Raw genomic sequence first — 57,083 nt, 5'->3', positions numbered from 1 at the left:
ACTGACCCGTTCAAGGCGCGGATGAACGCTAAAGTCAGGCAGCGTTCACTCAACGAGCCCAATCTGTACGACAAGGAAATATTCCGTTCGATCGACAACTCCAACCACGATGCCGAACGTGAATGGCGGCTTCTCCGGCTGGAATCGTTGTTGTTCCTGCGTGCCCATGGTGGTTCGGAGACCTTCGGGGCCGGAGAGCTGGAGCGCCGGATTGCCAATGAGCTTGAGGCCGTGCGGGGCTGATACCGACCGGGCAGGAACCAACCCTTACAACGGGCATCGCTTCAGTTGTAGATTCGGGCTATGACTAACAAACTGAGCGTAGTAATCAATGCTGACGCGCGGCAGGTCTGGGAAATGCTGCGTGAACCGGCCAAGGTTGCCCAATGGCACGGCTGGGATGCTGACAGCCTTGCCGCCGAGATCAACGAGATCTACTTTAACGACGATGTTGTTGAGGCCTCTGACCATACGCAGTTGACCATTCACGGCGGCGATGTCTTTGAGCTGGAGCCGGTACCGGAAGGCACTTTGGTCAAAGTCACCCGGGCCGGTGTGGACCATAACTCGGAGTGGGCGGCCTGGGACGAGGACATCACCCAGGGCTGGCTGACGTTCCTCCATCAGCTCCGCTTCGCCTTGGAGCGCCATCCGCACGGCAAGCGGCACACCTTGTTCTTCGAGTTCCCGGGCGGGTCCGGATCCACTATCGACAAGCTGGGCCTCTCCGAAACCCCCGAACCGGGCGAACCCTATGAGCTGACGCTGGCCACCGGCGAGGAGATCTCCGGCAAGGTCTGGTTCCGCAGCCAGCACCAGATAGGCCTGACCGTCCACAGTTACGCGCAGCACGGGGACGGTTTGCTGATTGTGGCGGACCAGCCGGTCATCGAGAACGTCAGGCCTGACGGCGGTGCCATGGTCATTGCTTCCACGTACGAGCTTGGGGCCCACCAGCTGGGATCCATCCAGTCGCTGTGGGACGGGTGGCGGGCTGAGAACTACCCCACATCTCAAGCTGCCCGCTGAGGGATCGGCACGGTTTGCTGGCAGACTGGAACCGTGCCAGCCGAACCTGCTTCTTCTCTTGCCCCCGCCGTTTCACCTGCCGTTCCGGCCTCGTCAGGGTCCTCCCTGACCACGGATTCCCCGGTGGCACCCGCTGGTTCTCCGAGGCAGTCCGAGTTTTCGTTCACCGTAAGAACCAGGCTGTCCGAAAGCTGCACGCCGTCCGCTGCCCAAGTTGACGCCAATGGCGGCGAATTCCTTGGCCGCACGGGCACCATCACCACCCCGCACGGTGAGATTAGGACGCCAGCCTTCATCGCCGTCGGAACCAAGGCCACCGTCAAGTCCGTGCTTCCGGAGTCCATGGCGGAGCTCGGCGCCCAGGCCCTCCTGGCTAACGCCTACCACCTGTATCTCCAGCCCGGCGCGGACATCCTTGATGAGGCCGGCGGGTTGGGCGCCTTCATGAACTGGAGCGGCCCTACCTTCACCGACTCCGGCGGGTTTCAGGTGATGAGCCTCGGCTCCGGGTTCAAGAAGGTCATCGACATGAAATCCGTTGATGCTTCGGGACCCGACGACGCCGTAGCTCCCGGCAAGGAGCGCCTGGCCCATATTGACGACGACGGCGTCTGGTTCAAGAGCCACCTGAACGGCGACCGGCACCGGTTCTCCCCTGAGATTTCCATGCAGGTCCAGCATCAGATCGGCGCGGACATCATGTTCGCCTTCGATGAGCTGACCACCCTGCAGAACTCCCGCGGCTACCAGGAAGAGTCGCTGGAGCGCACCCGCCTGTGGGCGTTGCGCTGCATCGAGGAGCACTTCAGGCTGACATCCTCGCGCGAGGGCAAGCCCTACCAGGCGCTGTTCGGTGTGATCCAGGGCGCCCAGTACGAGGACCTGCGCCGCAAGGCCTGCCGGGACCTGGGCGCCATGCCGTTTGACGGGTTCGGCATCGGCGGCGCGCTGGAGAAGGAAAACCTGGGAACGATTGTGCGCTGGTGCAATGAGGAACTTCCGGAGAACAAGCCGCGCCACCTGCTGGGTATCTCCGAACCGGACGATATCTTCACGGCCATCGAAAACGGCGCCGACACCTTCGACTGCGTCTCCCCAACCCGTGTCGCCCGTAATTCAGCGTTCTACACCCCTTCCGGGCGGTTCAACCTGTCCGGCGCCAAATACAAGCGCGATTTCGGCCCGCTGCAGGATGGTTGCGACTGCTACACCTGCACCAACTACTCCCGCGCCTATATCCACCACCTGTTCAAGGCCAAGGAGATGCTCTCCGCCACCCTGATTTCCATCCACAACGAGCGCTTCGTGGTGAAAATGGTGGACGACGCCCGCCTGGCCATCGAATCCGGCACCTTCTTCGACTTCAAGGCCCAGACCCTGGCGCAGTACTACTCGTAGGCGCCCGAGGCGAGTGCCGCCGTCGGGCTCGCCGGTCCTCCGTGGCGCCGGGGTGGCAGCGTTCCAGCGAGCCCGGTGAAACGGCGGGACTATCAGGAACTGACGACGCCGTAACTCGGCTCGCGCTTCTTGACCCACCCGATGACCAGGGACGTTACGGGAACGAAGAGGAACTCGACGAGGGTCTTGTAGACGAAGCCCACCAGCACGTAGTTCAGGAACGTCGCGAAGTCGGTGATGCCGATGACTGACGCCGCGATGCTGCAGAAGATCAGCGTGTCCACGAATTCGCCGGCACCTGAGGAACCCATCAGCCGCGCCCACAGGGACTTCTCGCCGGAACGGGCCTTCATCTTCACCAGGATCCAGGAGTTGATGGTCTGGCCCGCCAGGAATGCCAGCAGCGAGGCGAGCACAATCTGCGGTACCGGGCCAAGGGCTCCTTCGAGGGCGGCCTGCTTGGAGATGCCGAACTCGTCGTCAAAACCCGGCAGGGCGATGATGATCCAGAAACAGAGCGACGCGAACACCGACAGGGCGAACGTGGTGAAGATGGCCTTGCGGGCAACCTTGAAGCCGTAAACCTCGCTGATGACGTCGCCAAGGATGTAGGCCAAGGGGAAGAGGAAGAAGCCGCCGTCAGTGATGATCGGCCCGATTGCAACGCCCTTGGACGCGCCAATGTTGGAGAGGATCAGCACCACCGCCATGACCGCCAGCATGATTCCAAAGTATGGCGAGCCGATCGAGGCAAACTTGACGCCGCTCCCGACAGAAGCTGCACGGGCGGCAGCGGGTTCAGGGGCGGAGCCGGTGTTGACGGCTTGGGGCAGGGCGTCAGAGCCCGGGGATGAAGGCATGGGGATTGTCCATTCGTAGTGGTTCGCTCGGTACCCGGATCATCACGCGGCACCGGCTGTATTAGCACTGGTCGGACAATTCTCCCACGCGGGGCCCGCGAAGGAACCCGATGACAACGTCGGGCTTGTTTCCGAACCCGGCACCGTGCCTTCGGATGGCAGGATAGAACCATGACTTCTGTACCAGCTGCAGCCGCATCCACCCTGTCCGCCCCCGCTCTTCCTGCTGTGGTCCTGACCATCGCAGGCTCCGAAGCCACTGGCGGCGCCGGCGCCCAGGCGGACCTGAAGACCTTCCAGGAGCTTGGCGTCTTCGGCATCGCCAACCTGACGTGCATCGTCTCCTTCAACCCGTTGGACAACTGGAACCACCGCTTTGTGCCCGTGGACCAGCAGGTCATCGCGGACCAACTGGAAGCTACGACGGCGGCATACGGCGCCGGGTCCGGCGCACCGACAGTAATGGACACGGTGAAGATCGGCATGCTGGGCAGTCCTGCCACCATTTCGACGGTGGCCGATGCACTGTCCGCAGGCGCATTCACCAACGTGGTTCTGGACCCGGTCCTCATCTGCAAGGGCCAGGAACCGGGGCACGCCCTGGACACGGACCAGGCCCTCAAGGCGCAGATTCTCCCGCTGGCCACGTTCGTCACGCCCAACCACTTCGAGGCCGAATCGCTGTCCGGGTTGGTGATCACCGACGTCGAATCCCTCAAGGCCGCAGCCGTGAAGATCCATGAGCTGAGCGGCGCAGCAGTCCTCGCCAAGGGCGGGGTGCGGCTGGAAGGCCCAAACGCCGTCGACGTCTTCTACGACGGTGAGACGCTGGAAGTCCTGTCCACGCCCAAGATTGGCGAGGTGGCCGTCTCAGGTGCCGGGTGCTCACTCGCCGCGGCCGTGACCGCCGAACTGGCCAAGGGCGCCACTCCGCTGGAGGCCGCCCGCACTGCCAAGGAGTTCGTTACGGCGGGCATCAGAAACCGCGTGGCCTCGGGCGCTCCGTTTGACGCACTGTGGCAGGGCGGCGCCCGCTAGGACGCAGCCTCGGCGAGCAGCGCTTCGGCCATGAGGGCTGCCGTCCGCACAATAAAGGCACGACGCCGGCCCGCCCGGTCCGGCGCATCCCCCGCCATCAGCGCGTCCACCTGCGGCAGTGCTACCCAGGCATCGCACAGCGTCACGACGGTAAGGAGCAGCTCGGCCGCGTCAGCCCGGTGGATGCCGGGCAGGACTGACTGGACCTGGCCTACCTTGGTGGCGCAATGATCTGCCCTGGTGGCGCGGTCCACAGTGTCCCGGCCGCGCTCCAGGCCCTCCCAGAAGAGCAGCCGCGGCAGCACGCCATCCCTGCTGTGCCGGTCAAAGAGGCGGCCGGCGTAGTCGCCGAAGGCTGCCGGCCCATGCCCCTGGATTGGCACCTCTGTCATTACCCGGACCATTTCTGCCGCCAGGACGGCATCGAAGAGATCGTCTTTCTTACCGAAGTACTGGTAGATCCGCTCTTTGTTGACGCCGGCAGCAGCTGCGATCCGGTCCACGCGTGCGCCGGCCAGGCCCTTATCGCTGAATTCGGCCGTGGCAGCGGTTAGCAGCAGTTCCTTGGTGCGTTCAACATTCCAGGCCATGAACCCATCTTACGCATTCCCAACTAACCAGTTGCACTTGGGCAATGGCGGGACTAGAGTCGCATTCATCAAATGCAACTAGACAGTTGGAGATTGTCGTGAACAGCATGCCCAGCCCCGAATCCACCACCCTCGCGGCAGACGCTCCCGCCCCAGCACCCAACGGACCGTCCATCCACATCCGGGCCGTCATCACCTGGCTGGCCATTTTTCCGCTGGTTGCGATCGCCATGATGGCTTCAGCACCGTTCATGGAAGGGTGGCATCCGGTACTGCGGTCCTTTGTGCTCACACTGGTAGTGGTTCCGGCGGCCGTCTACGTGGTGGTGCCCCGGCTCTTCGCGGGCTACGGTGCCCTGATGCGCCGGCGCAGCGCCAGACGTTAGGGCGCACCACGCAACTATCGCGGGTCGCCGATCTTCCCCATAAACAATGGCATGCCGGTCTCCAGATGAACTATCTGGTACTCGAACGGCCTATCGAAACTAATGCTCACGTCAGGTTCAACAACCCCGCTCACCTCCATGGCGATCTGCGTTACAGCGGCGGCAACTGTGCCCTTTTCGGCAACGGTGATGTTGGCGGCCTGGGCGGCGGCGCTGACAAAAGCCCCACGCTGGATGTTGTCGAAGTCTGTGGTGGTGGACAGCATGGTGTCCAGGCCCAGTTCCCGCAGGACCTTCATCAGTTCGAACTTGCTCTCGTGGTCCCACTTGGGCAGATCAAGAGCAACGTTCGACGGCGTCACGCCCTCCAGTGCGTCAGCCACCTGCCCCAAGGCATCGGCGTCGAGAACCTGCTGCGCCGCATCGGCGTCCGGCAGGATCAACCGCATGGCGAAACCTTCCGCATACGGCAGGTCGATGGCCCGCCAGCCGTCACCTTCGGCATAGGCGGCCCGCACATACCCGGCCATGGTGGGCACGTCCACCGTTTCACCGCCCGCCGTGGTGAACGGGAGCTCAGCAGTGGCCTCGGGCTCGAACGGCGCGTCCCAGGCAGCAGCCAGGTACAGGGTATTGAGGAGCGTAAGGGTGAAGTTTTGCTGGTACCGCACCGGGGCCTTCTTGATGCGGCCGCCGGTATGCTCTTCCACCCAGGAATCGATCGTCGGCTCAGTAACGGCCTGGTCGGCAAAATCCACACGGTACACGCCGGTGCCGTAGTGCCTGGCCAGGACGTCCAGATACTCCTCACCGGTGGGCACGTCGCGGTCAATGAACAGCCCGTTCGCGGGATGCATCACCGGTTTGCGCGGCGGGTCCTCCTCGTCCACCGAGGAGGGGTCGCCGTCGTACTTTTCCAGGGAGGCGAGCAGCGCATTCATCCCCCCGTCGCGTTTCTCCGGAAGCCCCAGCACCTGGTCCATTTCGACGGCGGTCTCACCGGAAGCACCTGCCCGCAGCATGGAGAGCGCGATCAGCAGGCTGGCCGGCGAGGCCACCACGTTCCCGACGGTACTACCGCCGCCGTCGGCAAGAAGGGCGCTTCCCAGCTTGAGGGACGACTGCCGGAAAGCCTCCAGTTCGGCCGTGTAGTCCTCCGTAGAAACTGATAGGCGCTCGACGTCGGCAATCTCCAAAGCGGGTGGTGTGGAATGCGGCACGGCGGGCGGGGCCGACGAACAGGCAGTCATCGAGGCAGCAGCAGCCACAGCGATGATCCTGGCAAGATTCCTGGTGCTCACGGTTTCCTCAGCTTCCCGAATGCGCTTGCAGGAACGAATAAACCTCGGTCTCGTCCACCCCGGGGAACGCACCCGGCGGCATCGCGGCCAGGAGGTGCGAGTGGGCCCGGGCGGACGGCCACGCGTTGCCGGCCCATTCCGAGGCCAGTTCCATGGGCGGGCGTTTGCAGCAGCTTTCATCCGGGCACAGTGACTTGGAGCGTTCCGTGGTGTCCCTGCCACGGAACCACTTCACGTGCGCGTACGGGACCCCGACGGAAAGGGAAAACTCGCCGTTTGCTGAGCGCTCAGTCCGCGCAGTGCACCAGTACGTACCGGAAGGGGTGTCCGTGTACTGGCTGTAGGCACTGAACTTGTCCGGCACGTCGAAGACCACCCGCGACGTCCACTGCTTGCACGACGGCTGGCCCTCAATGGCACCCGTGTGATCCTGCGGGAACGTCACGCCGTCGTTCTCATATGCCTTGTAGATAATGCCGCTCTGGTGCGTTTTCTGGAAGTGTGTGCGGATGTCCAGGTGCTGGGTGGCGAGGTTGGTGAACCGGTGCGCCGCCGTTTCATAGCTCACAGCGAAGGCGTCCCGGATGTCTTCCACAGCAATTTCCTTGGCCTGCTTGGCACGCTGCAGAAACTCGACAGTAGCTTTCTCCGGCAACAGGAGTGCCGCAGCGAAATAGTTGGTGGCAACGCGCTGCATCAGGAAATCGGCATAGCTGGACGGCGTCTGGTGGCCCAAGACGTAGTGGCCCAGGGCCTGCAGCAGCACCGAACGGGGGTCGTGATCGCTGCGCCCGCCCTGGGTCAGGTAAATTCGGTGATTCTTAAGGTCCGTGACCGAGCGGGTGGAATGCGGCAAATCGCTCACGTGGTGGAGGGTGAAGCCCAGGTGCCCGGCGATATCCGCGATCACGTGCTGGGACAGCGGACCATGGGTATGCCCGACGCCGGCAAGCACCTTTTGCGCCTCCGCCTCGTATTCGGGGAAGTAGTTGTTCCGCTCCCGCATCATGGCGCGCAGCTCACTGTTCGCCCGGCGGGCTTCCTCGGGGGTGGCGATCTGTTCATTCAGCTTCCGCTCAAGCTCCTGCTGCAGGCCCACCATGGACTCCAACACATCCATGGGAAGCCGCGAGCTGATACGGATTTTGGGCAGATTAAGGGACTCGTAGAGCGGGCTGCGCTGGTAGCGTTCCAGCTCGATTTCCAGGGCCGCGCGGCGGTTGGGCGGCTCTGCTCCTAACAGCTGGTCGATGCCTACGTTCAGGGCCGCGCCGAGCTGCTGGAGCAGTCCCAGCTTGGGCTCACGCTTGCCGTTTTCAATCAGGCTTAACTGGCTGGGCGCAGTCCCGACGGCGGCACTCAAGCCGTCGAGCGTCAGCCCGGCTTCCTTACGCAGGTGCCTGATGCGGCGGCCCAGGCTGATGGCGTCCAGATCTGCGGAGGATGCGGACGACGCGGTGGCTATGGCGGTGCGGTTCCAGCTTGAAGGCGACATTTATGAAGAATACGTGAAGAAGTGCGTTTCTTTCCATACTTTTGGTCTATCTAAGGGGTTGTAAGTGCTGAAAAGTAGTGATTAGCAAAGAGTTTCCCAAGCTCAACCACCGGAACCGACAAGCTCAACCACCGGGACAACCGGCATAAACAAGGAGATTACCGATGACTGCAGCATTTGAGCCCACCCAGCAGCCTTCCGGCCAGGACGCAACTTCACAGGCCGCCGCACTGGAGCTCGAGTGGGCTGCCAATCCCCGTTGGGAAGGTGTGACCCGAGACTACAAGGCAGCGGATGTGGTCCGCCTCCGCGGCCGCGTGACCGAAGAGCACACCCTGGCCCGCCGTGGCTCGGAGAAGCTGTGGAAGCAGCTCACCGAAGAGCACGCCACCGGCCAGTACACCAACGCCCTTGGCGCACTCACCGGAAACCAGGCCGTCCAGCAGGTCAAAGCAGGCCTGCGCGCCATCTACCTTTCGGGTTGGCAGGTTGCCGCCGACGCCAACAACTCCGGCCACACCTACCCGGACCAGTCGCTCTACCCGGCCAACTCGGTTCCCACCGTGGTCCGCCGGATCAACAACGCACTGCTGCGGGCTGACCAGATCGAATTCGCCGAAGGCATCCAGACCGTTGAGGACTGGCTGGTCCCGATCGTCGCCGACGCCGAGGCCGGCTTCGGCGGCCCGCTGAACGCCTACGAACTCATGAAATCCATGATCCAGGCCGGCGCCTCCGGTGTGCACTGGGAAGATCAGCTGGCTTCGGAGAAGAAGTGCGGGCACCTCGGTGGCAAGGTCCTGATCCCCAGCCAGCAGCACGTCCGGACGCTCAACGCCGCCCGGCTCGCGGCCGACGTCGCCGGTACCCCCTCGGTGATCATCGCCCGCACCGACGCCGAAGCAGCCACTCTCATCACCTCCGACGTTGACGAACGGGACCAGGAGTTCATCCTCCGTGAAGGGGGTCAGCCGGTCCGCACTGCCGAAGGCTTCTACAAGGTCCGCAACGGCATCGAACCCTGCATCGCCCGCGCTAAGGCCTACGCGCCGTACTCGGACCTCATCTGGATGGAGACGGGCACCCCGGACCTGGAGCTGGCCCGCAGGTTTGCCGAGGCCGTCAAGGCCGAGTTCCCGGACCAGATGCTCTCCTACAACTGCTCGCCGTCGTTCAACTGGCGCAAGCACCTGGACGACGCCACCATCGCCAAGTTCCAGCGCGAACTCGGTGCCATGGGCTTCACCTTCCAGTTCATCACCCTGGCCGGTTTCCACGCTCTGAACTACTCGATGTTCGACCTCGCCCACGGTTACGCCCGCGAAGGCATGAGCGCCTACGTCGAACTCCAGGAAAAGGAATTTGCCTCCGAATCCCGCGGCTACACCGCAACCAAGCACCAGCGCGAAGTCGGCACCGGCTACTTCGACGACATCGCTACCGCGCTCAATCCGAACGCGTCAACACTCGCCTTGGTGGGATCCACCGAAGAAGGCCAGTTCCACTAATCCCCAGCCGCCCCCTCCACTCACAAGGTCGCGAGGGAACCCGGCGGCCGTGGGCCCACCCCGACGGCGGTTCTTGGGTCCGGCCTTCGGACCGGCATCGCTCGGCGTGCTATTGCCCATGGCCGGCTTCTTACCTCGCTGAGCGAGGACGAAGCCGGCCACAGGGCCCCTTTTACGCACGCTGCCGCGTTACCGGCTCCTTCGGCCTTGTGCCGTAGTCGCCAACGTGCCGCTAGCCGCCGTCGAACTTCCCTTTTCGTCTTTAAGGAGACAGAAAAATGAACACCTTCACTGACAGCTTCACCATGAATGGCATTACGTTGACCGCGCAGCCTATTTGCCGGCAGGACGAGATTCTTACTCCTGATGCGCTGGAGTTTGTGGCAAAGCTGCACCGGGCCACCGCTGGCCGGCGGCAGGAACTGCTGCAGGCACGGCGGGCCCGGCGGGCCGACATTGCCGCCGGCCAGGACCCGCGGTTCCTCCGCGAGACTGAACACATCCGCAACGACGACACCTGGCGGGTCGCTCCCCCGGCGCCCGGGCTGGAGGACCGCCGGGTCGAAATCACCGGGCCGGTGGATAAGAAGATGACCATCAACGCCCTGAACTCGGGGGCAAAGGTCTGGCTGGCGGACATGGAGGACTCCTCCACCCCGACGTGGCGGAACGTCATCAAGGGCCAGCTGAACCTCATTGACGCTTTGGAGCGCCGGATCGATTTCACCACTGACGAGGGCAAGGAATACCGGCTCCGCACCGACGTCGAACTCCCCACCATTGTGGTGCGGCCGCGCGGCTGGCACCTGCCGGAAAAGCACATGATGATCGACGGCGGACCCATCGCGGGCGGAATCGTGGACTTCGGACTGTTCTTCTTCCACAACGCCCGCCGTCTGCTGGCCCAGGGCAAGGGCCCCTACTTCTACCTGCCTAAGATCGAGAACCACCTCGAGGCACGGCTGTGGAATGACATCTTCGTCCTCGCTCAGGATCTGCTGGGCATCCCGCAGGGCACCATCCGCGCTACGGTCCTGATCGAGACCATCACCGCAGCATTCGAAATGGAGGAAATCCTCTACGAGCTGCGCGATCACGCCGCCGGCCTGAACGCCGGACGCTGGGACTACATCTTCTCGCTGATCAAGAACTTCCGCACCCGCGGGCCCCGCTTCGTCCTGCCGGACCGGGCCCAGGTGACCATGACCCAGCCCTTCATGCGCTCCTACACCGAGCAGCTGGTCCGCGCCTGCCACAAGCGCGGCGCCATGGCCATCGGCGGAATGGCCGCCGCCGTCCCGAACCGCAAGGATCCGGAAGCCAACGCGATCGCGCTGGAGAAGGTCCATGCAGACAAAACCCGCGAAGCCAACGACGGCTTCGACGGCTCCTGGGTGGCGCACCCGGACCTGGTGCCCATCTGCCGCGAAGTGTTCGACGGCGTACTGGGCAACCGTTCCAACCAGCTGGACCGTCTCCGCGCAGACGTCACCCCGGATGACGCCGCACTCATTGACATCACCGCGACTGAGGGCACCATCACGGAGAAGGGTATCCGCAACAATGTGGAGGTTGGGATCCGCTACATTGAGTCCTGGCTGCGCGGCAACGGTGCGGTGGCCATCCACAACCTGATGGAAGACGCCGCCACCGCGGAAATCTCGCGTTCCCAGCTGTGGCAGTGGATGTATGCCCGGGCCATCACCGACGACGGCGAGATCGTCACCCACGAATGGGTGGGCGAACTGCTCGAGGAGGAGTTCACCCGTCTGGAGCGCTTCGACGGCGACCGGTTCGAGGACGCCCGGGACATCTTCGAGGAAGTCACCATGAGCCCGGAGTTCCCGTCCTTCCTCACCCTGCCCGCCTACGCCCGCTACCTCACCGAAGCACGGGAAAAAGCTACAGCAGAGGAACTCGCTGCGGCCTAACATCTCCGGTGGTTGAGCCTGTCGAAACCTGGTCTCGACAGGCTCGACCACCGGCACGTGAGCCGGGCCGGCACGCCCTTCGCAACAGGCACCCCGAAATCCGGGGAGCCGGCCCGGCGAAACCTGGTCTCGACAGGCTCGACCACCGGCACATCAGCGGCCCTTTGGCACCAGCCGCACTGACAGAGTGGTGCACACGAAGAACGTCAGCACAGAGACCAGCACCACCAGCAGTGCGGGCGTCCAGGAGTCACTGGCGTTGTAGACGAAACCCACCAGCGGCGGCGCTACAGCGGCAAAGCAGTAACCGACCCCCTGCACGGTGGCGGACATGCGGCCCGCGGAAGCCTGGTCCCGGGCCAACCGGATGATGGCGAGGAAGATCAGGGTAATCCCGCCGCCCTGGGCCACCCCGCCGGAGACGCACCAAAACCACCAAAGCCCGGGCGCCATCAGCAGCCCCGCCGGTACCGCAAGCCAGAGCACGCCCAGGGTGACCGCCGTCGTCGTCGTACTGAAATATTTAGCCGCGAAGGGCACTCCCAACGCGCCCACGATCGCCAGCAACTGGAAAAGCGAAGATCCGGCGCCTGCTGCGGAAGCGGACATTCCCAGTTCGGCGTTGAGGTAGCTGGGCAGCCAGGCGGTAACACCGTAGTAGGAAAACGCCTGCCCGGCGAAGCCCGCGGTGAGGCCGGCCGTGATCCATCCCGAACCCTTGACGGCGTCTTTGCGGGCGTCGGGGTCTCCGTCATGAGTAATCCCCTGCGGCAGGAGGGCCCGGCGGGGTCCGGCGGCCAGGATCCAGGCCACAATCGCCGCCACCGCAAAGATCCCAACGGAGGCAAGCGCCATGCGCCAGCCCGCCAGCTCCGCCAATGGCGCAGTGACCACGGACGTCAGGAAGGACCCAATATTGAGGGCCGCTGTGTAAACACCCATAGCGGTCCCCTGCCGGCGTGCGGCGAAGTCGCGCCGGATGATCAGCGGAACGGCGATGTTGCCAATGGTGATGGACAGGCCAATCACCACCGTGCCCAGAATCACCATAGTAGGGCCGCCTGCCGAACGTACCGCCACCCCGGCCAGCACGCCCAGGATGGTGAGTGTTACGGCAAATTCGGCACCATACTTGCGGGCGGCCAGCGATGCCAAGGGCGCTGCAAGCGAAAAACACAGCACCGGAATACTGGTCAGCAGGCCCAAGAGAACGGGTGAAAACCCCAGGTCCGCCTGCATCAGGCCAACCACGGGCGCAACTGCCACAAAGGGACCACGAAGGTTCAGGGCCAGGAGCGCAATACAGGCGATCAGGATTGCCCCGCCGGACATCCTGGACAGGAACTTGTTGCGCGGCGGAGGTGGGTTTTCATTCATCACCATATTGCTATCACGCCGGTGACTGCCTGATTTCCCGTCCACACGCCTAACGCTGCTCTACGATGAAAGCCACCACGGAATGAAGGGCACGCCATGAAGCACCGTCTTGCAATCCTCGATGACTACCAGGATGTGGCCCAGGGGTTCGCAGACTGGACCGCACTGGAGCAGGACGGTGTCCAGGTCATCACCTTCCGGGAGCCCTTTCCATCCCAGGAGGCGATGGCGGCGGCACTTGCCGGGGTAACAATCATCATCGCCATGCGTGAGCGCACTGCATTCCCCCGGGATGTCCTGGAACAACTTCCCGCCCTGCAGCTCCTGGTTACCACCGGGATGGCAAATGCCGCGATCGACGTCGGAGCTGCCGAGGAGAACGGCGTCACTGTGTGTGGCACGCCGGGTTCCCCCGCTGCGGCGCCGGAGCTGACCTGGGCCCTGTTGCTTGCCGCCGCACGGAACCTCACTGCGGAGGAACGTTCCCTGCGGGCGGGCATCTGGCAGACCAGCGTGGGCTTCGAACTGGCCGGGAAGACGCTCGGGATTGTGGGACTGGGCAAGATCGGCCGCCGGATTGCGGGCTACGCCAATGCCTTCGGTATGGAGGTGCTCGCATGGAGCCAAAACCTCACGGCGGAGGCCGCAAAAGAGGCCGGAGCGCGGCTGGTCACCAAGGCTGAGCTGTTCCGGCTTTCCGACGTTGCGACCCTGCATCTGCGCCTTTCCGAGCGATCGGAAAACACAGTGACCGAGGAAGAACTGCGCTTGCTCGGGCCGGAAGGTATTTTGGTCAACACGGCCCGGGGCCCGTTGGTCAATCAGGACCATCTGGTCCGGGCGCTTTCCGAAGGATGGATTGCCGGAGCCGCGCTGGATGTTTTTGACCAGGAACCTTTACCGCCGGGGCATCCGCTCCTGGCCGCACCAAACACCGTGCTGTCACCCCATCTGGGATATGTCACCCGGGAGAGCTACCGGGAGTTCTACGGTGGGGCGTTCGAGGATGTCACAGCATGGCTGGCGGGCAAGCCTGTCCGCGTGATCAGCCCCTGACACCGCCGGCTGGACTGAGCCAAGACGTTTGCAGCTTTGCCTCGATGGCCGCGGGGGATAACACATACTGCGTCACCAGTTGACTGGCCCCCAGGATGGCGGCCTGGTCCGCGGCGATTGAGGGCGCAATCCGCAGGTGCGTGGTGGCCAGCGGCAGTGAGCGCCGGTAGACCACCTCGCGCACTCCGGCCATCAAGTGTTCGCCGGCCTGACCCAGGCTTCCTCCGATCACGATTACTGACGGATTCAGCAGGTTTACCACCGTCGCCAACACGTCCCCCACATCCCGGCCTGCCTGGCGCAGCACATGGACGGCCTCAGGATTGCCTTCCGCAACCAGCCGCAGGACATCCGCCCCTTTCGCTGCCGGCACGCCCCGCCGGCTCAACTCCGCAGCCAGTGCCGGGCCTGAGGCGAGCGCTTCCAGGCAGCCGAAATTGCCGCAGCGGCATAGGACGTCGTCGCCACGCGGAACGCGGACGTGGCCCAGGTCCCCGGCGGTACCGTTGGCGCCGCGCTGCAATTCCCCGTTGCTGATGATGCCCGAGCCGATGCCGGTGGCCACCTTGATGAACAGGAAATTGTCTTCCATGGGCCAGTGCGCCGTCCGCTCACCCAGGGCCATGATGTTCACGTCGTTGTCCACCAGCACGGGAACGGCCAGCGAGCGCTGGACGTACGTGACGACGTCGAACCCGTCCCAGCCAGGCATGATGGGCGGTTTTACGGGTTTTCCGGTGTGGTGTTCCACCGGGCCCGGCAGCCCGATTCCGACGCCGGCCAACTGCTCCAGGCCCCACACGGTCCCGGTGAGAAGGGCTGTCCCTTCCCGGATAACCCGGTTCAGCACCGCTTCGGGGCCGTCAGCGACCTCCTGCGCCAGACGTTTTTCCACGATGACGCTCCCGCTCAAATCCGTCACAGCCACGATCACGTGCGTGGCGCCTACGTCAACGGCCAGCACAGCGCGTGCCGCGGGATTAAAGGCAAAGCGCGACGGCGGCCTGCCGCCGCTGGAGTTCGCCTCACCGGCCGGGCCAACCAGACCGGCGCTGATGAGGGCGTCGATCCGGGAAGCAACGGTGGAGCGGGCGAGGCCCGTTGTAAGGGCAAGTTCGGCGCGTGTGCGGGCTCGACCGTCCCTGAGAAGCTGGAAGAGATTTCCAGCACGCGAAAGGTTGCCGGCCTCCGCGAGGGACGAAGGTCCGGCGTCGTTTCCGGGTGCTGAAGTCATGCCTTTAGTGAAGCACGATTGCTTATGCGTGTCATTTAGCAGAAAACCGCCAGAGTTATTCCAACTTTTGCTTGACGCTCGGCAAAAGTCCCCCTAAGTTGATGTGTGAGCGATGTCACCTGGCCTAAGCGCGAATCGGGGAACAGGGGCCGCCGTCAACCCACCATTACGAGGAGAGCCAGTGCCCTACTCCATTCAGCTGTACACGGTCCGGAAGGCCCTTGAGCAGGACCTTGCCGGAACCATCCGGCGGTTGGCCGACATCGGCTTCACCATGGTCGAGCCCTACCGCTTCGTCGCCAAAGCCGACGAACTAAAGCGGGCCCTGGCCGAAAACAACCTCACTGCCCCGTCCGGCCATGCTCCCCTGCTCAGTGGCGACCAGGATGAGATCTTTGCTGCGGCTCAGCAGCTTGGCATCGGCACGGTGATAGACCCAAGCGTTCCGATCGAGCGCTGGAACACGATCGAAGACATCACGGCGACTGCTGAACAGCTGAACGCGGCTGCGGCCAAGGGCGCCGGGTATGGCGTACAGGTGGGCTACCACAACCACTGGTGGGAAGTTGAGTCAGTCATTGACGGCAGGACTGCCCTCGAGCACCTGGCCGACCACCTCAACCCGGAGGTCGTGCTGGAACTGGACACCTACTGGGCGGCAGTCGGCGGCCAGAACCCTGCCGAGCTTCTGGCCCGGCTGGGCGACAGGGTCACCTTTATTCACATCAAGGACGGCCCTGTCACTTCGGACCCGTCGAGCCAACTCGCCGTCGGCGCCGGCCAGATGCCCATTTGGGACGTGCTGGAGGCGGCAGGTTCCCTCGAAGCAGCCGTGGTGGAACTCGATGACTTCAAGGGCGACATGTTCGAAGCCGTACAGGACAGCTATAACTACCTCAGCGCGGGGAAGGTATCCGTATGAGCCACGCGGCAGGAGCTGCCTTTGGTCCGCTGGGGTCAGGCCCGGTAGGTGTCGGCATCATCGGCGCCGGCGTCATCAGCAAGCAATACTTGGACAATCTCACCAGCTTCCCTGACATTCGCGTTGTGGCAATCGGGGACCTCTTCGAAGAGGCTGCCGCTACGCGGGCCGGCGAGTATGGAATTGCCATACACGGCGGGATCGACGCTGTCCTCGGGCACCCCGAGGTGGAGATTGTCATCAATCTGACCATCCCCGCAGCGCATGTGGAAGTTGCTACCCAGGCCGTGAACGCCGGCAAGCATGTCTGGAGCGAAAAGCCGTTCTCACTGGATCGCGAAAGTGGCTTAGGCCTGCTCAAGGCTGCTGACGCGGCGGGCGTCAGGCTTGGATGCGCACCCGACACGTTCCTGGGCGCCGGGCTGCAAACGGCCCGACGTATGATCGAGCGCGGCGACATCGGCACTCCCCTGACCGCATTGACACTGATGCAATCACCCGGCCCTGAATCCTGGCACCCGAATCCCGCCTTTCTGTTCCAGGACGGAGCCGGTCCACTGTTCGATATCGGACCGTATTACCTGACCGCGCTGGTGCAAACGTTCGGCAGTGTCCGCAAGGTCGGAGCATTCGGTTCCAAGTCACGGGAAACACGCGTGATTGGCTCGGGGCCCAAGGCTGGAGAGACGTTTGAGGTCACAGTCCCCACACACGTCAGCTCCATCCTCGAGTTTGAGAATGGAGAATCGTCGCAGAGCATCTTCAGCTTCGATTCCCCGTTCAGGCGCGCAGGATTCGTGGAAATCACCGGCTCCGAGGCAACCATCGCTTTTCCGGACCCGAACAACTTCGACGGCGATGTCAGGATTTGTGCCCTCGGCTCCGATGACTGGACTACTGTCCCATCTGTTGGCTCCACTGCCAGCCGCGGCGCAGGAGTACTGGAGATGGCCCGCGCCATCCGTGCGGGACGGCCGCATCGGGCGCAGGGTGAACTGGCTTTCCACATCCTGGACACCATGGCCTCTATCGCAGAGTCAATCGATAACCGGGCATTTGTGGATGTGGAAAGTTCCGCCGCAAAGGTGCCTGCACTGCCTGAGGATTGGGATCCCACGGCAGCAACGCTTTAGGCCTGATACCACCAGCACCAGCTCAACGACGAGAAAACGGAGCATCATGAAAAATCCCTTAAAAGTCCTGACAGCAGTTGCTGCAACCGCAGCACTGGCATTCGGCCTGTCCGCATGCGGTGGCGGCGATGACGCGCAGTCGGGTGGTGACACCATCACATACTGGGCATCGGACCAGGGCAACAGCCTGGATGACACCGCGGCCAAGCTGAAGCCCACGTTGGACCGCTTTACGGAAAAGACAGGTGTGAAGGTGCAGCTGGAAGTTATCAGCTGGACGGACCTCTACAACCGCATCCTCACCGCGGTCACCAGCGGCGACGGTCCTGACGTCCTCAACATCGGCAACACCTGGGCGGTGACCCTTCAGGAGACGGGTGCTTTTGAGCCGGTGGAAGGTGAGTTCCTGGAAGCCGTCGGGGGCAAGGACCGTTTCCTTCAGACCAGCTGGTCAACAGGCGGTGCTGAGGGCAAGACGCCCACGTCGGTGCCACTCTACGGTTTGGCGTACAACATGTACTACAACACCAAGTTGTTCGAGGAAGCCGGCATCGAAAAGGCGCCCACTACGTGGGAGGAATTTGTAGAGACAGCCAAGAAACTCACCAAAGACACCAACGGAGACGGCAAAACGGACCAGTGGGGATTCACGGCAGCCGGAGCGTCGGTCTCAGCCAACTCACACCAGGCCTTCATCCGGGGCCTCCAGAACGGCGGCACACTGTTCGACAGCGATGGCAAGCCCACCTTTGACAGCGACCCCCAGGTGGAGGGTGTTAAGCAGTTCGTGGATCTGATGGCCACCCACAAGGTGATGTCGCCCTCGGACGCTGAGCTGAGCCAGGGCAGCCAGAAGGTGGACAACCTGATTAACGGCAAGGCAGCCATGATGTTCGATCAAAGCCCATTGAAGAACTTCGCAGCCCGCGACTTCAAGGACTGGGGAGTTGCGCCGATCCCCATGATGACCGCCGGAGCAACCGGCGAGCGCGGCACGCAAAGCCACGTGGCCGGAATCAACCTGAGCATCTTTAAGAACAGCGACAACAAGGCAAACGCCATCAAACTGGCGGCCTTCCTGACCACCGACGAAGAGCAGATCGCCCTCAACAAGGCGTACTCTTCGCTACCGGTTGTCACCGCGGCAGCAAGCGATGCGGCGTTCCAGACTGAGGAAGTCAAGGCAAAGAACAATGCGCTGGCCAACCACTCCGTGCCCATGCCGCTGATCGCCAAGGAGGGCCAGATGGAAACCCTCACCGGCACGGCAATCAAGAACCTCTTTGCCAAAGCAGCGACCGGCACCGTCTCCGAGGACGACATCCGTTCGGCCCTGAAGGACGCCAACAACCAGATGGCTGCGGCCCAGTAACCAGGCCCAGCGGGTGGGGGCGTCGCCGGCGAGCGGTGCCCCCACCCCGGCAAAGGAGATTCCATGTCCCATTCAACAGTGGACGACGGTCCATCCGCCGCAGGCAGCACAGTTGCCGTTGAGCCTGAACCCGGCCAGCCACGAGCCACCACCGCACCACCGGTACGTAAACGGCGCCGTACATTCCTGCCCTACGGCCTGATACTCCCGGCCGCGATCCTGGAGCTCCTCATACACATTGGGCCCATGCTCCTGGGCATCTGGATCGCCTTTATCTCGCTCACGCAGCTCAACCTCACCAACTGGCTTAACGCCCCGTTCGTTGGGCTGCAGAACTTCATCAACGGCCTCAACCCGGAAAGCACCATCGGCCAGGCGTTTTTCAGCACCGTGGGCCGCACGCTGGGCTACACCATTCTGGTGGTGGGATTTTCCTGGGTGCTCGGCATGGCAGGTGCTGTTTTCCTCTCCTCCAACTTCAAGGGCCGGGCACTGCTTCGCACGTTCTTCCTGGTCCCGTACGCACTGCCTGCCTATGTTGGCACCATTGCCTGGGCCTTCATGTTCAACCAGCGCGATGGCGCCGTGAATCAGTTCCTGGTGGACACCCTCCACTTGTTTGGCGACGAGCGGCCGTTCTGGCTGTTGGGCGAGAACGCTTTCGCCGCGATGGTGGTAGTCAACGTGTGGCAGCTGTGGCCATTCGCCTTCCTCATGCTGATGGCTGCCCTGCAGAACGTCCCTACAGACGTCTATGAAGCGGCCGCCATCGATGGTGCCTCGCTCTGGCAGCAGTTCAAGAAGATCACCCTGCCCATGGTCCGGCCCGCAAACGGCGTGCTTCTAATGGTGATGTCGCTTTGGACGTTCAACCAGTTCAACATCCCGTTCGTTCTTTTTGGAGCTTCGTCACCCAAGGAAGCCACCCTCATATCCCCGCTGATTTACCAGAACTCCTTTGGCAGCTGGAACTTCGGTTTGGGCGGTGCCATGAGCGTGCTGCTGCTGATCGCATTGTTCATTGCCTCCGTCTTCTACATCCGCATGGTGCTGCCCAAGGGAGCCGACAATGATTGAGACCCGTAACTTCCGGATTCTACGGAACATCGTTTTGACCATCCTGTCCCTATGGGTGGCTATCCCGCTTTATGTAGTGGTCTCCACCTCGCTCAAGCCGCTTAAAGACGTTTCCGGGCTGTTCCAATGGATCCCCCGCGAACTTACTGCCCTGCCGTACCTGGACATCTGGACTACAGTTCCGTTGGCAAAGTACTTCCAGAACAGCCTCATCATCACCATCTGCGCCACGGCCTGTTCGGTGACGGTAGCTGTCCTGGCCGCTTATGCAATTGCCCGGATGCAGTTCAAGGGAAAGCGTGCCTTCAGCCTGACCGTCCTGTCCACGCAGATGTTCCCGGGCATCCTGTTCCTGCTCCCGCTGTACCTGATCTTCACCCAGATCCGGAACATGACGGGCCTGCAGCTGCAGGGTTCGTACCTGGGCCTGATCATCACCTATATGACGTTCACTTTGCCGTTCGCCATCTGGATGCTGAGCGGCTACTTCGCCTCCATTCCCAAAGAGCTTGAGGAGGCTTCCATGATTGACGGGACAGGCCGCATGGGCGCCCTTTTCCGCGTCATTCTCCCGGTGGCCAAACCCGGCATTATTGCGGTGGCGGTGTACTCCTTCATATCTGCCTGGGGTGAGGTGTTGTTCGCCTCGGTCCTGACGAATGAGGCCACCAAGACTCTTTCCCTTGGCCTCAAGGCCTATGCCAGTGAATCGGATGTTTTCTGGAACCAACTCATGGCAGCGTCCGTGGTAGTCAGCCTGCCGGTGCTGATCGGATTCATTCTTGTTCAGAAACATTTGGTTGCAGGACTTTCGTCCGGCGCGGTGAAGTAGGTTCACTCTTACACCGGCTTTTTAGACCCCCCCGGCGCCGGCGCCCCGCAGATCGCGTCACATCATCACTCACACCAATGACGATGACTACATAAAGGAAATAAATGTCTTACTCCATCCAGCTGTACAGCCTGCGCGACGCTATGCAGGAGGACCTTCCTGGAACCATCAAGAGAGTCGCGGAGATCGGCTTCACGCAGGTCGAACCATACAATTTCGTAGCAACAGCCAAGGAGCTCGGGGCTGCCCTCAGGGAAAACGGCCTCACCGCCCCTTCGGGTCATGCTCCGCTGTTGAGCCAGGACCAAGACGAGATCTTCGCCGCCGCCAAGGAACTGGGCATCGCCACCGTCATCGATCCTTTCCTTCCGGCAGAGCACTGGCAGGACGCACAAACCATCCAGGGCACCGCGGAGAAGCTCAACGCAGCAGCCAAAAAAGGTGCGAAGTACGGGATCCGGGTGGGCTACCACAACCATGCCTGGGAGTTGCAGTCCACCATTGAAGGTAAAACTGCTTTGGAGTACTTCGAGGGACTCCTGGACCCGGAACTCGTCCTTGAAGTGGATACCTACTGGGTTGCTGTCGGAGGACAGAACCCGGTTGAACTTCTGACCCGCCTGGGCGACCGCGTCAAACTCATCCACATCAAGGACGGCCCGGCCACCACGGACAACAAGGCGCAGCAACCCGCCGGCCAAGGCACTATTCCCGTCCTGGAGGTCATCGCTGCCGCCAGGTCCCTGGAAGTCGGCGTCGTTGAATTCGACGACTACTCCGGCGATATCTTTGAAGGCATCACCGAGAGCCTCAACTATCTGACCGCCGCCGGCCTTCCCGCAGCCAAAGGAACTGTTACACCGGAGGCAGGGGCATGAGTACCGCTTTCTCCCCGTCAGAACGTAAGGGCCCCGTCGGAGTCGCCGTCATCGGTGCAGGCAACATCAGCAAGCAGTACCTGGAGAACCTGACGGCCTTTCCTGACCTGTTGGTCCTGGTCATCGCGGACCTTTTCGCCGAGGCGGCGAAGGCACGCGCTGAGGAGTACGGTGTTCCGGAATGGGGCGCGCCGGAGCTGGCACTGAACCATCCCGACGTCGAACTGATCATTAACCTCACCATCCCTGCGGCGCATGTCGAGGTCGCGACTGCAGCGGTTAGCGCCGGCAAGCACGTCTGGACCGAGAAACCGTTCTCACTGGACCGTGAATCCGGCCTGGGCCTGCTCAAATTGGCCGACGCGGCCGGCATCCGCCTGGGCACCGCCCCGGACACGTTCCTGGGGGCCGGCCTGCAGACCGCCCGCCGAATCATCGAGCGCGGCGACATCGGCACACCGCTCACCGCCATGACCGCGTTCCAGACGCCCGGCCCGGAATCCTGGCACCCGAATCCTGCTTTCCTGTTCCAGCATGGCGCCGGCCCGCTGTTCGACATGGGTCCGTACTACATCACGGCCCTGGTCCAGACGTTCGGCCCGGTCCGCAAGGTGGCCGCAACCGGCTCCTCCGCAAAGGCGACCCGCATTATTGGTTCCGGTCCAAAGGCAGGCGAGGAATTCTCGGTCGAGGTCCCGACGCATGTGTCCGCGATGGCCCAGTTCGAGGGCGGGCAGTCCTCACACAGCGTGTTCAGCTTCGAGTCCCCGCGCCAACGCATGGGATTCCTGGAGATCACCGGATCAGAGGCGACCCTGTCGCTTCCGGACCCGAACTACTTCGATGGCGACCTGAAGCTCTGGCGTCCGGGCGCGGAAGAACCCGAGATCATCGCGTCCACCGGTCCGGCCAATGGCCGCGGAATGGGGGCACTGGACATGGCGCGTGCCATCCGCGCCGGCGTTCCGCACCGCGCGACCGGGGACCTTGGCTACCACGTACTGGACACCATGGTCGCGATCGCCGAATCAGTGGAATCCGGCTCGTTCGTGGACGTCAACAGCACCGCACCCGCCTCGGCTGCCCTCCCCGAGGACTGGGCACCGGAAACCGCCACCCTCTAAAATCCCCAGCAAATAGCAAGGAACCATACCTATGACCACCCCCGCCCATACTGACCAGGGCCCCGGCCTCCCGCAACGACCTCTGGGAGTTGCGGCCATCGGCTACGCCTTCATGGGGAAGGCCCACTCGAACGCGTGGCGGAATGTGGCCAGCTTCTTCGACGTTCCCGCGTTCGAACAGAAGGTACTCGTTGGCCGCGACGCCACTCAGGTGGCCGCAGCCGCCGCTGCATACGGCTGGGCAGAGTCTGCCACCGACTGGCGTTCCGTCATCGAGCGGGACGACATAGATATCGTCGACATCTGCGCCCCCGGCTGGATGCACGCCGAAATCGCGATTGCAGCCCTGGAAGCCGGAAAGCACGTCCTCGTGGAAAAGCCACTCGCTAACACCGTCACCGAGGCAGAGGCTATGACGGCAGCCGCCGCAAAAGCCCGCACCCGCGGCGTCAAATCTATGGTGGGCTTCAACTACCGTTGTGTTCCCGCCTTGGCCCTCGCCCGCGAACTGATCGCCGAAAACCGGCTCGGTACGATCAGGCACATCCGCGCCGCCTACCTGCAGGACTGGCTCTCCGACGCCGATTCCCCCATGACCTGGCGGCTTCGAAAGGAAACCGCTGGTTCGGGTGCTCTTGGCGACATTGCTTCCCACGCCATTGACCAGGTCCAGTTCCTCCTGGGCGATGCCGTCACGGAAGTCAGCGGCCGTCTGCATACCTTCGTTGATCAGCGTCCGGGACCGGACGGACCGGAAGCTGTAACTGTCGACGACGCCGCCTGGGCCACGCTGACCCTCGCCTCTGGAGCAATCGCTTCAGTGGAAGTCTCGCGCGTGGCCACGGGCCAGAAGAACTCCCTCAAGCTCGAAATCTATGGCGACAAGGGCACTATCCTTTTCGACCTTGAAGCCATGAACGAGCTCGGCTTCCTGGACGCCACAGCCCCGGTCCGTGAGCAGGGCTTCCGCCGGATCCTGGTTAACGAGCCCGAACACCCTTATCTCGAAGCCTGGTGGCCCCAGGGGCACATCATTGGTTGGGAGCACACCTTCACACATCAGATCCGGGACTTCCTGACCGCCATCGACGCCGGCGGGCAGCCGTCGCCCTCATTCGAAGACGGCCTGAACGTCCAGCGCATCCTTGCTGCCGTGGAGGAATCCGCGGCCGCCAAAAGCTCACTGATCCAGCTACACGCAGTCGCCCCCGAAGGAGCCTGACATGTCCCGCCCCTACACCCTGTTCACCGGCCAATGGGCCGATCTCCCGTTCGAGGAAGTTGCCCGGCTGGCATCGGGCTGGGGTTACGACGGCCTGGAGATCGCCGTCTCCGGAGACCACCTCGATGCCTGGCGCTGGGACGAACCCGGCTACGTCGACTCCAAGCTCGCCGTACTGGAAAAGTACAACCTCAAGGTCTGGGCAATTTCCAACCATCTCAAGGGCCAAGCGGTCTGCGATGATCCGATCGACTTCCGGCACCAGGGCATTGTGGGGGCCAAGGTTTGGGGAGATGGCGACCCCGAGGGCGTACGGCAGCGCGCGGCAGAGGAAATGAAGCTCACTGCCAGGCTCGCCAAGGCACTGGGCGTGGACACCGTCGTCGGATTCACGGGATCATCCATCTGGCAGTACGTGGCTATGTTCCCGCCCGTTCCGGAAAAGGTCATCGAGGCCGGCTATCAGGACTTCGCCGATCGCTGGAACCCTATCCTGGATGTCTTCGACGAATGCGGCGTCCGCTTCGCCCACGAAGTCCACCCCTCCGAGATCGCCTACGACTACTGGACTACCGTCCGGACCCTCGAAGCGATCGGCCACCGCCCCGCGTTCGGGCTGAACTGGGACCCGTCCCACATGATGTGGCAGGGCATCGACCCCGTCTCCTTCATTTGGGACTTCAAGGACCGGATCTACCACGTGGACTGCAAGGACACCAAGGTCCGGCAGACCGGCCGCAACACCGTACTGGGCTCGCACCTCGCCTGGGGCGACCCCCGCCGCGGCTGGGACTTCGTCTCCGCCGGACGCGGCGACGTCCCCTGGGAAGCGTCTTTCCGTGCCCTCGCCGCCATCGGGTACGACGGACCCATCTCGGTGGAGTGGGAGGATGCCGGTATGGATCGACTCCATGGCGCCCCCGAAGCGCTGGCCGCCCTGAAGAAATTCGACTTCCCGGCCTCGAGCACGTCCTTCGACGCCGCCTTCAGCCAGTAGCAGGGCACGCTGGTGAACCTGGACATGAGGGCGGGGAAATAGAATGCCCGAATGGCGCATATGATCCGAAGGGCAACAGCAGACGACGCCGGCGCGCTGGCGGAATTGGCGGCAGTCACGTTCCCGCTGGCGTGCCCGCCGTCGTCATCGCCTGAGGACATCGCCGCGCACCTCGCCAGCACGTTGAGCGAACGGCATTTCCAGGCCTATCTGGCAGATCCGGAGATCACTATCCTCGTCATCGACGTCGGTGGCCCACTGCTTGGTTACAGCCTTTTGGTGAACAGGCCGTCTTCGGACCCGGACGTCACAAATTCTCTGACCCTGCACCCGTCGATGGAGCTGAGTAAGTGCTACGTCCACCCTGACCACCACGGGCTGGGGGCATCGGCAGAGCTCATGTGGGCCAGCATCCAGGCAGCGCACACCGCCGGATCCGCAGGGATGTGGCTGGGCGTCAACAGCCAGAATGCCAGGGCCGTGCGCTTCTACGAGAAATCCGGATTCCGCAAAGTGGGCACCAAAACCTTCGTGCTGGGCAGCGTTGTGGAGAACGACTTCGTCATGGAACGGGCCCTGCCCTCGCCCACCTAGCTGCCCTGCACCGGCTCCCCGGCTGCCAGGTCCTGGTCCAGCGGGGGCCTCGGCTCCTTGATCATTTCCAGGCGGCCGGGCAGCCCGGTCAGCAACCCCTCGTGGTTATGGGCCTCCACCACCACGCGGGAATGGTCCAGATTGACGTTCTCCGCCCGGAAGTTCCCCATGGACTCGGGCAGGATCGGGGCCAGATGCACCACGCCGCGGGTGAAGTCGGGGTCAAACCGCAGCAGGATCCTGGCGAGCTGGACGGGAGCAGCGGCCGCCCACGCCTGCGGGGAACACGCCGTCGGATATGGCACCGGCCCGGGGAAATCCTTGTGGTCGAATCCGCAGAAGAGTTCCGGCAGCCGGCCGTCAAAGTGCGAGGCCGCTGAGAAGATTGCGCTGGCAACCCTGCTGGCTTCCTCTACAAATCCATAACGCATCAATCCAGTAGCCACCAGGGCGGTGTCGTGCGGCCAAACGGAGCCGTTGTGGTAGCTGACGGGGTTGTAGGCACCCATGCTGGATGCCAGGGTGCGGAAACCCCAGCCGGTGAACATATCCGGCTCCATCAGCCGCGCGGCAACCGCCGGAGCCTTGTCGGCGTCGACGATCCCCAGCCAGAGGCAGTGGCCCATATTGGAGGTGCAGGCGTCAACAGGTGTTTTATCCTTGTCCAGCGCGACGGCGAAGTAGCCCCTGTCCGGCAACCAGAAACGCTCATTGAACGCGGTTTTCAACGCAGCCGCCTTCGCTGCCCAGTGCCGCTCCGTCTCCTGGTCACCGGCGCAGCGGGCCAGTCGTGACCGGCCAACGTACGCGGAGTAGACGTACGCCTGGACCTCGCACAGTGCGATGGGCGGCTCAGCAATCCGGCCGTCGGCGAAGTTGATTCCGTCCCACGAGTCCTTCCAGCCCTGGTTGATCAATCCGTGCGGATTCGGGCGCAGGTACTCCACAAACCCGTCGCCGTCACGATCTCCGTACTTTTCGATCCATTCCATGGCACGGTCGGCATGTGGCAGCAGGGAGTCGATGATGTCGTCGGAGAGGCCCCAGCGGCTCAGCTCGCCCAGCAGGCTGACGAACAGTGGCGTGGCGTCGGCTGTTCCGTAGTAGGCGGTCCCGCCCAACGACAATCCGGCGGTGACGCCCAGCCGGACCTCGTGCGGAATGCGCCCGGGTTCCTCTTCGGAATCCGGATCCATCACCTTCCCCTGCAGGCCGGCCAGTGTTTGCAAGGTTCCGGTGGCGAGGCCGGGGTCCACCATCAGCGCCATATAGGAAGAAATCAGAGAATCCCGGCCGAACAGTGCCATGAACCATGGGGCACCCGCGGCGACGGCGGCACGGTCCCGGTGTCGGGGGTCGAATATCCGCAAAGAACCCAGGTCGCGCTGGCTGCGGTCCAGCACGTTCTGGACGTTGGTGTTCGTCACAGTAATCCGGGGAACGGCGTCCGCCCAGTCACGGTGCCGGCGCACTCCGGTCAGGTGCTGAGGCTTGCTGGCCTCGCTGAATGGTTCGGCGGGAGGTTCGCCATTGATCAGTGGCACCACAATGATGGTGGTGGACCACTGCCCGCGCGGCGGGATAGTGGCGCGGAACCGGAGGCATCCTTCACTCGCAAAGGCTCCCCGGGCCCGGATGGCCGAGCCGCGTCGCTGGCCGTTGCGCACAGCTTCCAGCACGATCTCCCCGTCCCGGACCACGCGGTTTATACTGGCCGGGCTCGCCACCCGGCCCCCTTTGACCTCGAAGAGGTCCGCCTGGTCCGCATCCACCAGCAACTCAATGTCACAGTCCACGGCCTCGGAGGAATGGTTCTCAAGCGTAATGTCGTCCTGCAGGCCAGGGCCTACATGGCGCTCCTGCCGGACCACCAGTGGGCTGTCGAAGCGGCCGTCCGGCCACCGTGCGCGGCCTGCAAAAATGGCACGGAACGACTCGGGCCGTTGAGCCACCAGCGGCTCACGCAGGGAGTCGTTGATCCTCAGGACCCAACGCGAAATGATGCGCGTGTCCTGATAAAACGCCCCGTTGGTTCCGGCGTCGGCACTGATATCCCCGGTACCGCCGGAGATGCAGAAGGATGATCCCTCCACCACCGTCATGGCACCGGATTCAGTGGCAGCGGCCTCCGTGTCAGCATTCCATGCGTTCATGGGAGGACTCCTTCCTCCGGGTCCTCGCCGGGATACCCGGTACGGTTCGATGCCTTGCTGACTGCCCTGTCTCTACGATTGTGGTGCAAGCCCGGACGGTCCGGAAGCCCCATCGCCTTCCCGGGATCGAGGATCGCGCCGAAAAGCTCCAGGTGGTCTCCCGCCATGCGTTCAGTGCTGAAAAACTGCAGGGCGCGCGACCTGCACAAAGCTCTGTCCAGCTCCGCAGCCCGGGTAAGAAGTTCCGCCAGCTTCTCCGTGGGAGCAAGGAAACCGGTCCGGCCAGGGTCAACAATTTCCGCCGCCGATCCAATAGGGGTTCCCACTACCGGCGTCCCCGTAGCGAGGGCCTCGATCATGACCAGGCCAAAAGGTTCGTGCCACTGGATGGGGTTCAACAGCGCCACAGCCTCCCCCATCAGGCGCTGCTTGTCGGCCTCGTTCACTTCGCCAAGGAACTCTTCGTTGCTTCCCAGCAGCGGTTCAATGACTTCCTGGAAGTACCGGACTTCGGCCTGCTCACGTACCTTCGCGGCGATCCGCAGCGGTATCCGGGCTTCACGTGCAATAAGGATGGCTTCAAGCACGCCCTTGTCCGGGCACATCCGTCCCACAAAACACGCATAGCCGCCCTGTCCCGATCCGGGCTGCACCGATGTGACGTCGATTCCATGGTGAATCACCCGCGCCACCGGCAGATTTGCCCGGGACACCTGGTCCCGTGAGATTCCGATGATCGAGGTGTTGGCTGACATTGTCCGGTAAACGTCTATCGCCGCCGGATCAAGCAGGCCGTGGATGGTAGTTACCACGGGGATCCCAGCTGGCCGTCCCGCATACAACGGCCCGGTCACCGTGTGGTCATGGATAATGTCCACTCCACCAAGCGCGTGGTATGCCCGAATTACCTGGCTGAGCTCCGAGACAGGCGTTCCCAGCGCGTCAGGGTCCGATTCGCGCATTCCCGGGGCAAGGGGAACCGGGCAGGTACTGTCCGACGGTGCCGCGAGCACCACCTCGTGGCCGGCGCCTTCAAAGCCCCGCGCCAGCCCGTCTACTACACGTTCTGTACCGCCGTACGTGGGCGGCGGGATCGGAAACCAGGGACCTGCTATGAGTCCTATCCGCATCGCTGCCTCCCGAATCAATGGCGGAGGATCGGACGACGGTGTCCGGAGGCTGCTCCATGACCTACCCAAAGCGTATGTTCCCCTCCAGCGTCCGGCAAGGGCAGCACGAAATACCGGGAATGCCTTGGACAGTTTGGTGGTTGGCTCTCTTATGAAGGTTGAGATCTGGTCAGATGTGGCGTGCCCGTGGTGTTTTATCGGCAAAAGGCGGTTTGAGGCAGCGTTGGCGGAGTTTCCGCACCGCACCGATGTCGAGGTGGTCTGGCGCAGCTATCAGTTGGACCCTTCACTTCCGGACCATTACGACGGCGGCGAGCTGGAGTACCTGAGCAGCCGCAAGGGACTGCCGGCAGACCAGGTCATGGGAATGTTTGACCATGTGGCCGCGCAGGCGCGCGAAGAAGGATTGAACTTCGCATTTGACCGTGTAGTGGTGGCCAACAGCTTTACCGCCCACCGGCTGATCCATCTTGCTGCTGTCCACGGCAAGCAGGGTGAAGCCAAGGAGCGCCTGCTAAGTGACCACTTCGAACACGGCAAGGACATCGGCAACCACGACTACCTCACGGAAGTGGCCGTCGAGCTGGGCATTGATGCAGCCGAGGCGGAAGAGCTGTTCAGTACGGACAGATTCACCGCCGAGGTACGGGCGGACATCAGCGAGGCAAGGGCCCTGGGCATCAGCGGCGTCCCGTTCTTCGTCATCGACCGCAAATACGGCCTCTCCGGCGCCCAGCCTCCTGAGAGCTTTGCAGCTGCTCTGAACCAGGCATGGCAGGAAAGCCATCCACTGGTCATGATGGGTGCCCCGGCGGGCGCGGATAGCACCGCAGCCGGCGCTGAAGCCTGCGGTCCGGACGGTTGCAGCGTTTAGGCAGGCACAGAGGAGCGTCCAGGCAGGCACACAGGCGGCCGGCCCGTTTGCTGACACCCGTTCCCACCGTTCGTCCGTTTGCTGACACATCGCGATAAAGTGTCTGCATGCCCAGGATCTCGGCCGCCAGTAACGCAGCGCAACGCGCCGACACCCAGCGCCGGATCCTGACTGCTTTTGGCGAACTTCTTTTCAGTCACGGGCTGCCCGGCCTCACCATGACTGATGTGGCCCGGCACGCGGGCGTTGGCCGGACCGCCGTCTACAACTACTACGCGGATATCGAAGAGCTGCTGATCTCCTATGCACTCGATGAGACCGAGCGTTTCCTTGTGGAACTCCGCGAAGCGCTCGCGGAACTGCCCAACCCCGTGGACCGGCTGGCGCTGTACGTCCGCGCCCAAGTGGAAGACCTTTCCCGGCGCCATCTGCCGCCCGGACCTGCTATGGCGGCTGTACTGTCGCCGTCGTCATTCGCCAAACTGGCTGACCACGTGGGTGAACTGAGCGTCCTTCTGCAGGACATCCTGCGCGCCGGCATGGAGGAGGGCTACCTGCCCGAGGCGGACGTACGGGAGCAGGCCCAACTGGTCCACGGCACATTGTCTTCGAGTGCCGCCCGTGGCACTGATGAACCAGCCGACGTGGAGCAGCGGATCGAGCGGACAGTCCGTTTCATCCAGCGCGGGGCCGGCGCCAGATTTGACGACGCCGGACGTCCTGTCCGGATCAAGGCAGCGGTTGGGAGCCGCTCAACCGGGCCTCACGCAGCTACAGCAGCTACCCCTGCCCCGGAGGCAGCTGCTGGATGACCGGCCACGGTGCGGGATCGGCAACTCTGCGCGTTTCGCGGGGGCAGCTCAGCTTCCCGGGTGTCTGGTCCACGAGTTCGACGGCGGCCAGATCGCTGTAGTTGGTGGAGAGGACGACGTCTACGCTGGCGTCAGGCCGGCCGTCCTGGAAGTAATCCGAACCCGGGAGATGGCGCTGGACGGTGAAGGCTGCGGATTGGCCGGCGGCACCGGATATTACGGCAGCCACACCGCGATATGTGGCATCGGAATTGGTTACTTCCTTTACGAGGAACTGGCGCGCCACCAGGGCATCTGCCGCAACCCGCGCCAGCCCGGATCGGTCGGTGGCGTTGAAGACGTTGACACTGACCGACTCCGGAGGAACATAGTCGAAGGTGGTCTCAGGGCAGAGGCTCGCCGAGGTCCGCGGCTCGTTAATCGACGCCGGAAGCTTGATCATGCCATTGATAATTCCCACTGCCACCAGCCCGGCGCTGATGATCAGTGCCACCAGGAGCACAAGCACCACGCCGTGGACAATGCGGCGACCCCTGTGACCGGGTATTTCTGCCGGATCTTCCGGCTCGACAAAGGTGGCCCGGAGGTCCGGACCGGTTACCACGCGGTGCCCGTGGTAGACGCTCATGTCCCTGGGTTTCTTAGCCATCTATGACCAGTACGCGTGCGTGGATGGCGGTGCGCTGATGCAAAGCGCTACGGACCGCCCGGTGCAGGCCGTCTTCCAGGTAAAGGTTGCCCTGGTACTGCACCACGTGAGGAAAAAGATCGCCAAAAAACGTCGAATCCTCGGCCAGCAGTGCCTCCAGGTCCAGGGTGCGGCGGGTGGTGATCAGTTCGTCCAGACGGACAGGCCGCGGCGGGAGGGAGGACCACTCTTTGGGCGAGTTGTAACCATGGTCGGGGTAAGGGCGTCCCTCGCCCACAGCTTTGAATATCACTCTGCAAGACTAGGCATTACCACGACTGCTTGGGAATGTCTGGCCCGCGCCGCCACGAGGTTGTAGCCAAACAGTGACCATGGCCAAGCTGACAGAATGGGACCATGACTGCATCTGCCACCTCCTCCGCACCGACTTCCGGCCGCAGCCCCGCCGAGCCTCCGCTGGCACTGCTCCTCGACGTCGATGGCCCCATTGCCAGTCCCGTCACCCGCGATGTCCAGCCAGCGATCATCGCCGACCTCCTGGCACTGGCCACGGCGGGGATCCCCGTTATTTTCAACACGGGCCGCTCGGATGCTTTTATCCGTGAGCAGGTGATGGAGCCGATGATCGCTGCCGGGATGCCGTCCGGCACCCTGATCCACGCCATCTGCGAGAAGGGCGCGGTCTGGTTCAGCTACGATTCCTCCGGTGCGGGTCCGATTCATGTGGACCGCGGGCTTGCCGTCCCGCGCCCTTACGCTGATGACGTCCGGCGCCTGGTGGCTGAGGATTACACCACGCACATGTTCTTCGACGAGACCAAAAAAGCCATGGTCTCCGTGGAGCAGCACATCGGGATCAACAGCGCTGATTACCTTGCGGAGCAGAAACTGTTCGACGCCGATGCTATGGATCTGATGATCCGTCACGGCCTGGGCGTGGTCCGCCTCGACCACCACGAGCCCGATTCTGATGACCAGGTGGATTACCGGGTGGACCCCACCATCATTTCCACGGATATTGAGTCAGTCCGGCTGGGCAAGGACCTGGGCGCAAGCCGCGCCGTCGAACTCCTGGCAGCGCAGGGAATCACCCCTCTAAGCTGGCGGACGGTGGGCGATTCCCGGACCGACTATGCCATGGCCGACTGGCTTCACCACCAGGACCACGAGGTGAAGCACGTGGACGTCAGGCCTGCAGACGGCGTCCCGGTCAAGCCGTATCCGGTGCTCACTGCCGCAAATCTGCAGCTGGGACCCGAAGTAATCCACGACGACGCCGGAGCGGCCTTCCTGCGCAGCTGGCGTGATTCCCTGGGTATTTAGCCGGGAAGATTACGCTGTCGTTGTACGGTTTTGTCCGGACATGGGGCCCGGTTTTGCGTCACGGCTTATCATGCTGATAGAACCCCTTTACGTTTAACCGCACGGAGAAAACCATCACAGAGCTAACCATCCAGGACGACGTCTACTACGGCGGGCAGGCGGCAGTCGATCCCCGCAGCCATCCCGAGATAACGTCGCCGGCAGCCGTTGAACGGCTGCTGAACCGGCCGGATATTGTCCGGCACAAAGGCCGGTACGCGCTCATCAACGTCAACCGGACGCCCTACCAGGCCATGGTAGAGGACCTGCTATTCATCCGTGGTGTGCTCGCCGGCGCCGGTCTGGACTACCTGCTGGTCCGCGGAAACAACGACCGTCCCGTCATTGCCCTTGACTGGAAGGACCGCAAGGCCCTCCGGGCTGCCTTGGTGAAAGCATGCCGTGACGAGCCCGTGTATTCCATGACGGTGGATGCCAAGAAGAAGACGTCAGTGCTGGTAGCCGATGGCGAGTTGTCCCTCAACCGCCAGGCCCGCATCTTCCGGCTCTACCGGCCCCGGGTGGAACCCGTTGGCGGGTTCGAGTTCGGTTCCTCTGCCGGTGTTCAGCTGGAGCTGTGGAGTTTCGAGGGCGATGAAGTGACACTGCCGATCGAAAACTCCCTGACCCGGCGCACCATGCGGTCCCAGGACGCGGTACGCGGAACGGTGGAGCGCTACGGCCACACCTGGCCCACCATCGAGAACATGTTCGCCGATCACGCCAGCGACATCAGCTTTGACATCGACATGGTGTTTTCCTGGGTGGATGGTAGTTCCCCCGAGTACATCGCGGCCCGCCGATCGCAAATGAAGGACGTGGTGCTGGGTGAAGGCGACGATCATGAGGCGCGGTTCCGGCAGATCAACGAACTGAAGTATGCGCTGAGGTCCGTTTACATGTTTGCGCCCTGGGTGCGGCGGATCTTCATCGCCACCGACTCCCCGGCTCCCGAATGGCTTGCGGACCACCCGGCCGTGACGATCGTGCGCAGTGAGGAATTCTTCAGCGATCCTTCTGTGCTGCCCACGCACAATTCCCAGGCCGTCGAATCCCAGCTGCACCACATCGAGGGATTGTCAGAGCACTGCCTGTACTCCAATGACGATATGTTCTTCGGCCGTCCTGTTGGCCCAGACATGTTCTTCACACCCGGCGGCGTCACCAAGTTCATTGAAGCCGAAACGCGGATCGGGCTGGGGGACAACGCCGTCGAACGCAGTGGCTTTGAAAATGCCGCCCGCGTCAACCGGAAGCTGCTGTGGAACCGGTTTGGCCGGATCACCACCCGGCACCTGGAACACTCCGCGGCGCCCTTGCGCCGAAGCGTGACGGCCAGAATGGAAGAAGAATTCCCTGAGGAGTTCCGCAAGACGGCAGCCAGCCGGTTCCGTGCTGCGGACAACATCTCCGTGACGAACTCCTTCTACCACTACTACGCACTGCTGACGGGGCAGGCGGTCACGCAGACGGCCGCCAAGGTGCGCTATGTGGACACCACCATGCGGTCCGGCCTGAACTACCTGCCCAAGCTCCTGCGCAAACGGAATATGGACTTCTTCTGCCTCAATGACGGCAGCTTTCCTGAGGTCCCGGCAGAGGAGCGGGCCAAGCTGGTCAACGACTTCCTGGAACAGTACTTCCCCATTAAGGCACCTTGGGAACTCTAGCCGTCACAGGTTGCCGTGGTAACGCACGCCAAAGTCGGGGGTTGCGGGTCAGCGTGTTGTGCGAGCCAGGATGCGTGCCCGGACAGCCTCCGCTACCTTCGCCGGAACGCGGATCCCTGCTGCAGAAAGCCGTTTGCTGGTTTCCTCAGGAGTGACGTGCTCGCCCACTGTTTCGGTGGCACCCAACGGCACCACCGAATGCACAACCGTGTGCTCGTAGACGTGGACCAGGTTGAACGCCTGGGCTCCGTTCCGGCCCCGGGTCCCGCCAGTGAAAACATTGAGGTCCTGGGTGTAGCAGCTGGCTGATGCAACGGAAACGGGAATGCCGACGAAAGTTCCGCTCGTCGAATAGTGCAGATGGCCGGCAAGAATGGTGCGCACGTCAGAGTCGCGGAGAACCTCCGCCAGCGCTGCCTGGCCCCGGAGTTCCACCAGTACTGCCAGGTCCAGCACAGACGGGATGGGCGGGTGATGCAGTGCCAGCACCGTACCGTCGGGCGCCGGCGTCTCCAACTCGGCCCTGAGCCACTGCAGCTGCGCCTCGCTGACGTCCCCGTGGTGGAAGCCGGGGACGGACGTGTCGAGTGTGATGATCCGCAGGCCGTTAATGAAGTAGCTTTGGTCCACGGGCGCGTCGCTGGCGGCCTGGTCCAGGAGACCGCTACGGAAGTTGGCTCGGTTGTCATGGTTGCCCATGGCCCAGATGACCTTGGCCTGCATCTCCCGGCACGCCGGCTCCACGATGGCGCGCAGCTTGGCGTAGGCATCCGGCATTCCCTTATCCGCGAGGTCGCCAGTAAAAATCACGGCTTCAGGCCTGGCTCCGGAAGCTATAAGCTCCTCGAACAATTGCCGCAGGTTCGCTTCGCTGTCGATGGAGCCATGCAGGCGCTCGGGTCCTCCTACAAGGTGCGGATCGCTGACATGGACCAGGAAGTGCCGTGGCCTAGGATGTTCTGCCTCGATGAGCTGCATTGCTGCCTCTAAGGTTGGCGGGAAGCGGCGCTTCCCGGTTGCGTCCCTGTAGATACCATCCAAGCAGATTTTGGAGCCGATGTGGGGCACCCACGGAGTTCAAATGCGCATTTTTCTACAGCGGATCGGGGTTATCCCCCTCCCTGACGGGCAAACTGCGGCACGGGACCCAGGATCAGGCCTACGGAAGGGTGCTCAGAATGTTTTCCGGCAGGACGGCAATGGGCACTTCGGCAGGGGTCGCTGGCTCTAGGGGCGCAGACGGCTCCGGTTCCGGGACAGGGATCGTTGAGGCGGAGGTGGGTGTAGGCGTTGGAGTTTTTGGGACTGTGGGAATCGGAATGGGTGTAGGCGTTGGAGCGGGCTCCGGCGGCGTGGGAACTGGAACGGGGTCCGGCGTAGGCGCAGGCGGCGGCGTGGGAACTGGAACGGGGCCCGGCGTAGGCGCAGGCGGCGGCGTGGGAACTGGAACAGGGCCCGGCGTAGGCGCAGGCGCAGGTGTGGGAACTGGAACAGGGCCCGGCGTAGGCGCAGGCGCAGGTGTAGGCGCTGGAACAGGGCCCGGCGTAGGCGCAGGCGCAGGTGTAGGCGCTGGAACAGGGCCCGGCGTAGGCGCAGGCGCAGGTGTAGGCGCTGGAACAGGGCCCGGCGTAGGCGCAGGCGCAGGTGTAGGCGCTGGAACAGGGCCCGGCGTAGGCGCAGGTGCAGGTGTAGGTGTAGGCGCTGGAACGGGGTCCGGCGCAGGTGCAGGTGTAGGCGCTGGAACTGCAGTGCCAGGGTCAGTCGGGGTTGGTGTTGGAGTGCCGGGGTCAGCAGGCGTTGGTAAGGGCGTCGCCGCCGACCTGCCCGGATCCGTGGTCGGGACCGTAGGCAGCTCGTGCTCGCCGCCCGATACGGCGTGGTGGCCATGATCGCCGGCGGGGAGTGCCCAATTCACCGAGTTTCCGGTGGTCCGATCAGCTCCGTAATCAACCATGCCGATGCTCTCCAGCTGGTCCAACTGCTGGATGGGAATCAATTTCCAGCGGCTGGGATCAACGTGCCGGCCGTCCAGGATGGTTTCGAAGTGCAGGTGGCAGCCGGTAGACCAGCCAGTAGTTCCCACCCGCGCTATCACCTGGCCCACCTCCACCGATTGGCCGGTCTTCACACCGATGGCTTCAAGGTGGTTGTAGGTGGTGATCAGGCCGTTGCCATGATCAACTTCCACGCGGTTCCCGCCACCCCAGGGATGCCAACCGGCGGCGCGGACCACACCTGCGTCTGCCGAATACACGCGTGTCCCGCAGGGTGCAGCGAAGTCCTGGCCCAGATGGAAATCGCCGGCCGCCCCGGAAATGGGACTGATGCGGTACCCGTAAGGCGAACTGGCAGACAGCGATTCCAGTGGCGACATCAGGTATCCCGCAGGTGGACGTTTCATGCCTGCGCGGGCAAGGTCGAGCGTGGACTTACCGTCCTTGGACACGGTTTCAACGGAGGTCCTCGTGAATGGCACCAGCGCTTTGGGCGCGGCAGCGATGGCAGCAGGACCACCTGCACCCGCTTCAGCCCCGGCGTCGATCCGCGCTTCATGGGAGTCCGGGTTTGCTACGGGCAGGAACGCCGGACCTACAACGCCGGACGCAGAACCGGCGGCTACCGTGTTGGAGGGAGGTGGCTCAACCGAAAATCCGACGGTTACTGCCACCGCCAGGGAGCATAAGGCCACGACGCGCAGCCCAATACCGCAGGCGCCAGCCAGCTTTTTGCCGAACCCGGACTCCCGGTGTGATGCCAAGATTGCTCCCCAATAGTACGCGGGACCTCAGATATGGGCGACGTACCTTCTTATGGGACCACAATAGGCTGACCTTGGGAACCCCCTACCCGAGTCGGTTGCACCCGGCGCAACCACCCGCACGCAGAACAGCAGCGAAACAAAAAACCCGGTCCTGACCGTAGTCAGGACCGGGTTTTTCCGGCGGAGAATGGGGGATTTGAACCCCCGAGGGCGTTAACCCAACACGCGTTCCAGGCGTGCGCCATAGGCCGCTAGGCGAATTCTCCAGTTGCTTCTGAATCAAAAGCAGATACTAGACTACCTGAACTTCGCGGCAACGCCCAATTGGCATGCCATAGCTGATCTTCATCGGTTTAACGGCAAAATGGGCGCCCCCAATGCGCCCATTCTGGCGATACTCCGTTGAGCCACCGGGTCCGGCCATCCCACCAGGCCCCATGGCTCACAACCTTGAGATTGCCCCAATCGGTGTACATATCCATGATCTGCCTTGCCTCCCGGATAAGCAATGAAAAAGATCTCTTGCCTTTGTCCTGTTCCCGGGCAGGATGGAGCCATGGCTCCGCTCCACGCGCTGGTTGTTTATGTTCCCGCCACCCATACCAGCCACGTCCTCGCGGCGATTGGTGACGCAGGGGCGGGCAGGATCGGGAACTATTCACACTGCTCCTTTGTGCAGCCGGGCACCGGACGCTTTACTCCGTTGGACGGTGCCATCCCGTTCCTTGGCGAGGTGGGTGGTGCCACCGAAGTCGCGGAGGAACGGATCGAGTGCGTGGTTGAGGAGGACATGCTCCGCGACGTGGTGTTTGCCTTGCGCGCGGCCCATCCGTATGAGGAACCGGCATTCATGACCTGGCGAGTGGACGGATGGCGGTAATCACGCCCGTCCGGTCGATTCGGGACGGCGGCAAACTTCGGGTAAACTTGCTGACGGCCCCTCATGTGGCGTCATCCTGTTGAACTCCCCCAGGACCGGAAGGTAGCAAGGGTAAATGGGCTCTGGCGGGTGCATGGGGGGTCTTTACTATTCCCCCACAGCCCAGCAAACTGTCGCACCGGATTGGTAGGGTTTTCCCTGTGACCGCAACAACTGCTCTTTACCGTAGATACCGTCCGGATTCCTTTGCAGACGTTATCGGGCAAGAGCATGTCACGGAGCCACTCATGACGGCCCTGCGGAAGAACAGGGTGAACCACGCCTACCTGTTTTCCGGACCGCGCGGCTGCGGCAAGACCACCTCTGCCCGCATCCTGGCCCGTTGCCTGAACTGCGCCAAGGGCCCCACGGATACCCCGTGCGGTACCTGCCCCAGCTGCATTGAGCTTGCCCGCGGTGGCTCCGGGTCCCTTGATGTCATCGAGATCGACGCCGCCAGCCACGGTGGCGTCGATGACGCCCGCGATCTTCGCGAACGTGCCACCTTCGCCCCCGTCCGGGACCGCTACAAGATCTTTATCATCGATGAAGCCCACATGGTCACCTCTGCGGGTTTCAATGCCCTGCTCAAGATCGTTGAAGAACCGCCGGAACACATCAAGTTCATCTTCGCCACGACGGAGCCGGACAAGGTCATTGGCACCATCCGCTCACGCACGCACCACTATCCCTTCCGGCTGGTTCCTCCGGAGCCGCTCCTGGCGTACCTGGAGTTGCTGTGCCGTCAGGAAAACGTTCCGGTGGCGCCGGGTGTGCTTTCCCTCGTGATCAGGGCCGGCGGCGGCTCCGTCCGGGACACCCTTTCCGTGCTGGACCAGCTCATGGCAGGAGCGGGGGCAGACGGCCTGGATTATGAGCTCGCAGTGGCGCTGCTCGGCTACACCCATGCCACCTTGCTGGATGACGTTGTGGAGGCCATCGCCGCCTCGGATTCAGCCACCGTATTCAAGGCCGTGGACCGCGTCATCCAGACCGGCCACGATCCGCGGCGCTTCGTCGAGGACCTCTTGGAGCGCTTCCGCGACCTCATCATCGTCCGGGCCATGCCGGAGAGCGCCAGTGCCATCCTGCGCGGTACGCCTGCGGACCAGATCGCCAGGCTCCACCACCAGGCCCACAACCTCGGCGCTTCCGAGCTCTCGCGCGCCGCGGACGTCACCAACACCGCGCTGACGGAAATGACCGGCGCCACTTCCCCCCGCCTGCACCTCGAGCTGCTGTGTGCCCGCATCCTGCTGCCCAGTGCGGAACAGACGGAACGGGGCATCGCAGCCCGGATCGATCGCGTGGAGCGCCGCCTGAACTACGCCGGGAACGACGTCGCCTCCCCTGTCCCGCCTGCCGCGCCCCTAGAAGGACGGCCCGACGTCGGCGCTGCAGCCTCGGAAGCCACGGCACCTGCGGGTGCGTCCCCGGCCGCTCCCGCACCTGCTGCTTCTGCGCCCGCCGCTCCCGCACCTGCACCTGCTGCTTCTGCTCCCGCCGCTCCCGCACCTGCACCTGCTGCTTCTGCTCCCGCCGCTCCCTCACCTGCACCTGCTGCTTCTGCTCCCGCCGCTCCCTCACCTGCTGCTTCTGCTCCGGTCACCCGGGCGCCGGCTGCCGGGCCTGCCGGACCAGTAGTTTCCGTCGGCTCAGATGGCGAACAGATCGCTCCGCCCCGGGTCAGCACCAGCGACGTGCCCCGCGAGGACTCACCCGTCGAAGCGTCTGCACCACCAGTTGCACCCGCACAACAGGTTCCGGCTGCTTCCCAGCCGGCGCCTCCGGCGGCGTCCAGTGCTGCAGCGCCGGCCGCCCCGTCAGTCCCTTCTGTTCCAGCGCCGGCCGCGGCACCTGTCGAGACCCGGCCAGCCCAGCCTCAGCCTTCTTCCCCGCCCGCTGCCCAGCCTTCTGCCGCCGCCGGAGGGCACGGCGAGGTTGAAGTACTGCGTCGTGCCTGGCCCGACGTCCTCCAGACGCTGTCCAAAATCAAGCGGAGCACCTGGGCCCTGGTCGAGCCGAATGCCCAGGTGGCGTCCTTCGACGGCCAGCTGCTGACCCTGGCCTTCACCACCAGCGGCCTGGCCGGCGCGTTTGGGCGGGCGGAGCATTCAGACAACCTGCGGCAGGCCATTCACAAGACTGTGGGGATTGATTGCCAGATCACGGCTGTTGCCGGTGGATCCGGGCCTGCGAGCTCTGAGCCAAACCCAAAAGCGCCACCTACTCCGGACGTCCAGCCGACGTCCGTTGATGAAGCCTGGGGTCTGGTCCCTTCCGGCTCGGCTCCCACCATCAAGTCCGTCATTCCGGCGGCCCCCGTTCCGCGCGCGGCAGCACCGTCTCCCGTTGGACCTGCGGCCCCGGCAACACCCGTCACATTTCCCGCAGATCGGGCCGTCGCAGCCACTCCAGCTTCTTCAGCAACCGCTGCCCAGCCCTCGCCTGCCGTTTCGGGTCCCGAGGCCGTCACCGCGAGCTACTCGGACGACGACTGGGGTCCTCCCCTCGACGAAGATGCTCCGCCACTGGACGAGGAGCCGCCTATGGACTGGATGCCGTCCAATCCAGCCCACAGCACTGCTGCTGGTCAGGCATCCCCGTCGCGGGATTCCATCCCACCAGAATCCAAGACCCGCAGCGTCGGCACCACCGAATCCCACGTTGACGATCCCTGGTCGCGGGCTGTCGAACAGGCTCCCGGCGTCTGGCAGGTTGGTTCGGCCAGCAACATCGCCACAGGGCAGGAGCCTCCCGGGCCTTCTGCGCAGCAGGCTGCTGCAGCGTCGCCGGTACCCCAAGCAACCGGCCTGCCAGCGCCGTCGTCGTCCCCACCGGCTGCGAGGCCTGAGGATTCCGGCTGGGGTTCACAGGAACCGGAACCCACCGGGCCACCTGTCCGCGAACCGGCCTACGCCATGGCTGCTGCCGCCCCCGCCGCAGCCGGCCCGGCTCCGGTCCGCACCACCGAACCGGTGCCTGCACCCGCACCCTCCGGGCGCCAAAGCCTGTACCAACGGCTGTCCAACAGTCCGGAGGCCCAGGCCGGCCGCGCCCGGGTGGCCCAGGCCACCGCGGCAGCAACCAAGCCATACGTCCAGGACATCCCGGACCCGGAAGATGAAACCATCGAGGAGTCGGGGGTGTTCGGCCGTGCCGCCGTCGAGCGTATTCTGGGCGGAAAGCTGATCGATGAACGTTCCCTGGACGGAAGTCCCTTGCCGCCCCGTTTCTAGGGCGTCAGAGGGAAGCGGTCCGTATGGATCCGCTCACCAGATCCATCTCGAGCTAATGAGGAAAAAGTGTACGAAGGTGCTGTCCAAGAGCTGATCGATGAGCTCGGACGCCTGCCAGGAGTTGGGCCCAAGTCCGCCCAGCGGCTGGCCTTTCATATCCTCGAAGCCGATCCGCAGGACATGAAGAGGCTGGTCGATGCGATCACCACTGTGAAGGAACGAGTCAAGTTCTGCACAGTCTGCGGGAACGTCACCGAGCAGGAGATGTGCAATATCTGCCGCGACCCCCGGCGTGATCCAGCGGTGATCTGCGTCGTGGAAGAGTCCAAGGACGTATTGGCCGTCGAACGGACCAGGTCCTTCCGCGGCAGGTACCACGTGCTGGGCGGCGCCATTAACCCGATTGCGGGAGTCGGCCCCGAACAGCTGCGGATCCGGGAGCTGCTCACCAGGCTGAACGACGGCGCCATCCAGGAAGTCATTATCGCCACTGATCCCAATCTGGAGGGTGAGGCGACGGCAACCTACCTGGCGCGGATGCTGAAGACCATCGGCATTGCCGTCACCCGCCTCGCTTCTGGCTTGCCGGTGGGCGGCGACCTCGAGTACGCCGATGAGGTGACCCTGGGCCGGGCCTTCGAGGGCCGACGGAATGCCCTCACCTGATCAATTCCGGCCGGTTCTGCCGGCCTCGATCGAAACCTCCCGGCTCACGCTTCGGCTGTTGGCCGAGGAAGATACCGCAGCCGTTCACCGGTACCGGAGCCAGGCGGATGTCACCCGGTTCCTGTCCCACGGAGTGCTGACCGAAAAGGAAACCGCGGAACGGATCCGCCATTCGATCGAGCTGGCAAGGGTATCTACCGCAGAATGGTTCATGGCCCCCTGGGTGCTGGTGGACAACCGGACCGGGCAACTGATTGGGGACGCAAGGGCCTGGAACTCCAACGAAATGTCCCCGGACGGGAGGATCCAGCCGGGAACTGTCCCCAAGGACCACGCCGCAATGGGCTACGTACTGGACCCTGAACAGCACGGCAAGGGCCTGGGCCGTGAAGCTGCCGGCGCCATGGTCCACTGGCTCTTCGCAGAACGGAATATCACTAGCATCCTTGCGGCCATCTACGAGCCCAACCTGGCCTCGCGCCGGCTGCTGGAAAAACTTGGATTTAAGCAGGACCTGTTCGTGCCTGCGTCGGCTGACCGCCACGGCAAGAATTTCGCATCGATCCGGATGCGCCTGGACCGCCCAACCAAGTAGCAGCGGGTGCCGCCTAGACGGCTGCTAAGAAACATCCCCTGCTACCCGGTTGGGGAGGATCAAGCGATCCTAGTACCCCGCGCCAGCTTCCTGGCAGGAGTACGCAGCGAGCGCCAGCCGAGCCATAGCATCAGTCCGGTCAACGCCACCTGCAGGCCCAGGCCCAGCGGCCACAAGGGTGTGGTCTGCTCCAGGTAGCCGGGCTGAGGCTGCCCATTGGCGCATTGGTGCGTGCTTTCGGGGCCCGCCAGCACAAATCGGGCACCCTGGCTGATGGACTCCATGGTCCCCCCACCGTATCCAAAGGTATTGCCCGTGCGGTCGGGGTACGGGATGGCGTCCGCCACCACCACGAACGGGTTCATGGCCAGCATCCACGCCACCCGTTCGGTGCGCACCGCGGGCATCTCCCGTATTGGTCCGACGCACTTGTAGGCCGGGGCGTTCTGCGACGGGTTCGGTACATACTCTTCGTACTGCGCCTGGTTGGCCATGACAGTCCCATGGGCCAGTCCGGTGCCCAGGCCGAAGGCAATCAGCGTCCCGAAGACCAACCCGGCCACCGTCAGGTACGTCACCACAATCGAGAACAGCGGCCGCCCGGCGATAGCCGAGATCCCCACACCCAGGCCACAGACGACCGCGAGTTCCATGGCCAGCATCAGCAACGCCACCAGGACATGGCCGGGGGTCATGCCGCCCAGGGAAACGCCAATGATGAGAAACGGAGCGCTGACCACCAAAAAGGCGAGCGCAGCGATCCAGGCGGCGCAAAACTTCCCCCACAGGATCTGCCCCGGCGTCAGCAGCGTCACCTGAAGGATGGCTAGCGTCCCGCCTGCACGGTCGCCATTCACCGCATTGGCGGACAACGCCGGAGCCACCAGCAATGCGAAAAGCAACACAAAGGCGAGCACCACTTCAAAAATCATGGAGCCCGGTCCCCCACTTGCAGCAAGGCTGGTGTCCGGCATGTCGTAAGCGAAGCGCGCCTGGCTGGAGGATTCCCAGCCGGCCCAGGTCAGGGCCGTCACAATGCCTGTCAGGGCAAACCAGATGCCCAGCATGATGTACCAGCCCCGGGACCTCAGCCGCTGCTTGAGTTCCAGGACCACCACGTCCCGGACGGCGCCAAGATAACTGCCGGCCGAACCAGAGGTGGACAATTCCGTTGCAGTACTCATGACGTCCGTGCCTCCAGTTTCAGGTAGGTCTCTTCCAAAGCACCCGTGGCGGGCGCGAAGGAGATGACCCCGACGTCGGCCAGCACCAGTTCCCTAAGGAGGCGCGCGGCGTCGTCATCGTTGAGCAGCATCAGGCTGATGGTGGCACGACGGTTGTTCTCCTGCCGGAATACCAGGCCCAGTGCGTTCAGCTTGGCCACCAGTCCGGGACCGTTAAGCGCCGATACCGCGTACCTGCGGCCGCCCGCCGCAGCATCGGCAGTAGTTTGTTGGCTCACCGTCCGTCCCCGGTTGACGAAGACTGCGCCGTCGGCGATCTCGTCCAGCTCGCTGAGGACGTGGGAGGAAACCACCACCGCCTTCCCATCGGACGCCAGGCCCCGAAGCATCGCCCGCAGTTCCACTCGTGAGCCCGGATCAAGTCCGGAGGCAGGCTCATCCAGCAGCAGCACGCTGGGGTCATGGATGAGGGCGCGCCCCAGGCTGAGCCGCTGCTGCTGGCCGCGGGACAGCACACGGGCGGGCTGGTCTGCCAGATCGGCGAGCCGCACCGTGGCCAGCATCGCGTTGACCCGGTCGGGAATCTGCGCGGCCGGAAGCCGGTAGAAACGGGCCATCTGCGTCAAGATCTCACGGGCTGTCAACGACTCCCATACACCCAGGGTGTCCGGCATCCAGCCAATCTTCTGCCTGACGGCGGCGCGGTGGTGCTGCGGATCCAGGCCGTCCACCGTAATAGTCCCGGAGTCCGGGGCCAGCAACGACGCCAGCATCAGCAACAGGGTGGTTTTCCCGGCGCCATTTGGCCCGATCAGGGCGGTGACCTGCCCGGCAGGGGCTGCGAGGTCCATACGGTCGACGGCCAGCACCGCGCCGAAGGAGCGACGCACCGCCGTCGCCCGTATTCCAGACTGTTCCGGAGCCGGCCCCGGAGTGGGCACCCCCGTTGTTCCCGACTCTGCGTTCATCTGTTCTGCACCTGTTTCCCCCAAGATCCGTCATGCATACTGGCTATGCGTCAGCCTACGCCGCAGAGGGATCCCGGTACAGCACGCCCTGGCCCTTCACGTAGGAGCACAGCGTCAGCGCGTGCTCCTGCTGGGCACCCGCGGGAGCACGGAATCCGCCCTCACACACGGGCCAATGATGCAGTTTTCAGTCACAATTCAACGCCCGGGGAAGGGCGGCGATAAACTGGCTGCATCAGTACGCTGCTCGGCCGTGAGGCCTTCCGGCTTCAGACTGTCCAGAAATCCGATAGATCCATTGAAGGTACGCGCATGAGCACGCCCACTACCGAAGTGCACTCCGAGCCCCTGCCCGCCAGGTCCGGCGCCACCAAGCAGCTTCTGGTCCAGAAGTTCGGCGGCTCTTCGGTTTCCGACGCCGAAGGCATCAAGCGTGTGGCCCGCCGCGTCGTGGACGCCCGGAACGCGGGCAACGAGGTAGTGGTGGTGGTCTCCGCTATGGGCGACACCACCGACGAACTCCTGGACCTCGCCGCGCAGGTCACGGACTCCGCACCCGCCCGCGAAATGGACATGCTGCTCTCCGCCGGTGAACGCATCTCCATGGCACTGCTCGCCATGGCCATCAACAAGTACGGCGCTACCGCGCAGTCCTTCACCGGTTCCCAGGCCGGCATGATCACCGATGGCATTCACGGCAAGGCCAGGATTATCGACGTCGATCCACACCGGATCCGTACGTCACTGGACAAGGGCCACATCGCCATTGTGGCCGGTTTCCAAGGCATGAGCCGCAGCACAAACGAAATCACCACGCTGGGCCGCGGCGGCTCGGACACAACAGCGGTGGCGCTCGCCGCAGCACTCGAAGCGGACGTCTGCGAGATCTACACCGACGTCGACGGCATCTATACCGCCGATCCGCGTGTGGTGGCCTCGGCCAAGAAGATCGACACAATTTCCAGTGAGGAAATGCTGGAACTGGCGGCATCAGGGGCCAAAATCCTGCACCTGCGCTGCGTGGAATACGCCCGCCGCTTCGGAGTGCCGCTGCACGTCCGTTCATCCTTCAGCCAGAACGAAGGCACCTGGGTCCTGCCCGGCGCCGACGACAAGATCACCATTCAAGAGGGAGTTGCCTTGGAGCAGCCAATCATCTCCGGCGTTGCACACGACCGTTCCGAAGCGAAGGTCACTGTAGTGGGCGTGCCGGACATCCCCGGCAAGGCAGCGGCAATCTTCCAGGTCATTGCTGACGCCCACTCTAACATCGACATGATCGTGCAGAACGTGTCCACCCACGGAACCGGCCGCACTGACATCTCCTTCACGCTGCCCATCATCGAGGGCGCGGACGCACTCGCTGCGCTGCGGGCAGCCCAGCCGGAAATCGGCTTCGAGAGCATCGAATACAACGAAAAGATCGGCAAGCTGTCCCTGATCGGCGCTGGAATGCGCTCGCACCCGGGCGTCTCCGCGACTTTCTTCAAGGCGCTCTCCGCTGCTGGCATCAACATCAACATGATTTCAACCTCTGAGATCCGGATTTCTGTTGTAACGCATGCCGATCTGCTGGACGACGCAGTGCGCGCCATCCACAAGGCGTTCGGCCTTGACAGCGAGCAGGAAGCCACGGTCTACGGCGGTACCGGCCGCTAACGCCTGCTAGCGCAGGGACCGGTCTTCCGGGTCGCGCGGCACAAGGTAAGTAGTCCCGTCGGCCCGGCGGACGGTTTCAAACTGGGCTGCGGCCGCCCGCTGCTGGGCGTCGAGGACCTTGCGGTTTTCTTCAGTCATTGCATGGTGCAGGTCCGTACGGGTAGCGGGACCGAAGAACATCCGGAGCTTACCCGTCAACCGCATGAACCGCTGCGCGCCGTTTTCCTTTTCCACGTGTGTGAACTCCTCATCCGATTCAATCCAGCACCTACAGCGTATCCTAATAGTTAATGCACTAATGATTAGTGCATCGAAATCTCCAGAGACAACCTAAGGATGAGCGCCATGGCATTCACCGCACCCGCACAGGATGACCTCCTGCTGGAGCACCAACTGTGTTTCGCTCTGACGGTTGCTTCCCGCAGCGTGGTTGGGGCCTATAAGCCCGTCCTGGAAGAACTGTGCCTGACCCACCCCCAGTACCTGGTGATGCTGTGCCTCTGGGAAGAAAGTCCCCGGACTGTGCGGAATATCAGCGAAGCACTCGCCCAGGACTCGGCCACCATCTCCCCGCTCCTGCGCCGGCTTGAGTCCGCGGGATTTATCACCCGGCGGCGAGTGGACGGCAACGAACGCGCACTTGCTGTGGAACTCACCCCCAGTGGCGCCGCACTTCGCGACAAAGCCCTCGCGGTCCCGGGAACCATGATGGAACGGCTAGGGCTCACCCGCGATCAGGTAACTGAGCTCCATTCCTCCATGATGGCGCTCATTGCAGCCACCTCCCGCTGATATGCCAGGAGTTTCGGGCGGTAGAATTACCACGACTCAGGAGGATGGACCATGCGCACGATTTTCCGCCCGGTGATGACCGTCGTCGTCGCGGTTCTTGTTGGGTTTCTGTCCGCGTGCTCCGGCAGCAACCAGCCCACAGCCACTACTTCCACGGAATCAGCCACTGACATGCCTTCCGAATCCCCAGCTTCCACTACGCCGCCCGACGCCGATTCAACCGTTCCGGCACCGGCACCCGCTGCACCTACCGACGTCCAGTCCGGTCCGGGCAACGCGGAACTCTCCATCACCGTTGAACCGGGCGAGGGCGCAGCTACCCTCCACTACACGCTGGTCTGCGACGCAGGAGAAGCTGCCGCGGAAAGCTCACATCCCAATGCCCAGGCCGCCTGCGCTGCCCTGGCGGCCAACCCCCGGATTGTCCACCGGAAGCCGGATCCCAACCGGATCTGTACTGAACAATACGGCGGGCCGCAAACAGCCACGGTGACAGGCACAGTGGACGGCATTCCCGTTGCGGCCACCTTCTCGCGGACCGACGGTTGCGAAATCAGCGCCTGGGACGCTGCGAAGGACCTGCTGGGCGCCGATGGTGGATCAGTTTAGGACGCTCGCGGCCGAGGAGTGGCAGGCACAGGAAGCGGCCCATCAGGCGCGCGTCCGCCGCTATGCTGATCCCTATCTTGCCCGCCGCTCGGCCGGCCGCAAGCACCCGGTAGAGGACTTTCTTTTCACCTATTACACGCAGAAGCCAGGGCAGCTGCTGCGCTGGCACCCCGGCGTCGGCGTGGTTCTCACCGGCGCTGCCGCGGCTCAGCGTGCCGGCTGGAAGCACTACAGAATGCTCGACGCCGACCAGCTCGCGGACGCCGGACTCCTACCTGGCGCGGTGGCGGTCACGGTCGACAGGGATTCGTTCCTCACCGACCGGCACGAGGCAGTCCGTTTTGCAGACATCATTCTGCGCGGCACGGCGGCCCGTCCCGCCAACTTCAGCTGCTTCGGCCTGCACGAGTGGGCCATGGTGTACCGGCAGGACAAGTTTGAACTGCGCCACGAGTACCTGAAGCTCCGGCTGGGCGGAACGGGAACAGACCGTGTAGTGGAAGAGAACCGCATCCGCTGCTCACACTTTGACGCGTTCCGCTTCTACACTCCGGATGCGGTCCCGCTCAATGAGCTCAAGCCCACCCGCGAAAACCAGCGGCACCTGGAGCAGCCGGGCTGCCTGCATGCGAACATGGACCTGTACAAATGGGCGTACAAGCTGACCCCCGCGCTTTCAAGCGACCTGGTGATGGATTGCTTCGAGTTGTCATGGCGGGTGCGCGCCATGGATATGCAGGCCTCGCCCTACGATCTCGAGGCGTGGGGCTACCCGCCCATCCGGATTGAAACTCCGGACGGAAAAGCGGCTTATGTGGAGCACCAACGGGCCTTTGCAGCCGAAGCCGACGTGTTGCGGCAGCGGCTTGCTGATGCTTTGACTGCGCTGCACATACCCCGCTCTCAGCCGTGACTTATGGTTGCCCGCCGACTGCATCTTTCGCCTGTGAACCGTGTTAAGCGCCGGAGGCCGGCGGACTGTGGTCCGCCGGCCTCCGGTTGATGCTTCCCGTTGGAGGGGCCAGCCAGCTGAGTTTGCTACCGGCTAAATCCCCAGGTCCACACCGCCTGTTGTTTCGGGCCGTTCCTGCTTCTTCTTTTCCTTCTTTACTTTGTCCTGCTGCTCAGGAGTGGCCCCTGCCGCCTCATCACCCGGAACGCTGGCTGCGCCACCGGGTGTGACCAGCACCGAAACAAATGTTGCAGTGCTGGACCCCTCGTAACTGACGCGGCCGATGTAGGAACCCTCAGCCAGGTTGGTCCAGTTGAGGGTCAGGGCTCCAGTCGTGCCGTTCTTGAGTTTGAGCGGGTTGGGCGAAACGACGGCGTTGCCAACGTTCGCGCCCAGTACTGCGGCATCCATCGAGGCCTTGGTGGCCTGGCCGTTCGGGCTCGAGTACAGGTTGACGTACATCTTGTACACGCCGGCCCGCGGGTTGGGAACGGAAACCGATTCGCTGGCGGACGCTGTCTGCGCCAGCAGCGAACGGCCGGTGGGGTCCACAACAACCAGGTCAAAGTCCGCTGTGTCGTCAGACGAGAAGACTGAGAACTTGGCCAGCGGCGAGCCTGCCTGAACCGTCACTTCCTTCACAGCGTTCGAGGCATCACCTGCCATGGCCAGCGGGCCGGGAACAAGCTCGATGGCGGTGGAATCAGCCTTGGACAGCCCATCCAGGGTGATGTTGACCGGTGAATTGGTGCCGGAAACCACCGGGATCTGGCCCGAACCGGTACTGCCCTGGGAAGTGAAGGCGATGTTCGACGGCGCCGTGACAGCCTGCGGGCGGACGGCGATGGGCGAAGTAACAGTCTTGCCGACGCCCTGCCACACCAGATTGCCCATGGCGAACTGGCCAAGCGCAGCACCGTTGTTCTCAAACTTCACTTTGAAGGTGCGTGTCTGGCCGACTGCGTCGAAGTTAAGGACCGATGGCGTCACCTTCACGCTGACTCCGGGAACGTTTGCCTGAACACGGTACAGGCCAGGAGTCAGGGCGGTAACAGTCCTGGTCACCTCGGTTTTGCCGGTCAGCGCTCCGAGGGCGAAGGACGCAACGTTCATGTCCTTGGGAGCGGTGCTGCCCAGTCCCGGGATCCCCAGGTCCAGTCCGGTTCCTTGGATGTACTTCAGGTAGTCCTCCTGGTTGGCATCGTAGACCAGGCCCGGATCCAGAACATCACTCACGGCAACCTGTCCGGCACCAGTGGCAAAGACGTCGCCGTTACGGCTGCCGTCCGCGTTCACCAGGTCCGTCGCGGTGGTCATCATGGCCGATTTAATGGTGGCCGGCGACCACGTGGGGTTCTTGGCCAGGATCAGCGCGCCAAAGCCCGCCACGTGCGGAGCAGCCATGGACGTGCCGGACATCATTCCGAAATCCTCACCTCCGCTGGCAACCCGTGAAACGCCGGCCAGCACTGCCACGCCGGGAGCTGTTACGTCCGGCTTCAGCAGGTCTGATCCCGAGGCCAGCAGGGGCCCGCGGGAGGAGAATCCGGCCACCTGCGGTTGGGGTGCCTTGGGCAGTCCGGTGGTGTCGGTGTTGGCCAGGGAAGCTTTGATCTCCGGGTTGGCTGTGACCTTGGCTTTGATCTCGTCCGTGGCAGGAGGGTTGACGTGGACGGTGGGCACAGCATGCAGGTCAACATCCTCGGAGGAGGGCGTGACGTTCACCAGGATCATGCCTACACCGCCGGCACGCTTGACTTCAGTGCTCTTGACCACGCGGTCGATCACGCCACGGTCGCAGACAACGATCTTGCCCGCAACTTTCGCCGGATCCATCGTGTTGGGCCCGCACAGTGCCGGGTTGGCGGCACCTGGCGCGGCAGCCGCCGTCGCCAGGATCACGTTGGTGGCCGGGAGTGGCTCCGCCATCAGGCTCGCACCGCGGTACTTGGTGCCGTCCTCGAATTCGACGGTGCCCTGCAGTTCACTGGAGAACGACGACGCCCCCACAGTCGTCAGCCAGGGTGCGCCATGGTTGACGGTACTGGCTGTCGGTCCCGAGTTTCCGGCGGAAGCGGACACAAAGACGCCGGCCGATGCTGCAGAGAGGAAAGCCAGCGCTACTGGATCCGTGGTGGACGTGGTGCTGCCGGAAATGGAGTAGTTCAGCACGTCTACGCCGTCCAGGATTGCCTGGTTGATGGCGGCAACGGAGGCGGAGCTGTAGCAGCCGCCGGTGTTGGGGTCGGTGTCTTCCCAGCAGACCTTGTAGCTGGACAGCTTGGCCGCCGGGGCCACGCCGCCGGTGACGCCCATGTCACGCCCCCCGAGGGTGGCCTCGATGTTGGCGTTGCCGACGGCGGTGCTGGCGGTGTGGGTTCCGTGACTGCCTACATCCACGGGAGAAATGACCTCTTTCGGAGCACGGTTTCCGGGAGGCGTGTAGCGCAGGAAATCGTCGGCAAAGTAGCGCGCGCTCAGCACCTTGGAGTTACAGGCGCTGCCGTCAAAGCTTGCTCCCGTACCGACTCCCGGCTGGCATTCGCCAACAAAAGTATCGCCGTCGGCCTTCAGCATGGCGATCTTGCCATCTTCAGTCCGGTAGGGCACACCCACTTGCGGTTCACCGGTGAGGGGTTGGACGTCCTCCCCTGCGAAGAACGGGTTTTCCGGGGCGTATCCGGAATCGATGACGCCCACCACAACTCCCTTGCCGGCGTTCTCCGTGCCACCAAAAACAGTGTTCCAGGAGCCATCGGCACCGCTGAGCTTGAGGAAATCGGTGGTGGAATAGTCCGGCGCATGCTCTGTGTCCGGTGACACCGTCAGTACCGCTGGATCCTTCGCGAGCTGCACGGCCTGCTGGGCGGTGAGGTCCGCGGTGAAGCCATTAAGGGCGGCCGTGAAGGTGTTCTTGATCTGGACATCCTCCGCGGCGGCAACGCGCTGCTGCTCGGCCTCAAGGTGCGCCTGGTACTGCTTCACCTCAGGCCGGTTGGCGTCCAGCTTGCGGCCCCGCTCCGGTTTGGTGGCTCCCAGACCGGGCGTCCCGCCCTCGTAGGTTGCGGCAGGTTCCTCGGCCAGCACCACAATGTACCGACCGTCCGGGTAGCTGTCCGGATCGACATTTTTCTGCTGAACGGCGGCGGGCTGGTCCGCCAATGGCGCTGCCGTGGCGGGCATGATGGCAACGGATGTAAATAGCAAAGGCAAACCGATGGACAATGCGGCAGCTTTGCGGACCCTCTGGCTTCCTGGGAAGCTCTTTCCTGCTGGTTTCACGAGTGGTGTGTACCTTTCCAATGGAACGGTCCCGGCATCGTGGCCGGGAACATTAGCTGGATTTGCGCAGGATTGACAGGTTGTGACAACCGGCTCGACCAGCGATTCCCACAGTACAGATTGAGAGTCGAATATGACATAGGCCACAACAAACTTGTTTGGCTTGTCATGCGAATTTACTTGGGCTTTACACATGGGGGCTGTCACCGGTGGGGGGGGGAAGCATGGTCCAAGGCATGGGAGAGCAGCCTCGATACTGCCTTGGTACTGCCGCATGCCGGGTGCTTTGCACGCCGGATCACCCGCCGTCATCTGGCAGTATCCGTCTCAACCGGAAAGGACGGGGCGAGCTACACGAAGGCGCGCAAACCCGGCTTTCTAACGACTGCTGGCAGTTTCAGAGGACCCGCAGAGTGCAGTTGCAAGCCGGACCGGTTGTAAACCCGGGCATTGAAGGGCCGCCCCCGCTCTGACGCTGCGAGGCATGATACAGGCTCACCGACGATTATCGCGCTTGACGGAACTGTCATAACAGGACACTTCTCCGCGAGAAAGAGCGATGCTACGGTCGAATGTGTAGCGGTGCCGTGCCGTTATGCTACGGGGGATTTCATGGCGTACACTCTCGCCGTCGATGTCGGGACTTATTTCATATCTGCTGCTGTGGCCTGTAACGGTCCCGAGGGGCTGCCTCACGTTCGTCCAGTAATGCTGGGAACGTCCGCTGACGTGGTGCCTAATGTTGTGTTCGTAGCAGACAGCGGACGGTTGCTGGTTGGCGAAGAGGCAGAAGGCTGTGGTCTCGCCGAACCCGGACGGCTCATTCGAGGTTACAAGCACCGTGTAGGAGACCCGGTTCCTTTACGGGTCGGCGAACACCGTTACCAGGCCGAGCAGATCTTGGTGGCCGCAACATTGTGGGCCAGGAACGAGGCCATCCGCCAGGAGGGCTCGAACCCTGCATCATTCGTCGTGTCAGTTCCCCCTGTCTGGGGTGAACTAAGAAAGTCCCTGTTCCTGCGTGCGCTGGTTGAAGCAGGTGTCGACAATGCCACACTGGTCCCCGAAACTGTGGCGGCTCTTTCCTACTTCGCAAGCAAAAATGACGTCAGCGCAGGAAGCACTTTCGTCGTATACAACCTTGGTGCGGAATTCCGTGCAACGGTGCTGAAAGCGGATAACGATGGTTCGTACAAACTCCTTGGTTATGACGATTCCGCTGACCCAATAGGCAGCTCAGACTTCGACGATGCCGTTCTTCATCATGCACTGAGTATTGCTGGAAACGCCGTTTCCGCACCGGGCTCAGCAAGTGCTTCTGACCTGGAGGATTGGGCGGAATTACGGCGCCGCTGCATTTTGGCCAAGGAAGAGCTTTCCGCCGTCCCTGATGCAACCATCCTGGTAGCCGTGCCAGAATCCCAACTGCAGGTCCGTCTGACGCGTCAGGAGTTTGAGGAATCGGTCAGGGATCGCGTAGACGAATCCATAAGTGCACTGCAACGCACGGTAGACCGTGTCGGCGTGCGCTGTGAAGACCTGGTGGCCGTAGTCCTGACAGGCGGTTCTTCCCGCATTCCGCTCATCGCCCAGATGGTCTCAGAGCGGACGGCCCGCCCGGTCTTCGTGGACGGTGATTCCCGGGCCGCGGTTTCCCTCGGCGCAGCCCTTACTGCCGCACCCACGGTTTCCCAACAGCACACCACAGACATGGAGGCCACCGAGGTCGTAGCGGAACCGGAACCTGGGCACATAAGGACGAGCCGGAGAGGTGCGCGACGCAGATTTGAAGTGCCCGCTTTGTCGCCCAAAAACCGTATCCTCCGCTCTAGGGCTACGGGAAAAATCGTCGCGGCCGCTTCCGTCGCCGTTTTGTCGGCTGTCATGCTTACAGGAGCCCAGGGACCGATGGAACGCTTGGGCTCAACAGCAACCGTGCAGGGCGGGGCCTCCCCAAGGTATCCGCTTTGGCAGCAGCCTGACGGTGACCTAACAAAACGGGGTCTGGACGTAGCCGCGTCCCCTGACGAGACCGCACCGGGAACTGCGGCCGCTGACTCTGCGCCCTTCCCCGGCCAGGGCCCAAGCGTTCCGCCGCCAGTGATTTTTCCTCCCGCGTTGGGAAGCGGTTCAACGCCTGACACCGATGACACGGCATTCGCCCCGCTCGCTCCGGCAGCTGCTAATTCAACAGGCGACGGCCCCACACAAAGTGGTGATACTTCACAACCGGTCAATCCCCCCGGCGTAAACGAGCCCGTGCCGGACGTCGTTTCTCCAGGTCCATCTTCACCCGCACCTGTTGACCCAAGTGAACCACCGGCACCTACCGACCCTGCACCTGAAACTACCGACCCCGTCAGCCCTGGGCCCGCGCCGGAGGTTACCCCACTCTCAGAGCCCCTGCCGGATGCGCCTTCCTCCATTCCTGCCGTCCCACAAGAAGCAGAAGTTCCAGCGGCACCAGAACGGGTCGAGTGAGAGCAGATGGCGCTAACTGCACGGGCTAAATTGGAGGGCCTGCCGAGTAGCCTAGCGGCCCAGCTCACTGAACGTCGTGCTCTAGGGTTTGAAGCGGGGACTCTTAGGATTATTTGGGGTGTTAAAGGCGCAGGAAAGTCGGGGCTGCTTTCAGCAATTGCCGAGAGCTACGAAGCTGCCGGGCTCAAGGTCTTTCACTCCATCAATGAGTTCGATGCTGAGCGACCCGATTCGCCCTGCGCACTGCTTTTGGACGACGCGCATCGCCTTGGCACCTCTGCCATGGCTGTCTTACAGAGTTACCTTGAAGAGAAACGAGTGGAGCTGACACTGGCCTGCAGGCCTTGGCCACGACACGAGGCAATGGATCAACTCCTGGCAACGTTTCTGGGACGAAGCGAGCCGATTCTGGTTGCACCGCTGAGTACCAAGGAAATCCAAGCACGCTGGGAAGCTCACTATGGGGTACCGGCTCCCCGCGGCGCAGCGAAACAACTGCAGAAGCTAACAGGTGGTCTAAGTTGGCTTGTAGAACATGTGCTTTCCGCATCCGAGGACGCGGGTCCAAGCCCGCTGCCTGAGATCGTTCCGTCGTCGATCCTCCAAGAGATCGCGCTGGAGCTATCGGTCCATGACCCGAAGTTGCAGACTCTCATCGTGGCGACGTGCGTAGGCTTCGATGTTCGCGAGCAGGTCCCGTCGGCACTGGCAGGGGAGGACCTCGAGGGTTTAATCAATGCTGCCGTGTCCGAAGGCTTCATGACCGAAAGTGAAATCATCCCTCCTTTGCTGCGCCGTGCCATTTTTGCCGGCGTTCGGCCTTCCTTTGTCAAGGCTTTGCAGCGGGAACTTCTGGATGCCTTAGAGATTGACGGACCGCTTTCGTTGGAGACAGCACGTGCGCTTGCTGCTGACAAGGTACAGGACCTGCGGGTTGCAAGGGCGCTGGAGTCTGCAGGGAATGAGATGCTGCTTCCCGATCCGGCTTTGGCTCTGACGCTGCTGGAAGAGGCTGAAGCAGCAGGGTTAGATGCGCAGGTAACGGCCGCACGCCGTGCTGAAGCAGCTTATTATCTCGGCAACCTGGACCAGGCAGCACGGTTGATCGACAGTCTGTTGGCACAGCCGGAAGTACCTGATCTGACAAGGGTTGCTCAAGTGGCTTCTGCAGTGTGGGCGGCGCAGGGAATGATGAAGAAAAGTGCGGATGTCTACACGTGGTTGGGCACAAAGCGAGCAGAACCGGTAGCGTCGGCGGCTTCTGTAGTCCTAACGGGCACGGGCGACCTTCAGCTGGCGCGCAATATCCTGGGATCGTCCGATCCGCCGGCGGCTCCTACGCTGTTAGCCGAAGCGTCAAGGCTTATGGCAGCAGGACTGCAGGAGTCGCTTACAGGACAGCCCCATGAGGTCTTTACCCTACTGATTCGGGCCTCAGACATGATGACCTCCTCGGGATATGTTGCCCCTATGGCGGAAACCCCAGCCGCGCTGGCAGCACTCGTAGGCATGCACACTGGAGAGCTGGAGACAGCAGACTCAGTCATCCGCTCCGCGTTGGCTGGTGGTCAGGGCGGGCCCGCTCACCGGCCAAGGTTGCTCCTGATCAGCGCTTTCATAGCCATGCAGCAAGACGACCCGGTCCGGGCCAGAGCCAAGATTCGAAAGGCTCAAACGCCGGGGACAACTCTGACTCCGCGTGATGAGTTTCTGCGTTGTGCTCTTGAAGTCGGCCTCGCCCGGCGGTCAGGTGACGCAGCGCTGTTAATCCAATCATGGCAACAGGCCCGTGAGGCGCTCCTCCATGTGGACGTGGATCTATACAGCCTGCTCGCATGGGGTGAACTCATGGTTGCGGCGGCCCGACTCCGTGAATCAGCTAAAATTGAACCCCGCATTGCAGAAGTGTGGGCTTTGCTTGACAAGCTCGGCAACCCGCCGATGTGGTCCGTTCCCCTCCACTGGTTCGCCGTTGAGGCCGCCTTGCTGGCCGAACGTCCTTCTGCACTCGCCCCGCACGCTGCTTCCTTAGTTCGCGCTTCCAACCACAGCCATATCGCATCAGTGCTCGCCGACGCCGGGAGAACCTGGGTCTCAGTTCTAGCAGGGCGCTTCAGTGTTGAATCCGTCGAAAAAGCAGCCCGAAAACTCGCATCAATAGGCATGCGGTGGGAAGGATCCCGTTTGGCCGGCCATGCGGCACCGAGGGCCGGAGACCGAAAAGACATGTCGCGATTGTTGGCCCTTGCCAGGGATCTGGATTCCCCTGCACACAGAACCGAAGAAACGGGGCTGGCGGTTGAACTTAGTACCACGCATGAACCAACTGCAAGCCGAGCGCGAGATAACCGTGCGCTCCTTAGCTTGAGGGAACTGGAAGTAGCCAAAATGGTGTTGAAAGGCAAAACTTACCGTGAAGTTGGCGAATACCTGTTCATTTCACCCCGGACAGCCGAACACCATATGTCAAGAATTCGCCGCCGGCTAGGAACAACGAGCCGCTCCGAGACCCTGGCCCGGCTCCGGGCACTACTGGAAACAATGGAAACCAAAGAGAACTGACAAGGGATCGGCCCTATATCCTCATTCCTGATTGACACACCCATCCCTTACTAGCTGGCCATGACCCCTCACGCGCCCTGGCTGATTGGCAGACGGGGAAGGATTCCGAGCTTGCTCTGTTGTGTCGCCTTTTAAGTAGCCTGGTCGGCAAACCGCGGAAGGGAGCAGATAAAACCGAGGGCAAAGGTAGGACCTGCGGACGTCCTAGTCCGTGCATCGACCCGGGCGCTCTATCCCCACCAAAGATGTTGACTTGTGCAGGTTGCATTCATTGGCGCGGGATGTCCTGCGCTGCGTTAGATGCGCTGTTTCTCTCGCAGAGGGAAATGACTTCATTTCCGGCTGCCTTGAACCGGGTCGGATCCAGGTTGAAGGAGGTTTTCGTCCTATGGGCAGTGACCAGCTCCTTG

The 57,083-nt window shown here is 63.1% G+C and carries 49 protein-coding genes, 1 tRNA gene and 1 other RNA gene (2 of these 51 only partly in view); 33 read left to right on the top strand and 18 right to left on the bottom strand.

Annotation, left to right across the window (positions count from 1 at the left end):
• From ACWA13_RS03530 to tgt, 3 genes are all read left to right on the top strand, one after another.
• Positions 1 to 243, top strand: the end of a protein-coding gene (locus ACWA13_RS03530) for a DUF6707 family protein (protein ID WP_463936798.1). The gene continues 786 nt to the left of window position 1, outside the view; 243 of the gene's 1,029 nt are visible here — the last part of the coding sequence; its start codon lies off the left edge, out of view; it ends in the stop codon at positions 241 to 243.
• Between the two features lie 60 nt (positions 244 to 303).
• On the top strand, positions 304 to 1,029 hold the full coding sequence (locus ACWA13_RS03525; RefSeq protein WP_463936797.1) for an SRPBCC family protein: 726 nt from the start codon (positions 304 to 306) through the stop codon (positions 1,027 to 1,029).
• A gap of 105 nt (positions 1,030 to 1,134) precedes the next feature.
• Positions 1,135 to 2,427: a tRNA guanosine(34) transglycosylase Tgt gene (tgt, locus tag ACWA13_RS03520; protein ID WP_463937814.1), complete on the top strand. Its 1,293-nt coding sequence runs from the start codon at positions 1,135 to 1,137 to the stop codon at positions 2,425 to 2,427.
• Positions 2,428 to 2,519: 92 nt separating this feature from the next.
• Here tgt and ACWA13_RS03515 read toward each other — a convergent pair whose 3' ends face one another.
• A complete protein-coding gene (locus tag ACWA13_RS03515) occupies positions 2,520 to 3,287 on the bottom strand; it encodes a queuosine precursor transporter (protein ID WP_463936796.1) in 768 nt (255 codons plus the stop codon).
• Between the two features lie 171 nt (positions 3,288 to 3,458).
• Between ACWA13_RS03515 and ACWA13_RS03510 the strand changes: the two genes are divergently transcribed.
• Positions 3,459 to 4,325 carry a hydroxymethylpyrimidine/phosphomethylpyrimidine kinase gene (locus ACWA13_RS03510; protein ID WP_463936795.1) on the top strand — a complete coding sequence of 289 codons (867 nt, stop codon included), beginning with the start codon at positions 3,459 to 3,461 and terminating at the stop codon, positions 4,323 to 4,325.
• Here ACWA13_RS03510 and ACWA13_RS03505 read toward each other — a convergent pair.
• Positions 4,322 to 4,915 carry a TetR/AcrR family transcriptional regulator gene (locus ACWA13_RS03505; RefSeq protein ID WP_463936794.1) on the bottom strand — a complete coding sequence of 198 codons (594 nt, stop codon included), beginning with the start codon at positions 4,913 to 4,915 and terminating at the stop codon, positions 4,322 to 4,324. The genes ACWA13_RS03510 and ACWA13_RS03505 overlap by 4 nt on opposite strands.
• Positions 4,916 to 5,022: 107 nt before the next feature.
• Here ACWA13_RS03505 and ACWA13_RS03500 point away from each other — a divergent pair, with 107 nt between their 5' ends.
• Positions 5,023 to 5,301, top strand: coding sequence for a hypothetical protein (locus tag ACWA13_RS03500; protein ID WP_463937813.1), 279 nt, complete (start codon positions 5,023 to 5,025; stop codon positions 5,299 to 5,301).
• Positions 5,302 to 5,315: 14 nt separating this feature from the next.
• Here ACWA13_RS03500 and ACWA13_RS03495 read toward each other — a convergent pair whose 3' ends face one another.
• Both ACWA13_RS03495 and ACWA13_RS03490 read right to left on the bottom strand, forming a co-directional pair.
• Positions 5,316 to 6,602, bottom strand: coding sequence for a serpin family protein (locus ACWA13_RS03495; RefSeq protein ID WP_463936793.1), 1,287 nt, complete (start codon positions 6,600 to 6,602; stop codon positions 5,316 to 5,318).
• A gap of 7 nt (positions 6,603 to 6,609) precedes the next feature.
• On the bottom strand, positions 6,610 to 8,097 hold the full coding sequence (locus ACWA13_RS03490; protein WP_463936792.1) for a helix-turn-helix domain-containing protein: 1,488 nt from the start codon (positions 8,095 to 8,097) through the stop codon (positions 6,610 to 6,612).
• Between the two features lie 164 nt (positions 8,098 to 8,261).
• Between ACWA13_RS03490 and aceA the strand changes: the two genes are divergently transcribed.
• Positions 8,262 to 9,605 (top strand): isocitrate lyase, encoded by a 1,344-nt coding sequence (aceA, locus tag ACWA13_RS03485; RefSeq protein WP_463936791.1) that lies wholly within the window; start codon positions 8,262 to 8,264, stop codon positions 9,603 to 9,605.
• Between the two features lie 278 nt (positions 9,606 to 9,883).
• Positions 9,884 to 11,536, top strand: a complete 1,653-nt coding sequence (gene aceB, locus ACWA13_RS03480) for a malate synthase A (protein ID WP_463936790.1) — start codon at positions 9,884 to 9,886, stop codon at positions 11,534 to 11,536.
• Between the two features lie 153 nt (positions 11,537 to 11,689).
• Here aceB and ACWA13_RS03475 read toward each other — a convergent pair whose 3' ends face one another.
• Positions 11,690 to 12,913, bottom strand: a complete 1,224-nt coding sequence (locus ACWA13_RS03475) for an MFS transporter (RefSeq protein WP_463936789.1) — start codon at positions 12,911 to 12,913, stop codon at positions 11,690 to 11,692.
• A gap of 96 nt (positions 12,914 to 13,009) precedes the next feature.
• On the opposite strand from ACWA13_RS03475, the gene ACWA13_RS03470 reads away from it, so the two are divergent.
• Entirely contained in the window at positions 13,010 to 13,969 is a 960-nt protein-coding gene (locus ACWA13_RS03470; RefSeq protein ID WP_463936788.1) for a D-2-hydroxyacid dehydrogenase family protein, read from the top strand.
• Here the strand turns inward: ACWA13_RS03470 and ACWA13_RS03465 are convergent.
• Positions 13,959 to 15,203 (bottom strand): ROK family transcriptional regulator, encoded by a 1,245-nt coding sequence (locus ACWA13_RS03465; protein ID WP_463936787.1) that lies wholly within the window; start codon positions 15,201 to 15,203, stop codon positions 13,959 to 13,961. The two genes, ACWA13_RS03470 and ACWA13_RS03465, sit on opposite strands and share 11 nt — an antisense overlap.
• Positions 15,204 to 15,384: 181 nt before the next feature.
• On the opposite strand from ACWA13_RS03465, the gene ACWA13_RS03460 reads away from it, so the two are divergent.
• The 10 genes from ACWA13_RS03460 to ACWA13_RS03415 all read left to right on the top strand — a co-directional run bounded on the left by ACWA13_RS03460 (position 15,385) and on the right by ACWA13_RS03415 (position 25,354).
• Positions 15,385 to 16,125: a sugar phosphate isomerase/epimerase family protein gene (locus ACWA13_RS03460; protein WP_463936786.1), complete on the top strand. Its 741-nt coding sequence runs from the start codon at positions 15,385 to 15,387 to the stop codon at positions 16,123 to 16,125.
• Positions 16,122 to 17,258 carry a Gfo/Idh/MocA family protein gene (locus ACWA13_RS03455; protein WP_463936785.1) on the top strand — a complete coding sequence of 379 codons (1,137 nt, stop codon included), beginning with the start codon at positions 16,122 to 16,124 and terminating at the stop codon, positions 17,256 to 17,258. Before ACWA13_RS03460 ends, ACWA13_RS03455 begins: the two co-directional genes overlap by 4 nt.
• A gap of 46 nt (positions 17,259 to 17,304) precedes the next feature.
• Positions 17,305 to 18,630 carry an ABC transporter substrate-binding protein gene (locus ACWA13_RS03450; protein ID WP_463936784.1) on the top strand — a complete coding sequence of 442 codons (1,326 nt, stop codon included), beginning with the start codon at positions 17,305 to 17,307 and terminating at the stop codon, positions 18,628 to 18,630.
• Between the two features lie 63 nt (positions 18,631 to 18,693).
• Positions 18,694 to 19,707, top strand: coding sequence for a carbohydrate ABC transporter permease (locus tag ACWA13_RS03445; RefSeq protein WP_463936783.1), 1,014 nt, complete (start codon positions 18,694 to 18,696; stop codon positions 19,705 to 19,707).
• Complete coding sequence (locus tag ACWA13_RS03440; RefSeq protein WP_463936782.1) at positions 19,700 to 20,539, top strand: carbohydrate ABC transporter permease; 840 nt, start codon at positions 19,700 to 19,702, stop codon at positions 20,537 to 20,539. The genes ACWA13_RS03445 and ACWA13_RS03440 overlap by 8 nt, the downstream gene beginning before the upstream one ends.
• A gap of 104 nt (positions 20,540 to 20,643) precedes the next feature.
• Positions 20,644 to 21,417 (top strand): sugar phosphate isomerase/epimerase family protein, encoded by a 774-nt coding sequence (locus tag ACWA13_RS03435; RefSeq protein ID WP_463936781.1) that lies wholly within the window; start codon positions 20,644 to 20,646, stop codon positions 21,415 to 21,417.
• Positions 21,414 to 22,541 carry a Gfo/Idh/MocA family protein gene (locus tag ACWA13_RS03430; protein WP_463936780.1) on the top strand — a complete coding sequence of 376 codons (1,128 nt, stop codon included), beginning with the start codon at positions 21,414 to 21,416 and terminating at the stop codon, positions 22,539 to 22,541. The genes ACWA13_RS03435 and ACWA13_RS03430 overlap by 4 nt, the downstream gene beginning before the upstream one ends.
• A 31-nt stretch (positions 22,542 to 22,572) precedes the next feature.
• Entirely contained in the window at positions 22,573 to 23,763 is a 1,191-nt protein-coding gene (locus ACWA13_RS03425; protein ID WP_463936779.1) for a Gfo/Idh/MocA family protein, read from the top strand.
• Between the two features lies 1 nt (position 23,764).
• Entirely contained in the window at positions 23,765 to 24,760 is a 996-nt protein-coding gene (locus ACWA13_RS03420; protein WP_463936778.1) for a sugar phosphate isomerase/epimerase family protein, read from the top strand.
• Between the two features lie 51 nt (positions 24,761 to 24,811).
• Positions 24,812 to 25,354, top strand: a complete 543-nt coding sequence (locus ACWA13_RS03415; RefSeq protein ID WP_463936777.1) for an N-acetyltransferase family protein — start codon at positions 24,812 to 24,814, stop codon at positions 25,352 to 25,354.
• On the opposite strand, the gene ACWA13_RS03410 is transcribed toward ACWA13_RS03415, so the two are convergent.
• Positions 25,351 to 27,507, bottom strand: a complete 2,157-nt coding sequence (locus ACWA13_RS03410; RefSeq protein ID WP_463936776.1) for an amylo-alpha-1,6-glucosidase — start codon at positions 27,505 to 27,507, stop codon at positions 25,351 to 25,353. The genes ACWA13_RS03415 and ACWA13_RS03410 overlap by 4 nt on opposite strands.
• Complete coding sequence (locus ACWA13_RS03405) at positions 27,504 to 28,637, bottom strand: glycosyltransferase family 4 protein (protein ID WP_463936775.1); 1,134 nt, start codon at positions 28,635 to 28,637, stop codon at positions 27,504 to 27,506. The genes ACWA13_RS03410 and ACWA13_RS03405 overlap by 4 nt, the downstream gene beginning before the upstream one ends.
• 151 nt (positions 28,638 to 28,788) lie before the next feature.
• Here ACWA13_RS03405 and ACWA13_RS03400 point away from each other — a divergent pair, with 151 nt between their 5' ends.
• On the top strand, positions 28,789 to 29,511 hold the full coding sequence (locus ACWA13_RS03400) for a DsbA family oxidoreductase (RefSeq protein ID WP_463936774.1): 723 nt from the start codon (positions 28,789 to 28,791) through the stop codon (positions 29,509 to 29,511).
• 107 nt (positions 29,512 to 29,618) lie between these two features.
• Positions 29,619 to 30,323, top strand: a complete 705-nt coding sequence (locus ACWA13_RS03395) for a TetR/AcrR family transcriptional regulator (RefSeq protein ID WP_463936773.1) — start codon at positions 29,619 to 29,621, stop codon at positions 30,321 to 30,323.
• Here the strand turns inward: ACWA13_RS03395 and ACWA13_RS03390 are convergent.
• Together ACWA13_RS03390 and ACWA13_RS03385 are read right to left on the bottom strand one after the other, a co-directional pair.
• The gene (locus ACWA13_RS03390) at positions 30,292 to 30,951 is read right to left on the bottom strand and encodes a LytR C-terminal domain-containing protein (protein WP_463936772.1); all 660 of its coding nucleotides are present in this window, start codon (positions 30,949 to 30,951) and stop codon (positions 30,292 to 30,294) included. The genes ACWA13_RS03395 and ACWA13_RS03390 overlap by 32 nt on opposite strands.
• Positions 30,952 to 30,964: 13 nt before the next feature.
• A complete protein-coding gene (locus ACWA13_RS03385) occupies positions 30,965 to 31,264 on the bottom strand; it encodes a type II toxin-antitoxin system VapB family antitoxin (RefSeq protein ID WP_463936771.1) in 300 nt (99 codons plus the stop codon).
• A 104-nt stretch (positions 31,265 to 31,368) separates the two neighbouring features.
• Between ACWA13_RS03385 and ACWA13_RS03380 the strand changes: the two genes are divergently transcribed.
• Complete coding sequence (locus tag ACWA13_RS03380; RefSeq protein ID WP_463936770.1) at positions 31,369 to 32,295, top strand: Cof-type HAD-IIB family hydrolase; 927 nt, start codon at positions 31,369 to 31,371, stop codon at positions 32,293 to 32,295.
• Positions 32,296 to 32,588: 293 nt separating this feature from the next.
• On the top strand, positions 32,589 to 34,004 hold the full coding sequence (locus ACWA13_RS03375) for a stealth family protein (RefSeq protein WP_463936769.1): 1,416 nt from the start codon (positions 32,589 to 32,591) through the stop codon (positions 34,002 to 34,004).
• A gap of 48 nt (positions 34,005 to 34,052) precedes the next feature.
• On the opposite strand, the gene ACWA13_RS03370 is transcribed toward ACWA13_RS03375, so the two are convergent.
• From ACWA13_RS03370 to ACWA13_RS03360, 3 genes are all read right to left on the bottom strand, one after another.
• Positions 34,053 to 34,982, bottom strand: coding sequence for a phosphodiesterase (locus ACWA13_RS03370; protein ID WP_463936768.1), 930 nt, complete (start codon positions 34,980 to 34,982; stop codon positions 34,053 to 34,055).
• A gap of 181 nt (positions 34,983 to 35,163) precedes the next feature.
• A complete protein-coding gene (locus tag ACWA13_RS03365; RefSeq protein WP_463936767.1) occupies positions 35,164 to 36,762 on the bottom strand; it encodes a M23 family metallopeptidase in 1,599 nt (532 codons plus the stop codon).
• Between the two features lie 184 nt (positions 36,763 to 36,946).
• Positions 36,947 to 37,031 (bottom strand) — tRNA-Ser (locus ACWA13_RS03360).
• A gap of 290 nt (positions 37,032 to 37,321) precedes the next feature.
• Here ACWA13_RS03360 and ACWA13_RS03355 point away from each other — a divergent pair.
• From ACWA13_RS03355 to ACWA13_RS03335, 5 genes are all read left to right on the top strand, one after another.
• Complete coding sequence (locus ACWA13_RS03355; protein ID WP_463936766.1) at positions 37,322 to 37,645, top strand: hypothetical protein; 324 nt, start codon at positions 37,322 to 37,324, stop codon at positions 37,643 to 37,645.
• A gap of 52 nt (positions 37,646 to 37,697) precedes the next feature.
• Positions 37,698 to 37,794: signal recognition particle sRNA small type (gene ffs / locus ACWA13_RS03350), an RNA gene on the top strand.
• Positions 37,795 to 37,845: 51 nt separating this feature from the next.
• Positions 37,846 to 40,923, top strand: coding sequence for a DNA polymerase III subunit gamma and tau (locus ACWA13_RS03345; protein ID WP_463936765.1), 3,078 nt, complete (start codon positions 37,846 to 37,848; stop codon positions 40,921 to 40,923).
• 66 nt (positions 40,924 to 40,989) lie between these two features.
• Positions 40,990 to 41,589: a recombination mediator RecR gene (gene recR / locus ACWA13_RS03340; protein WP_463936764.1), complete on the top strand. Its 600-nt coding sequence runs from the start codon at positions 40,990 to 40,992 to the stop codon at positions 41,587 to 41,589.
• The gene (locus ACWA13_RS03335; protein WP_463936763.1) at positions 41,576 to 42,184 is read left to right on the top strand and encodes a GNAT family N-acetyltransferase; all 609 of its coding nucleotides are present in this window, start codon (positions 41,576 to 41,578) and stop codon (positions 42,182 to 42,184) included. Before recR ends, ACWA13_RS03335 begins: the two co-directional genes overlap by 14 nt.
• Before the next feature lie 59 nt (positions 42,185 to 42,243).
• On the opposite strand, the gene ACWA13_RS03330 is transcribed toward ACWA13_RS03335, so the two are convergent.
• Together ACWA13_RS03330 and ACWA13_RS03325 are read right to left on the bottom strand one after the other, a co-directional pair.
• Positions 42,244 to 43,368, bottom strand: a complete 1,125-nt coding sequence (locus tag ACWA13_RS03330; protein ID WP_463936762.1) for an ABC transporter permease — start codon at positions 43,366 to 43,368, stop codon at positions 42,244 to 42,246.
• Positions 43,365 to 44,336, bottom strand: coding sequence for an ABC transporter ATP-binding protein (locus tag ACWA13_RS03325; RefSeq protein ID WP_463936761.1), 972 nt, complete (start codon positions 44,334 to 44,336; stop codon positions 43,365 to 43,367). The genes ACWA13_RS03330 and ACWA13_RS03325 overlap by 4 nt, the downstream gene beginning before the upstream one ends.
• A gap of 312 nt (positions 44,337 to 44,648) precedes the next feature.
• Here ACWA13_RS03325 and ACWA13_RS03320 point away from each other — a divergent pair, with 312 nt between their 5' ends.
• A complete protein-coding gene (locus ACWA13_RS03320; protein WP_463936760.1) occupies positions 44,649 to 45,995 on the top strand; it encodes an aspartate kinase in 1,347 nt (448 codons plus the stop codon).
• 6 nt (positions 45,996 to 46,001) lie between these two features.
• Here the strand turns inward: ACWA13_RS03320 and ACWA13_RS03315 are convergent, their stop codons facing one another.
• Entirely contained in the window at positions 46,002 to 46,199 is a 198-nt protein-coding gene (locus tag ACWA13_RS03315; protein ID WP_463938008.1) for a hypothetical protein, read from the bottom strand.
• A gap of 141 nt (positions 46,200 to 46,340) precedes the next feature.
• On the opposite strand from ACWA13_RS03315, the gene ACWA13_RS03310 reads away from it, so the two are divergent.
• The 3 genes from ACWA13_RS03310 to ACWA13_RS03300 are packed head-to-tail and all read left to right on the top strand — an operon-like array spanning position 46,341 to position 48,309.
• Complete coding sequence (locus ACWA13_RS03310; protein ID WP_463936759.1) at positions 46,341 to 46,787, top strand: MarR family winged helix-turn-helix transcriptional regulator; 447 nt, start codon at positions 46,341 to 46,343, stop codon at positions 46,785 to 46,787.
• Between the two features lie 51 nt (positions 46,788 to 46,838).
• Positions 46,839 to 47,396 (top strand): SSI family serine proteinase inhibitor, encoded by a 558-nt coding sequence (locus ACWA13_RS03305; RefSeq protein ID WP_463936758.1) that lies wholly within the window; start codon positions 46,839 to 46,841, stop codon positions 47,394 to 47,396.
• Entirely contained in the window at positions 47,380 to 48,309 is a 930-nt protein-coding gene (locus ACWA13_RS03300; RefSeq protein WP_463936757.1) for a 3-methyladenine DNA glycosylase, read from the top strand. Before ACWA13_RS03305 ends, ACWA13_RS03300 begins: the two co-directional genes overlap by 17 nt.
• Before the next feature lie 132 nt (positions 48,310 to 48,441).
• Here ACWA13_RS03300 and ACWA13_RS03295 read toward each other — a convergent pair whose 3' ends face one another.
• Entirely contained in the window at positions 48,442 to 51,531 is a 3,090-nt protein-coding gene (locus ACWA13_RS03295; protein WP_463936756.1) for a S8 family serine peptidase, read from the bottom strand.
• Positions 51,532 to 52,242: 711 nt separating this feature from the next.
• Here ACWA13_RS03295 and ACWA13_RS03290 point away from each other — a divergent pair.
• Together ACWA13_RS03290 and ACWA13_RS03285 are read left to right on the top strand one after the other, a co-directional pair.
• Positions 52,243 to 54,111 (top strand): Hsp70 family protein, encoded by a 1,869-nt coding sequence (locus tag ACWA13_RS03290; RefSeq protein ID WP_463936755.1) that lies wholly within the window; start codon positions 52,243 to 52,245, stop codon positions 54,109 to 54,111.
• A gap of 6 nt (positions 54,112 to 54,117) precedes the next feature.
• The gene (locus ACWA13_RS03285) at positions 54,118 to 56,673 is read left to right on the top strand and encodes a LuxR C-terminal-related transcriptional regulator (RefSeq protein ID WP_463936754.1); all 2,556 of its coding nucleotides are present in this window, start codon (positions 54,118 to 54,120) and stop codon (positions 56,671 to 56,673) included.
• A 268-nt stretch (positions 56,674 to 56,941) separates the two neighbouring features.
• Here ACWA13_RS03285 and ACWA13_RS03280 read toward each other — a convergent pair whose 3' ends face one another.
• A protein-coding gene (locus tag ACWA13_RS03280; protein WP_463936753.1) for a hypothetical protein crosses the window boundary here: on the bottom strand, positions 56,942 to 57,083 show its 3' portion. 326 nt of this gene lie beyond the right edge of the window; the window shows 142 of its 468 coding nt (coding positions 327-468); its start codon lies off the right edge, out of view — the gene reads right to left on this strand; its stop codon occupies positions 56,942 to 56,944.

The sequence above is a fragment of the Pseudarthrobacter sp. TRD_SC_9 genome (genome assembly GCF_055361265.1).
The sequence above is the reverse complement of the archived record's forward strand: the minus strand, read 5'-3'. Positions and strand labels throughout refer to the sequence as shown.

Bases quoted from the DNA above. Each gene is read 5' to 3' on its own strand.
- ACWA13_RS03525 (WP_463936797.1), top strand. From the start codon at position 304: ATGACTAACAAACTGAGCGTAGTAATCAATGCTGACGCGCGGCAGGTC.
- ACWA13_RS03515 (WP_463936796.1), bottom strand. From the start codon at position 3,287: ATGCCTTCATCCCCGGGCTCTGACGCCCTGCCCCAAGCCGTCAACACC.
- ACWA13_RS03510 (WP_463936795.1), top strand. From the start codon at position 3,459: ATGACTTCTGTACCAGCTGCAGCCGCATCCACCCTGTCCGCCCCCGCT.
- ACWA13_RS03505 (WP_463936794.1), bottom strand. From the start codon at position 4,915: ATGGCCTGGAATGTTGAACGCACCAAGGAACTGCTGCTAACCGCTGCC.
- ACWA13_RS03500 (WP_463937813.1), top strand. From the start codon at position 5,023: ATGCCCAGCCCCGAATCCACCACCCTCGCGGCAGACGCTCCCGCCCCA.
- ACWA13_RS03490 (WP_463936792.1), bottom strand. From the start codon at position 8,097: ATGTCGCCTTCAAGCTGGAACCGCACCGCCATAGCCACCGCGTCGTCC.
- aceA (WP_463936791.1), top strand. From the start codon at position 8,262: ATGACTGCAGCATTTGAGCCCACCCAGCAGCCTTCCGGCCAGGACGCA.
- aceB (WP_463936790.1), top strand. From the start codon at position 9,884: ATGAACACCTTCACTGACAGCTTCACCATGAATGGCATTACGTTGACC.
- ACWA13_RS03475 (WP_463936789.1), bottom strand. From the start codon at position 12,913: ATGAATGAAAACCCACCTCCGCCGCGCAACAAGTTCCTGTCCAGGATG.
- ACWA13_RS03470 (WP_463936788.1), top strand. From the start codon at position 13,010: ATGAAGCACCGTCTTGCAATCCTCGATGACTACCAGGATGTGGCCCAG.
- ACWA13_RS03465 (WP_463936787.1), bottom strand. From the start codon at position 15,203: ATGACTTCAGCACCCGGAAACGACGCCGGACCTTCGTCCCTCGCGGAG.
- ACWA13_RS03455 (WP_463936785.1), top strand. From the start codon at position 16,122: ATGAGCCACGCGGCAGGAGCTGCCTTTGGTCCGCTGGGGTCAGGCCCG.
- ACWA13_RS03450 (WP_463936784.1), top strand. From the start codon at position 17,305: ATGAAAAATCCCTTAAAAGTCCTGACAGCAGTTGCTGCAACCGCAGCA.
- ACWA13_RS03445 (WP_463936783.1), top strand. From the start codon at position 18,694: ATGTCCCATTCAACAGTGGACGACGGTCCATCCGCCGCAGGCAGCACA.
- ACWA13_RS03440 (WP_463936782.1), top strand. From the start codon at position 19,700: ATGATTGAGACCCGTAACTTCCGGATTCTACGGAACATCGTTTTGACC.
- ACWA13_RS03435 (WP_463936781.1), top strand. From the start codon at position 20,644: ATGTCTTACTCCATCCAGCTGTACAGCCTGCGCGACGCTATGCAGGAG.
- ACWA13_RS03430 (WP_463936780.1), top strand. From the start codon at position 21,414: ATGAGTACCGCTTTCTCCCCGTCAGAACGTAAGGGCCCCGTCGGAGTC.
- ACWA13_RS03425 (WP_463936779.1), top strand. From the start codon at position 22,573: ATGACCACCCCCGCCCATACTGACCAGGGCCCCGGCCTCCCGCAACGA.
- ACWA13_RS03420 (WP_463936778.1), top strand. From the start codon at position 23,765: ATGTCCCGCCCCTACACCCTGTTCACCGGCCAATGGGCCGATCTCCCG.
- ACWA13_RS03415 (WP_463936777.1), top strand. From the start codon at position 24,812: ATGGCGCATATGATCCGAAGGGCAACAGCAGACGACGCCGGCGCGCTG.
- ACWA13_RS03410 (WP_463936776.1), bottom strand. From the start codon at position 27,507: ATGAACGCATGGAATGCTGACACGGAGGCCGCTGCCACTGAATCCGGT.
- ACWA13_RS03405 (WP_463936775.1), bottom strand. From the start codon at position 28,637: ATGCGGATAGGACTCATAGCAGGTCCCTGGTTTCCGATCCCGCCGCCC.
- ACWA13_RS03400 (WP_463936774.1), top strand. From the start codon at position 28,789: ATGAAGGTTGAGATCTGGTCAGATGTGGCGTGCCCGTGGTGTTTTATC.
- ACWA13_RS03395 (WP_463936773.1), top strand. From the start codon at position 29,619: ATGCCCAGGATCTCGGCCGCCAGTAACGCAGCGCAACGCGCCGACACC.
- ACWA13_RS03390 (WP_463936772.1), bottom strand. From the start codon at position 30,951: ATGAGCGTCTACCACGGGCACCGCGTGGTAACCGGTCCGGACCTCCGG.
- ACWA13_RS03380 (WP_463936770.1), top strand. From the start codon at position 31,369: ATGACTGCATCTGCCACCTCCTCCGCACCGACTTCCGGCCGCAGCCCC.
- ACWA13_RS03375 (WP_463936769.1), top strand. From the start codon at position 32,589: ATGGTAGAGGACCTGCTATTCATCCGTGGTGTGCTCGCCGGCGCCGGT.
- ACWA13_RS03370 (WP_463936768.1), bottom strand. From the start codon at position 34,982: ATGCAGCTCATCGAGGCAGAACATCCTAGGCCACGGCACTTCCTGGTC.
- ACWA13_RS03355 (WP_463936766.1), top strand. From the start codon at position 37,322: ATGGCTCCGCTCCACGCGCTGGTTGTTTATGTTCCCGCCACCCATACC.
- ACWA13_RS03335 (WP_463936763.1), top strand. From the start codon at position 41,576: ATGCCCTCACCTGATCAATTCCGGCCGGTTCTGCCGGCCTCGATCGAA.
- ACWA13_RS03330 (WP_463936762.1), bottom strand. From the start codon at position 43,368: ATGAGTACTGCAACGGAATTGTCCACCTCTGGTTCGGCCGGCAGTTAT.
- ACWA13_RS03325 (WP_463936761.1), bottom strand. From the start codon at position 44,336: ATGAACGCAGAGTCGGGAACAACGGGGGTGCCCACTCCGGGGCCGGCT.
- ACWA13_RS03320 (WP_463936760.1), top strand. From the start codon at position 44,649: ATGAGCACGCCCACTACCGAAGTGCACTCCGAGCCCCTGCCCGCCAGG.
- ACWA13_RS03315 (WP_463938008.1), bottom strand. From the start codon at position 46,199: ATGCGGTTGACGGGTAAGCTCCGGATGTTCTTCGGTCCCGCTACCCGT.
- ACWA13_RS03310 (WP_463936759.1), top strand. From the start codon at position 46,341: ATGGCATTCACCGCACCCGCACAGGATGACCTCCTGCTGGAGCACCAA.
- ACWA13_RS03305 (WP_463936758.1), top strand. From the start codon at position 46,839: ATGCGCACGATTTTCCGCCCGGTGATGACCGTCGTCGTCGCGGTTCTT.
- ACWA13_RS03300 (WP_463936757.1), top strand. From the start codon at position 47,380: ATGGTGGATCAGTTTAGGACGCTCGCGGCCGAGGAGTGGCAGGCACAG.
- ACWA13_RS03295 (WP_463936756.1), bottom strand. From the start codon at position 51,531: ATGCCCGCCACGGCAGCGCCATTGGCGGACCAGCCCGCCGCCGTTCAG.
- ACWA13_RS03290 (WP_463936755.1), top strand. From the start codon at position 52,243: ATGGCGTACACTCTCGCCGTCGATGTCGGGACTTATTTCATATCTGCT.
- ACWA13_RS03285 (WP_463936754.1), top strand. From the start codon at position 54,118: ATGGCGCTAACTGCACGGGCTAAATTGGAGGGCCTGCCGAGTAGCCTA.